Genomic DNA, 51,561 nt, shown 5'->3' on the forward strand with positions numbered 1-51,561 from the left:
TACGTTGTCGTTGCAGTACTTGTGGCGAGCGTGACCCTGTTTTTCCTGATTGATCGATCGCCCGCGACCTGCACCTCCATACAATTCACGGAAGCAGGGGACTGGCGTTGTTTCGCGGTCTTGCCCACGTTTCTCACAATTGCGGGATCTTGGATGCTGCTGGTTCTCGGGACCATTGGCCCTTGGGTCAAATCCAGACGGCTGGCGAGACGAGAACGTGCACGCCAAGACCGCGCTGGTTCCTGAACAATCTGCTCCTGCGATCACCACCCTCCCCGGAACCATCCCGCCCCGCCGACGTTGGAATCGCGGAGGTGCGCCATGGACCCCAAAGTCTTCAGCAGCCCTGTGAAATTCGAAACCGGCATCGGCCAATTTCGGATCGTGGCGACGGTGCAGGAGGCAGCGCGCTTCCTCGACCACAACTGGCCGATCGCCGAGGGCGAGGCCTATGACGGCGCGCGCCAGGCCTGCCTTGATGCCCTGGAAGGGGAGGTCCCGGCCGAAATTGCCAGAGAGGCCTTCATGGAAGCCTGCGATGAAGCCGGCATGTATGTGATGCAGTGATGGAGGGCGAGATGCCCGATCGAACACGCCAGAAGCCGCCCGACAAGACGAGGAAGAGAGCCCCGGCCCCCGAAGCTTCGCCAGACGACGAAATCCCGCTGGTGCCGCCGAAGGTGAGCTATCCCGGCCAGGCCGAAGATAAGCCGGTGCCGGAGCCCGGTCCGCAGCCTCACAAAAGACAGCGCGGTAGAACCGAGCGGATGCATATTCTCTGAGCGCGACGTGATGCAGTGAGGTCATGCCGGCACCTCGGGGAAACCGTTGTGCTCGACGCCATCGAGAAGGCGGCCGGCGAATTTCTTGCCAACGCGCCAAACACGCTCGTTATCGTCCAGGCCCAAGCCGAAATCGTTACTGGTTCCTGAAGGGATCGCCTGATCCTCTGGAACTTGATCGCCGCCAATCCACTCGCCATTCTGCTTGTGCAGATAGCCGATGCCGGCCCGCTGGCATTCGTCGCGCAGGCTGCGAAACCAATCCGTTCGCGTAGGGCGCGCATGGTGCCCGCTCTCGCCGCCCGTAATGACCCAATCGAGATATTCGGCCGACCGCCCGAGCTTGAGTGGCCCCAGCAGAGGCTCGCAGGACAGGAAGCGGATCGAAGCCGGCGCCGACGTCAGGAACCGAATACGCCGGTCGAATTCCTGCTGGTTCTCCGCCGTCATGCCGAGCCAGATATTCCGGGGCATGCCAGCGTCCCACTTCGGCCAGATCATCTTGCGGATGTTCTGCGGACGCTTGGTCAGCAGCAGCCAGTCCAGATGCGGGGTATCCTCGATCACGTCGAAGAGGTCAGAGCGCCAAATATCCGGCACTTGATTGTCGAAGACATCAGCCAGCGAGGCACAGAAGACGCGATACCGCACTTGCTCGGCTTCGGCTTGCCGGTTCCACTTCAGGGGGTGCCGCCAGTTCGATTCGGCGGTGCGCCTGCGGTTGCCCTGCCAAAGATCGCCCTGCCCCGTGCGCTTCGCCCAGCCTTCGGCATAGCAGTGATCGCAGGCCGGGCTGACCTTCGTGCACCCTACCCACGGATTGAACGTATGGTGCGCCCACTCAATCTTGGTGTTCTCACCCATTCTTATCTCCAGTATCCAGCTTCAAAGCGCCAGCCACCCACGTCAGGTCGCGGGCGGGCAGCAGGCGCCGATTGTTTCTCCTGCTCGGCACGCCAGACTTTCAGGTATCCAATCAGGTCAGCGACGCCGAAACCGGAGTTGCTCTGATCGAGGATCAGCCACTTGCCCGAGCTCGGCCAGAAGTCGGCGACGCCCTCGATGCGGTAGTGGTACGGGCCCTTCACGACGTGGTCGAAACCGTTGGCGAACAGGCGATCGAGATCCTCTGCTTGCTGTTCCGGGCTACGGGGGCGACGCTTTCCCATCAGGAGCTCCCATCCCGACGCACGACCCCGCCGCCGATCTTCGATTTGAACGGTTTGTCGCGGCCGGTCGGCCACGAACTGCGGGGCTTACGGATGCCCAGATGCCGGTCGGAAACGCGCTTGGATTTGGCAACCAGCGGCGTATCGCGGTGTGAGGTCTTGAACCGATGGCAGGTCAGGCAGACAGCCGCGCAATTATCGAGTGTTGGCTCACCGCCGAGCCCATCTGCGATAATGTGATCGAACTGGACGCCGTAGCCGAGCGGTGCGTTGCAGCGCTGTCCGTCAGCCAGGCCATAGAAGGCACCAAGCGCCTCACAGAACATGCCTGAACGCTTGAGCGCGTCCCGGCGAACCTGAGTGGAGAACTCGCGCCGGCTCATGCTGCGGCACCTCGCGATGCCGCCATGCGGACGCCGGCCATTTCCTCAATCTCGCCGCGAAGGCGGCTCTCAGGGATTCCGGGCAGGATCTCTTCCAGGATGATCGGCCAGACGAAATCGAAATAGGCGCGCCATTCTGGTAACGACCAATCTCCGGTCGGCAGCGGCGTGCCCTTCGCGAGAGAGCCATCGGAAGCGACATAGACCGCCGATACCTTGTGGGCGCGCAGCATCAGCGCGGTATGGACGGCCTCGCCGTCGGGGAACATGCCAGTTGCGGCAGCGATCTTGGCGCATAGCGCGCGATACAGCCGCGTCAAGTCGAGGGGTGCAGGATAGTCGACAGTGACACGGAGCGCCCTCGCGTGCGGAAATCGCTCAAGTTCTGCCTGATCGTAGGCACTTGCACTCACCAAGGTGCTGCCGCGACGGGCCATGACAAGCTCAATCGCCATCATGCGCCCACCTTGGCTTGGGCAGCTTCGGAGCGGAGAGCCTTCAGGCTGGGTTCAAGCTCTTCGAACTCGTCCTGGTGGAGCTTTGCGACCCAGAAATTGAAAGCCTTCAGCCCTTCCCTGGCCTTTGCCCGCGCATCTTCCATGAGGCCCATGGTTGCTGGCGGCGTAGGGGCAGCCTCCGGCGTCGGTGGATCCAAGTCGGGAGCTGGCGGTTCTGGCATCGGCGGTTCAGGAGGTGTCTCGTCGACGGGCTGCTTCAAGGCCTCGATGCGCGACTTGTGCTTGTCGAGAAGGCCAACCATTTCCGACGTTTCCGCCGCCAGCAGTTTCCGCACGGGCTGTGGACGCCCCTTCCAGGCCGCCTTCAGATCATCCTCCGATTTGCTCTCCGACAGCAGTTCGTCGAGGCCAAGGACATACTCGTTGAACGACCATTCGGCTGGCTCTTTTGGCTCTGGAGGTATGGCGGAATCCGTAGGCTGACCTGCCGCTTGGTCGGCGCCTTCAGCTGGAGGTGGAGCCGGCAGTTCGGGAGGTACAGGCGGCGTCGGAGGGGCAATTGCCTGCTGCTCGAATACGCGGCCTTCCATCTCATCGTCAGTCGGCTGGTTACTGACGGCCTCAGGAAAGGCCATGCGCAACGCTTGGGCCTCGGTCACCTTCGCGAGTTGAGCATAAGAGCGCTTGGTCCACATCGCATTTGGCGCGATCGTGTCCTTGCCCGCTGTCGCGTAGTTTTCGAGCCAGAACTCCTTCGCCGCAAACGGGCGCTCTTTGCCCGCGATTAACCTGTGAACCGTGATCTTGCACCATTCAGGGAAGGCTACTTCCTTGCCGCCAAGCGTCTCGGTTCGCGCGGGGCCATATTCCGGCTCGCTCTTGCCGACGTACTGGCCGGTGCGGGCGGCGTCGATGCGGTAGCTGTAGATGCCGGGCATTATGACGTCGCGCATGGCGCCCTTGCCAGAGGCGGCATCCTTGACCCACATCGGCACGATATGGACCGGCTTCATCATCGGATCGAGGTTGCGGGCCCGGCAGTAGGACAGGACGAGCGCTATCGATTCCGGGCGCGCGCCCGGGTAGAGCGAGCTCTCCATCGTAGTGAGGAGTTCTGCATCGGAAACATGGGCAATCGCGGTCGACTGCTGAACGGAAACGATCTGGTTCATGGTGACCTCAGGCGGCGTATTGCTGATTTTTGTGATGTGCGCCGGGAACCTCGACACCGGCAGTGAGCAACCTGCCCGCCAAAAGCCTCACGACCTCGACGAACTCGGAAACCGGCTCGTTCATGCCGGCGAGATAGGCCGAAGCGGCTTTGATGTCGGTGATCTCGACGACCTTGCGCGTCTTGAGCACAACGGCACGTTTCTGGCCGGCGCGGGCGGTGCCGATATCGATGACGTCCTCGCCGACACCAGCGGCTTGAGCTGCCAGTTTCTTGGCTTCGTCCAGGCGAGCCTTCTCCGCCTTCAGCCATTCGCCCACGACAGTCTTCGCGGATGACTTGGCGCGGGCTGCCTTGTCGGTGACAGGCTTCCATTTGGCGTCGACTGCCCGCCCGGCGTTGAGGTGAGGTTCCTTCTCAGCTTTGTGCTCGGCAGTGGCTGCCTTTTCGAACTCGCCGAATTTGGTGGCGATATCGGACATCTTGTCGGCCGTGGCCTGGTCCGTGATCGCGCCAGCAGCCATCAGCTTGCGCGCCATTGCATCCCATTCGGCCATGTCGGCGACGATCTGATCGAGCGTCGATCCGCTATTGTGTCCGATGCCGGCGACGCTCGGCTCGACGACCGTGGCGACCGGAGTTTCGTCCTTCGGAGGCAAAGCCGTTTCGTCAGGCCAGGGCGCACCTTCCATCTTGGCCTTGTAGTCGGGATGCTTCACCGGCATGCGGCAGACCTGGGCGAACAGGTCGGCGATATCGGGTTCGCTCCTGATGTCCTTGGTTCCGATACGAGCATACCAAGTGCCATCGGTCTGCCAGATCGCGACCGGATCGAGCCTGCGCGTCCGATAGAAACCCTGATGGATGTCGCCCTCTTTGGCTTCCGGGGACTTGCCGGCAAGGGCGTCCTGCCAAAACTGCCAAACGTTCATGATTTCAGTCCCTTCACAATTCGGAGTGCTGTGGACCCCAGACTTCGTTCTGATGCCGGATGACGGATCGAAGAGTCGCGAGGCCCGTCAGGAGGTCGGTCTTGTCCTGGCTGTCGGGCTCGGTCGCCTTGACCTTCAGCCACTGGCGGGTGAGCCATTCGGTCGCCTGATACGAGGACAATCCCTCGACCTTTCGGCAGGCAAAGCTCACCGCGGTCTGCACCCGATCCGACGCGGTCAAATTGATCTTGATGCTGGCCATTCACAGCGCGCGCTCCAGCTTGAACTGCTGGTTCCGCAGCGAACGGATCTTGTCGTTCAATTGGCGGTATGCGCGCTTGCGTCGCTTGGCAGCGTCGCGCTTGGCGATGGTGGCCTCGATCCGGCAAACTGTCGGACCGACGATTCTGGCCCAACGCCATTCCCGCCACTCGGCAATGATGGCTGCGATATCAAACGGAGGCATGGCTGGCCTCCATCCGCTGCCGGCGAGCACGGGCGCCTTCCAAAGCGTCGTCGAAGCAAGCCAGGACCTCGGCTGGATCGAACGGCAGCGCCGGCACCAGTCCTTTTTGGACGGTCAGCAGTTCCAGGCAGCGCGCTCTATCGTTGAGGTCGGCACCCGAGACAGCGAGGAAATCGCCGATATCGCGGACGGATTGGGCCCGGGCGACAACGGCTTGGGCCGCTGCGCCGATCGGGCGGAAGCTGGGAGGGAGCGGCCCGGTCATGGCCGTACCCTCCGTGCTTCCAGCATCGCGTCGGCTATGCGGAAAGCCTCGGCAGGGACTTCATTGAGGTTCCAAGTGCACGCGGCGCTATATTGGCCGGAAAGGAGCCCGATAAGTGCTTGGCTAGCGAACCAGTCACGGGCATTCAGGCCAGCATACTGAATCGTGGAGCCATTGAGCTCGACGACCAGCGGAAACGCCGCGCCGCCGCATTCATCCAATTTGTTGATAATCTCATCGGACATCGCCGTCACTCCGCCGCAACCAGGGCAGGAGCAGCCTCAAGCCACCTGCCCTCGACGATCTCGGAAACCCAGGCGTCCACGACCTTGTAATCCTGCATCAGGCGCAGCCGGTTGCCGTCACAGTGCAGCTCGTTCGACGCGATGTAGTGCTCCGCTTCCTGGCAAATCGCCTTGGTGACGTCCTTGCAGGTGCCGACAGCCGGATCGATCTCCAGGACCTGCAGAAGCCCATGTCCCGCCTTGTCCTTCGGATCGAACTCGCCGTTGACGAAGCGCTCGACGATTTCCTTGCGGGTCAGGGCAACGGCGCACTCGTCGAAGGTGACGCCATAACGTCCAAAGCAGGTTTTGGTGATAAGGTGGGGCATCTGGGCTCTCCATCCGGTGTTGACCGGGTATGGAGAGAGCCTATAGCGGTACATGTACCTCGTCAATAGGAAAATAGGTACATGTACCGCTTCTGGTGGCGGTTTAAGTAGCCGCCCCGCACTCCGCTCACAAAAAAGCCCGCTCGAGGCGGGCTGGCAGACAAAAAGAAACCCGGCACGTACAAGCAGCCGGGTTCACAGTTACATGACAATGAGCGCCAGTCAGAAGGGGGACTGCCGACTGGGCGTGTCACTATGCGAGAGGCCGGCTCGCGGGAACAACCCATAGAACCTGGTGGCACAGGTAAAGTGGATAGGCAGCAAAAACCCGCCTCGAGGGCGGATTCGCATCCAGGGGGATATAGCGATACTTAGTGGGGGTCGAGTTTGGTAAAAAGCGACTTCACTACAATAACCGCGAGACCAATAATTTGCCCGAGGTTCTGAACAAGGAGCAACGGAAGCAGCCAGCGGTAAGCAGTGAAATTCCAAACTCCGCTGCCAACAAGGCCCAGTAAAATCGATTGGAACACGATCATGAAACCCATGGCCCCCATCAGGAACCACGACCAAATTCCCTTGTGGGAATAGTGGGCCACGAGTCCGGCAAGATGGGCATACGCCCGCTGTGCTTCAATGGATTGCCGGGCGTATGTCTTTTCGTAGACGGCTTGTTGCCGATTATCCTCCGCAGACGTGCCCCCAACGGCCTGCAACATCTCTTTCAGAGAGGGGATTTCCTCACCCGAACGACTAGCGGAGGCCTCCTCAGACATTCTTGAGCCGATTTTCCATCATCGCAATTGATACCAGGAAAATGCGGGCCAGCACCGTAACGCTAGCATCTTTAATGGGCCGCAAGAGTCTGCTGGGAACAAGGAGGTTTGCCGCAAAGCAATTGGCCTCCTTCTCAAACACGTTTGATTCAGCCACCGCCTGGAATCGGGGGAGGACCGGATATTTGTCAGGGTGCGCTAAAAAGAACTTCCGATGCAGTATCCAGTGTCCAAGTTCGTGGGCAATGGTGAAAGTTTGCCTGTTTGTGGGATCGGCAGAGTTTACATAAAGGCGCGCACTCTCGAAATCACAAAATCCTGCCACCTTCTCGCTGTGAACGCCCATACTTGTGAATACAACATTGACGCCGCTGGCTTCGGCGATTTCCAAAGCTGGAATAGGAGGCGTTGAATAAGCAGCCGTAAGCCGGTCGGCCTCGGCAGTTGCATTTTTATAATTGGGCGCCTTCGGGAGCTCTAATTCCATAAAGGACATTGCAACTCCTCTCATACGCTAAAGCCACTTGTATCAGCTAAACATGGCGATTCCATGCGGCAAAGTCCAGAAAAGAACTTGACATTCGTGGAAAAAAGGCCGTTGACGAATCGCCCCTGTAAACGTCGGTTTTTCGCGAATTTTCTAGTCTCGTATTGTCAGCTAATTTTTCACTCCATACCGTCAAGATTCTCCGGCGTCTCCCCATAGCGAGCCAGGATCACTGCCTCCTCGAAGTCTCCGAAGTCAGGATCGCCGGTACGCGAGAAGGCGACAGCACCGATGTAGGTCACAATCGTCGGCGGCTGCTTCTTGCGAAGGCTGGGAACCGTCACCTCTTTGCCGATCATGCCTGCCGCGCGCGATTGGGCAATCGCGGCATTCGGCGCGTCCTTTGCCTCGCCAGCGATCAGATCACCGTCTGGAGAGCGATGGAAAGGAAGGGAGACGTAGTAGGTTACGCGAGCCATCAGGCCCTCTTGTCGAGCGAGAGTTCATCCATGCCGTCGGTTTCGAGATCAAGGCGGTTCTGACGCCTGGTCTCGGCGGCACGTTGGCTCTGGGCCATCCGACGTATAACCGGGGCCTTAACAGTGAGGTAGATCTCACCGACCCATTCAATCCCTACATTCTCAATCAAGGGCGCATTATAGCTGTGGAGGTTATAAGCACCGCGGTCGGTCCCGCGTTGCAACTCTTTCAGGAAGCGTCGACCGTCACTCGTCCGCACAGCCGCCTCTTCACCGAGATAGTGCTCCGTTGCCATTTTCTGATCCTTCCAGACCAGGACAGCATCTCCATCCTTGTAGGCCGGCATCATCGAAATGCCCTTCACGCCCAATCCGATGATCTGAGGAGGCACAGGAAATGGCAGGTCAATCTGGTCGAGGCCTTCAGGCGGGACTTGCTCAAATTCCGGCATGATCTCCCCGCCAGCGCCGATATATCCCATGACCGGCACTTGATATGTGCCTTCCCCGGTCGGGCTTCCGCCGCCGTCAGCCAGCCACTCCCATCGCACTTTCAGCACCTGGGAGATTGCCTTCAATGTCGCAATTGTCGGCTGCTTGTCGGGGAATCGAAGGATATTACGGATGAGGTCTTTGCTGCCGCCCGCTAGCTGCGATGCCTTGGCAGGGGACAAATCGAGCTCATCGAGCCTCGACTGAATTCGACTGGCGATATCTGATCTCATAGCGGTAAGGATACCGCTAGCGTCGCAAGATGCGAGAGGTACATGAACCGTTGACAAGGCGGTATATGTACCTCTATCTTGCTCCACCATGAGCACCATTCAAGCCCTTCTGACTTGCGTCGATCGCTACAGCGCGGCAACTGGCATCGCCACCGCGACGCTATCAAGCCGGATATTCAATCACGGCGCCCGACTTGAGCAGGTCCGGAATGGTGCCGACATCGGCGGCCGGCGCATCGACTTTGCTCTGCAATGGTTTTCAGACCGATGGCCCTCCAATATCGAATGGCCATCAGAAATTGCGCGACCAGAACCGGTTAAATCCGAGGTGGCCGCATGATCATGGCCAAGATTGCCGCTGCTCTCATTCTCTATTTCCCTGTTGCCATCCTGATGGCGATTGCCGTCGGCCGCTCGTTGAAGGAGCGGGCCTGATGCGCCAGCTCGATGACCCCGGCTTCGACCGCGTCGACTTCGAACTCGATGACATGACGCCCGATCAGGCGCGCGTGGTTGTCTTCGTTCTCTGCGCTCTATCCGGCGCCGCAATCGGCGGCCTCATCGGGTTCGCGACCTGGTGGTTCCAATGATCTCTCTCGTCGCAAATCCTCCCCTCTGCGACGGCTTAAGCCGGGTCTCCATTGGAGCCCGGCCTTTTCCTTTCGCTCTCGCGCCTTCCGCCAAGTCGTCGCTTGAGCACCTTTCCTGCCGTGAGTTCTGACCATGCAAGGTGTCACTGCACTCCCTGAGGGCCGCACTCCATCGATGCAATCAGCATCGTTGGATAGGTCTGGAATGTCCCACCTCCAAAATTCCTCTCACGGCAATATCAATTCCTTGTTTGGCATTTGTTCTGGTCCCGAGTTGCGGGATCGGGTCACCGCACATCTGCGGAAGATCTACCCGAACAAGCCGGCCGAACATGTCGCCGCTGCAACCGATCTTCCTGTCGATACGGTCAGAAAGTGGTTTGCGCGGCAGAACACGCCCAACGGTCCCGCAATCGTTCGCCTGACCTTCGTCTACGGCGTCGAATTTCTCTGTTCGATCATGGACAAGCCGCCGCGCTGGCTCGATCGCGCCGCCCAGGCTGAGGAGAAGGCGGCCATCGATGCCGATCTCGAGGCCCTCCTGAAACGCCGGGAGGCGCTCCGTTGAACCTGGTCCGCGCCCTCTATTTCCGGGTTGGAATTGCATTCGCGCTGCGCCGCTACCGACGCGCTGTGCGGCTATCCGGCCACTACACCGACGACGCCCTGCACTGGCGAAGCGTCGCCGAAATCCTGATCGCCAAGTCCAAATCCCCCACCTCCAATCGATAGGAGACTGACAGTGACCGTACATGAGTCCGTTTCGAATTTCACGAATGTCCCGGAGCCGATTTTCCTCGGGTTCGTCAGCAAGCTGCAGTCCCTCACCTCGGAGAAGGACAGCATCGTCGGCAAGATCAGGGCCCTCAAGAAAAGCGCCAAGGCCGATGGCATCGATCTGAAAGCGGCAGAGAAGGCGCTCAAGATCGCGGCTCTGATGGATGAGGAAGCCCGCGCCGAGCACAACACCACGCTCGCCTATATGAAATTCCTCCGCCTGCCGATCGGTTCGCAGCTCAGCTTCCTCGATGGGAACGACGACGACATTTCCGAGATGTCGGAAAAGCAGCGTCAGACGAAGTGGTTCGATGACGGCTGGGCATGCTCGGCTCGCGGTGGCAATCGGGTCGACTGCCCACATGACCCGACGAGCGACGCCGGACAGGCTTGGCAGGACGGCTATCAGGCAAACCAGCGGCACATCCTGGAAGGCATCCGTCATTTCGACGAGAAGCCGGAAGAGACGCCTGCCGAGCAGACCCAGGTTTCCGCTGAGGAGCAGCCTCCCGCGCCGCCGGCAGAACCCAAGAAGCGCGGTCGGCCCGCAAAGGAGAAGGCGTCGATCTTCACCCTGGTATCCGAGCGCTCCCAGCCGGTGCCACCCGAACCTCCGATGGCAGCGTGAGGTAGGCCATCATGCGGGTGCTTGGGCTAGATCAAGGAACAGATACCGGGTTCGCTCATGGCGAGCCCGGCGGCATGCCCATATCGGGCGTCATCCGCCTGGGCACCATCAAGGACCGGGGCGCGCGGCTGAACGCATATCGCCGCGAACTCCTCAACATTGTTGTCGCCAACCGCATCGGTCGCATGGTCTTCGAGAGCCCCTGGGAGGGCCCGAACACTTCGAACGCCCAGCGGCGCGTGTCCTACGGTCTGATCGCTGTGATCCGTATGGTCGCGGCACAGTCCAACGTTTCTTGTGATGAGATCACGCCGTCGGAATGGCGGAAGAAATTCGGAGCGCCCACGAATGCCCCGCGCGCCATCAAGGATTATGACGAGCGCCGCAAACTGATCAAAGCAGGTACCGTGCAGCGCTGCCGGTTGTTGGGATACGCCCCCAAAACCGACGACGAGGCCGACGGCATAGGCATCTGGTGGGCCTCGTGTAACGCAGTCCTTCGTCCGGTCATCGAGCCCTCCTTCGAGTTCGGAGGCTATGCAGCATGACTGTAGCCCTCATCGACGCCAGCGGCCTCATTCATCGCTGCTTCCATCGCACCGAGCATATGGATGCGCAGTTCCGTTACCGCTCCGATGGTGTGCCGGTCGGGGCCGTCCGTGACTTCTCAAAGACCCTTTTCAATTGGCTGACCCGTGGCATCCATCAGGTCCAGCCCACGCATGTCGGCGTGATCTTCGATGCCGGCGGCCAGACATTCCGCCATGTCCTGCATGATGGCTACAAGGCAAACCGCCCTGCCCGCCCCGACGACCTCGGCCTGCAGATGCCGTTGTTCCGGGAGGCCGTAACCGCATTCGGACTGTGGCCGATCGAACTGGCTGGCTTTGAAGCCGACGACCTGATTGCGACCTACACCCGACTGTCTGTCGAAGCCGGTCACGACGTTCTGATTGTCACGTCCGACAAGGACATGATGCAGCTCGTTCGGCCTGGGGTGAGTATCTATTCCCCTGCGGTTGGTGACCCTCGATATGCCGGGCACCGTCCGGAGCAAATCATCAACGCCTTCGAAGTGCTGACGAAATTTGGCGTGTCCCCAGATCTCGTCACGGAAGTCCAAGCGCTGGCTGGCGACTCTACCGACGGCATTCCTGGCGTCCCCAAAGTTGGCCTGAAAACTGCGGCCGGACTGATCCGGGAGTTCGGCTCGGTTGAAGGCGTCATTGCCTGTGTCAGCCAGATTGAACGGCCGAAGCTTCGCGACGCCGTCGCCGCCAACATCAACGCGATCCGCCTGGCGCATCAGCTCGTCACCCTACTCGACGATGTGCCGGTTTCCTTCGGGATCGACCAGATCGCAATGCCCTCGCTCGATCCCAACAAACTCATTCGTTTCTTCGATCGTATGGAGTTCCGCTCGATGGCCTCCCGTATCCGTCAGCATTTTGATCTGCAGGAGGCAGCATGACGCTCCTTCAGATCCAGGAAGCTGCCTCGCTTCGCCTGCGTGGCTACACCGATGTCGATATCGCCCAGGCGATGAAGGTCGATGCAGCCCTGATCCATCGTCACACGAACGCGATCCAGTTCGAGTGCGGCCTCATAATGGCGAGGTCACACTGATGCATTGCCCCTTCAAGATCGACCCGTCTGAAATCAAGGTTTCTGACCCAGCTGCCGTGCGCCGCCGGCTTGCTCAGGCCGCTGAGGCGTATGCGCTCGCCCAGCAGCGCAAGGCCGAGGAAGCCCGAGCCGCTGCTCTCGAGGCCCAGCGTCGACGGGAAGTCGAACGACGCCGCATCGCACGCCTGGTGGTGTCCTACCGGACTGGCCTCACGAGCAAGCAGCGCGCTCACCAGATCGTCGAAGAGATCGCCGACAAGCATAGCCTCAGAGTCAACGACCTCACCGGCGATAGCCGCATGCATCCCATTGTCATCGCTCGACAGGAGGCGATGTACGAGATCCGTCGCCAGCTTCCGTCCTTCAGCACCAGTCGTATTGGCCACTTGCTCGGCAGGCGAGACCATACCACCGCCTTGCACGGCATTCAGGCGCACGCCAAGCGGAACGGCCTGCAGCTCGAAGGAGCGGTGGTATGAGCACACGAGCCTCCGGTTTCGCTCGTGTTGAGCATGAGCACTATCCTACGCCGGCCTGGGTGATTGATGCATTGGCGGAACACCTACCTCTGGAAGGTGATCTCATCTGGGAGCCCGCTTGCGGCACCGGCCAGATGGCCCGAGCGCTTGAGGCCCAGGGCGCCCGTGTCATCGCAACGGATGTCCATGATCATGGCTACAGCCGGATGGTCGACGAGGTTGATTTCCTGTCGTGGGAAGGAGACCGGATCAGCGCTGCCGTTGCCCAGGCTGAAGGCAAGGTGGCTATTGTCACCAACCCGCCATACGGGCTCCAGGGCAGGCTGGCGGTTGCCTTCATCAAGGCGGGACTTCGGCATCTTAACACCATGGGCTCTGGCTATCTTGCCCTTCTTCTTCAGGTCGATTTCGACAGCGGGAAGACTCGAAGCCAGTTCTTTCGCGATTGTCCGCTGTTCGATGCCAAGATCACGCTCACCCGCCGCATCGAGTGGTTCAAGCCGGCTCCCGGAAAAGCTGGGCCGTCGCAAAACCACGCCTGGTTCATCTGGCGCAAGACGGACATTCGTCGGGCCGAACCGGCGTTGCTCTATGCCCCTCGCGAAGAGCGGAGGGCCGCATGAGCCGCCATTGGATGCCACTCTATATCGGTGACTACCTGACCGCGACCCGCCATCTCTCGGCGGCGGAGCATGGCGCGTATCTGCTGTTGATCATGTCCTACTGGGACAAAGGTTCGCTGCCGAGTGATGAACGCCAGATCATGCGCTTGACCGCCATGACCGATAAGGAATGGCGCGACAGCCGCGACACTCTTGCCGAGTTTTTCGAACCAGGCTGGGTCCACCCTCGAATTGACAGGGAGTTGGCAGAGGCCAGCGAGAAGTATCAACGGCGCTCCGAGGCTGGTCGAGCGGGCGGATTGAAACGTGGAAAATCCAAGCAAAATTCAAGCAATGCTTCCGCCGTTCAGGAAGCGAACGGCAAGCAAAAAAATAGCAATGCTTCAAGCAATGCTATTAGCAATGCACCAAGCAAACGGCCAAGCAAAACCGAAGCCGGGCTGAACCAACCACAACCACACTCACTACGTTCGTCCTATCCAGGTGATTTAGGTGACTCAGACCTAGACCAGTTAGCACAGGGGGAACCAGCCGAACTCCATGGCCAGGATCTCTCGATCTCAGCCCGCGCCCTCGCCGCAATTGGGAGGGGCCGAGCATGATCAGCGTTCTTCGCCCCCACCAGGTTCGTGCCCTCGAACTGCTGAAGCACTCGCTGCGGACCGGCCACAAACGCCCGATGCTGATGGCGCCTACAGGCTTCGGGAAGACGAAATTGGCCGCCGCGATAGTCGACGGAGCCCTGAAAAAGGGCAAGCGGGTCACGTTCTGCGTGCCGGCTGTTTCCCTTATCGATCAGACTGTTAGCTCGTTCTGGTCCGAGGGAATCCGCGACGTTGGCGTGATCCAGGGCGATCACGAAATGACGAACTGGGCCCGCCCGGTGCAGGTCGTCAGCGTCCAGACGTTGGCCAAACGGTTCAAGCAGCGTGGCAGCATGCCGGATGCCGATATCGTCGTGGTCGACGAAGCGCACGAGATGTTCGAATTCCTCAAGGAATGGATGCGCCTGCCCGGCTGGTGCGACATCCCCTTCGTTGGCCTGAGCGCTACGCCTTGGACCAAGGGACTCGGCGCCCACTATGACGACCTGCTGGTTGCCGCCACCACGAGGGAGCTGATCGCGGCCGGATACCTCACGCCGTTCAAGGTCTATGCGCCGTCGCATCCCGATCTCAGCGAAGTTCGCACCGTCGGCGACGACTACAACGAGGCCGATCTCGCGAAGGTGTTCAACAAAAACCACTTGGTCGCGGACGTCGTCGAAAGCTGGATGCAACTGGGCGAAGGACGCTCGACGCTGTGCTTTGGGGTCGACCGGGCGCACGCAAAAATGCTCGAGCAGCAGTTTGCGTCGCGTGGTGTCCGGACCGCCTACATCGACGCCTACACCACTCGTGAAGAGCGGAAGGAAATCGGCGATCGCTTCCACGACGGCGATGTCAAGGTCGTCTGCAACATCGGCACGCTGACCACGGGCGTCGACTGGGACGTCCGCTGCATCATCCTGGCTCGGTCGACCAAGAGCGAAAAGCTATTCACCCAGATCGTCGGACGTGGCCTCAGGACGGCCGAGGGCAAAGAGGATTTAATCATCCTCGACCATGGCGACAGTCACCTGAACTTGGGCTTCGTCACCGACATTCATCACACCACGCTCGACACGGGCAAGACGTCAAAGAAGGGCATCGCCAAAAGCAAGGAATCGCTGCCAAAGGAATGCGTCCGGTGCAACTTCCTTCGTCCCGCCGGCGTGCATGCATGCCCGTCATGTGGCTTTGCTCCCGTGCCGCGTTCCACCGTCACGATCGATGACGGCTCCCTCGTCGAGTTCAATGACGCTGCCCAGAAGGCCGACAAGGCGACCAAGCAGCGCTGGATGAGCATGTTCCGCGGCTATGCCTTCGAGCGGGGCAAGACTGAAAAGTGGGTTCTCGCTCAGTACAAGCAGAAATTCGGCGTCTGGCCGCGCGGTCTCGACGAGAGCGTGCTGATCCCGGATGCGGAGGTCAGCGGTTGGATCAAGCACAGGCAGATCGCCTGGGCAAAGCGGAACGGAGGCGCAAATGCCCGAGCCGCTTAAGGACCGCTGCCTCGGCCGCTGGGCTGGCATCCTGCCAGCGCTCGGTGTCTCGCCCACCTATCTCCGCGACAAGCACGGGCCCTGCCCCATTTGCGGCGGAAAGGATCGTTGGCGCTGGGACAACAAGGGCGGCACAGGCTCTTGGATCTGCAGCCACTGCGGCGCCGGCGACGGTATGTCGTTGCTCATGAGGCTCAATGGTTGGGACTTCAAGGAAGGAGCCCGCCGCGTCGAAGAAATCGTCGGCGGGGTTCCCGTCCAGGCCGCCCGCCCCGAGCGCAGCGACCATGACAAACGCGAGGCGATGAATCGCCTATGGCGCAGTTCCGGCCCGATCGCAGTTGGTGACCCTGTATGGCGGTATCTTAATCGCCGCACCGGCCGATCCGAATTTCCGGACTGCCTGCGAACCGCACTGCGTTGCCGGTACAACGACGAGGTCCCGACCTTTCACCCCGCGCTGATTGCAATGATGCGTGATGCCGAGGGTCGTCCGGCCATCCTGCATCGGACCTACGTGACGAAGGACGGTCAGAAGGCACCGGTCTCCGATCCTCGCCGCATCATGCAAGGCACCGTTCCGAAAGGGTCTGCTGTTCGCCTGGCAGAGTACACCGACGAACTCGGCATCGCGGAAGGCATCGAGACAGCTTTCGCTGCAACGACCTTGTTCGGCGTTCCGACCTGGGCGGCACTCACAGCCGGCTTCCTTTCAGAATGGATCCCACCGGCAGGCCTGAAGCGCATCGTCATCTTCGGGGACAACGACGCCAGCTTCACAGGCCAGGCCGCCGCCTTCGCGCTCGCCAAGCGCCTCCGCAACGCCGGCCTCGTCGTCGACGTGGAGATCCCCAAACACATCGACACCGACTGGGACGACGTCCAGCACGATCGGGAGCATGCAGCATGATCGAGCACAAGTTTACAGCCGTAAAAGACAAGTTCGGGCGCGGATGGCTCGGCCAGTTCACCTATGCGAAGGACGCCGTCTCCTGCACCGCATATGTCCGGGATGAACTCGGCACGCCGATCCTGTTCGCAGATGCCTCCGCTGCAACATGGGCGGCATCGAACGCAATGTGCAGAGCCCTCAACGCTGCTCACCGCCAAGCCCGCGGCAAGAGCATGCACGTCCGTCACCAAGGCGGAAAAGCACACCTCAAAGAAATTGCAGAGCGGGTCTTCAAACCACTCGCTGACACCCCTGCCCCCGAGTCCATCGATCGCAATGGAGCCGCCGCATGACCGCCGCCAAGCCCAATGAAATTTCAAAGCAAACGCTTGATAAAATAACTCGAGCCGATCTGTCGCCACGTGATCGGCGCGTTTTGATCGCTCACCTAGCCTCCGAGGGCCAAACTCTGAGGGAAATCGGGCGGCGTCTGGGGATCTCCGCCCAGCGTGTCAGCCGCATCGCCAGGGGCGCCGGAATCCCGCTCGGGCGCCAGGGTGGCACCGGCCTCGTCAGCACTCATGTGCCGTTCCGGCTGAAATCGGCGCTCAGGCAGCAGGCTGAGGCCGCAGGGGTCAGTGTGAGCGCCTATGTCGCCAGGGTGCTGCGGGCAGTGTGCGAGGACGCGACGGTGGCGAAGCGGACGCTTGGGCGCGACGCAATGCCGGTGCGGGCTTATCGGAAGGGGGTGGCGTGATGGTGAACCTCTTCGCATTCCTGCCCGCATTGGCCAGCGTGATCTTTTCCGGGCTGCTCGCCTGGCACACTCCGGATAGCAGCGCATGGGGGTGGTTTCTCTTCGTAGCCGTGCTCCTGGCCTACATGGGCGTCATGGCGACAGCTGCAGCGGGAGGACACCGCTGATGGCCTCCCGCATCGCCATCGACTTCGCCTGCAATTTCGGCTGTAAGATTAGCTCACTCTGGGAGTCGACAGATGAAAAGACCGACGCCTCGCTTTCTCATCTACGGTGGTCGAATTTCTCTGGCGATCGCGCTATTCGCATTCGCAAACGCCTGCTGGCTCCAGGATTTCGACAAGATCGAAGGAGCCGGCGCCGGCGTCTTGATCTGCACTGCGTTAGCGTTCTGGCCGTTCGTGTGGAGGCTGTAGCTTCGCTACTCGGCTTTCTTCGGCGGTTGCGCAGCCTCAGCTTCCCGGCGCTCAAGCTCTCGGTCGATTGCCTCGCGGATGAATGTGGCCATACGGCTCTTACCGACCAGAGCCTCAATGCGTTGCCGCTGCTCGTCGGTAAGCCGGACTTTCGTCTCTTTCACGTTCAACGGCGGGCGCCCCATGCGTGTCCCGATATCCGTCCCCTGAAAGTTTGTCAAAGCCACAGAATTTCCGTCCCCGCTTATTGACGCAATAACCGTCCCCGTTTATATAACAGGGGACGGTTATAAACTCAACCGAGCCCAGTGGGGGACCGAGATGTCCAGCAAAAATCAAACGCCTCTTACTTGGCCTGAAATTCGCAAGGCATCGCAGGCGGCAGGCTTCTACCACGGGTATATGGCCGCCGAAGAGAACGCAGGCGAGACAATCTATGTCGAAAAAGCCGCCCCTGAAGAAGACTACGACCGCATAGCGCTTGGGAGCTTGGAACAGGCTCTGGCCTATAGCCAACTCGACAAGGCCAACCCCTTCCCCCAATCCCCCGCCCGAAAGCTCTCGGGCGAGATCACGAGGCGCTGAGATGAGCAGAAGCGGATATAGCGACGATTATTGCGGCGACAGTTATTGGCCCACCATTTGCTATCGAGGGGCCGTGACATCAGCTATTCGCGGAAAACGTGGTCAGGCATTCCTGACTGAATTGCGCGATGCCTTGGATGCGATGCCCGTGAAGCGCCTTGTTGCCCTTGAACTTGAGAAGGGAGGCGAGGTCTGCGCTCTTGGTGCGATTGCCAAAGCCCGCGGCCTGTCGGTCGAGAAGCTTGATCCGGAAGACTACCACACAGTAGCCGGCACCTTCGGCATTGCTGAGGCTCTAGCTCGCGAGATCGTCTTTGAAAACGACGAAGGCGTGTGGTTCCACAAGTCTACTCCGGAGAACCGCTGGCAGCATATGCGCAATTGGGTTGAGCGCCACCTCGTCAAGCAGGTCTCGCCATGAAGCAGACCCCGAACACAGACCTCCATGAGGGGGAGAAGCTGACCGATGCCGACATTGATCGCATCACCTTGGCTGTCTATCGAGCGAGGCTTGATCATACCTGCAAGGGCGACGCAGACCTTCAGGTGGAGAAGGACAAGGACAGTGGAGAAAAGCAGGCTCGTCGATCGCAATCTTACCGGCCGGTTGTGATTGAAACGCTTGTTCAGGCTGGCCTCTACACGCGGCCAGTACGCGTTGCCCCAAAGCGCACAGACCGCGCCATCACCGAATCGGAGGTTGGCCATGCCGAGTGAGCACACGCCGACGCCTTGGGAAGCCGAACCGGAAGCCGGTCGCGGTGCATGGATCAAAGGCACCAGCGGTGAATGGGCGGCGCTATCTTGCGGCGATACGGATGAGAGCGCCCGCGCCAACGCCGCCCTGATCGTCGCCGCCGTCAACACCTACGCCCCCACCCAAGCTCGCGTTGCGGAACTAGAGGCGGAGGTGGTGAGGTTGTGGGAAGACCGAGATAACGCCATTCGTTTGGCAGGCGAAAATGCTGATGCGTGGCAAGCACAGCTTCTTGAATGGTCGAGGTTGCGGGAGGCGCTGGAGAAGATCGCGACCAAGGACATTCATCCGTATGTCCAAATTGGCGATGACCCGAATTTCCCTGGGGAAACGATCATGATTCCAGGAGAATACGCAAAGCTCGCCCGCGCCGCCCTTGGAGGCTCTGATGGCCTACGGTGAATATGCGGGTCCGGACAAGCCGGACAAGGGTAAGGAAAACGGGAGCTGCAACCGTGCGAGCTGCCAGTGCTCTCCGGCACGTTGGTACAACCATGGTTCCCTCGCCTGGTACTGCGACGACTGCATGAACCAGATCTATGACGAGATGGGTCGCACGCTGTGGCAGCGGGACTTCCCCTCTCTCCAGCATCCGATGTTCGAAACGCGCGACATGATTTCCGCCCGCGCTGCCCTTGGAGGCTTGAGCCATGATTGATCGGGAAGCGCGAACACTGGTGGACAGATACGGCGAAGCAATGTTCTCGCGGGGGTCTCTGCACGAGTACACTGCGCAAGAGAGGGATATCTGCGACAAGCGTGTCAAAGCGGCCAAGGTCGCCCTGCTGGACCTCATCGATGCTCTGGCCCTCACCTCCGCAGGAGGCGGGGCTGTGCCGGTGGCTTGGAAATGGCGCGTAAACACGCCAAAATACACCGGAGCTTGGTTTCTTAGCGAAACACGACACGGTGCGGCAGTCTATGAAGAGATACCGCTCTACGCCGCGCCCCATCCTCCCAGCCAGGACGGCGCGAGGGAGGTGGATGCGGCACTCTTCATCGAGGAAGGCGCACTAGAACGGTTGGTGAAATCAGCATCAGGCGCTGGTCTGTATGACGTGGCTAGGGAGCGGCGCGGCGATGCGGCGCGTAAATGTACTATCCCTCTTTACAACACCCCGCCCGCCCCCGACGAGGCGGTGGAGGCGGAGCTTAATCTTGACGACTACCACAGCGCGCCAAGCGGCATCGGCCCGTTGGCATATACGTGGAAGGATAAGCCGCACAGGCTTCTATACGATCTGATCAAGGCACTTCGCCTCCAGCGCTCCCGCCGCGACGTGGGAGGTGGGGTATGACGTTGGGCAAAATTCCAAGCGAGCCGCACTTCGCCATCATCACCGAAACCAGTGTGCACATTCCCGGTGACGAGCGGTCACGCACGCACCCTGGTCACGGGTACCCAGCGCACACTGAGACCTACATCAACTATCAGGCCTTCACTGATCGTGCCGAGTGGGAATTCCACATCCAGCGGCTGACCGAGCGTCGGACGCCCTTCAAGGCGATTGCCGCCACTCCGGCACTGATCAAGACCAATGTAACGGTTGAGGTGAAGCCATGACCCAATGGCAAGTCACCTATCCCAACACCTGGCGCGACAAGGCGGTCATCTACCCGCTGTCGGTCGTGGCGTGTCTCTTCATCGCCGTGCTTCTGGTTCTCGCTTTCATTGAGGCCATGGGGCCGAGGAGGGGAGCTTGACGGCATACTACAATGACAATGAACCCGATGCCGCTCACGTGCTCGATTGCCTTCAACGCGAAGGCTTGATCGCCCCCGGCGTTGTTGACAACCGCTCAATCAAGGAAGTCCAGCCCGATGACCTTAAAGGCTTCACGCAGTGCCATTTCTTCGCAGGAGCCGGTCTCTGGTCCGTCGCAGCTCGACTTGCTGGATGGCCTGACGAGCGCCCCATCTGGACAGGCTCTTGCCCATGCCAGCCGTTCAGCGCGGCAGGCAAAGGCCTCGGTACCGACGATCCGCGGCATTTGTGGCCCGACTTCTTTCGCCTCATCCGTACCGCCCGGCCCCCTGTCGTCATGGGAGAGCAGGTTGCGGGAGCGCCTGGCTATGGTTGGTTCGACGGAGTTGCCGCTGATCTGGAAAGCGAAGACTACGCCGCAAGGTCGATCGATATCCCGGCTTGCGCCGTGGACGCCCCCCAAATCAGACAGCGCCAATGGTGGATCGGTGTGGCCAACAGCTCAGGCGCGAGATGGGATGCCACCTCATACGCTGGAGTACATCGCCAAACACAAGGCGAACGGGCATGGAATGGCGAACCTGAACGACTATCTGCTGCATTCGGCGGTGTGGCCGCTTCCTACAGCGCGCGACTGGCGCTCGGATCGATCGAAACAAACGAGCCAGGAGCTATACGGCACGAAAGGCAGGCCGCTGTCGCGAACGATGATCGAAGCGTCAGGCGAAGTACAGGGAGCGACTTGGCCGACAGTGACGAGCCTTTCTGGCGGCTCGGAAACCAGCAACCCGCCGGGCAACAGCAAGTCCATGAACAAAATGCTGGAGCTTGCGTTCGGACCGGGGCGCGGAATGGCTCAACCTGGGCCGGAGCAGAGTGGATCCTCTGTCACGACGGCAAAGCGCGGCGCACCGAACCCGGACTTCGCCTTTTGGTTGATGGGATGGCCGGCAGAATTCCGGCGTGGCGTCTTGGCGGCAATAGCATCTCGCCCATCCTCGCGGCGGAAGTAATCGCTGCGCTCCTAGATATCGAGCAAGACATGGGAGCATTCGCATGACCGATCGTGAAGCTGCTGCCGGGCTCGTGGAGCGCCTTCTAAACCCTCAGTGGGTTTGGTCTCATGAATTCCGAGAGTTGGACAGGGTCGAAACTCTATCCGATCTCAAAGCCGCCGCCACTCTCATCACCGCCCTTCTCTCAGAGCTTGAGCGCGTGGGGAAGGAGCGGGATGAGGCCGTGAGCTGGAATTGGGCGCTTGCCGAGAACGTGAAAGTTGCCGACGCCTATGCGCTCAATGCCAGGGCACTCGTCGCGGAGGCGGTGCGGGTGGTGACTGAACTGGCCGACGCCGCCGATCACATGGGCGACGTGGCAAACCTCTGCATGGGCGATGACGCCATTGCAGCCGCCCGTGCCTTCATCGACCGCGTGAAGGAGAGCAGGTCATGACCAACCCTGACGAACTTCTGAGGCTGGCCGAGCGCGTGGAAGCCGGGAGTGGGAATGACCGCACCCTAGACGGAGACATCTCGGAAGTCTTTAACCCGGATGGCTGGAAACCGCAGTTCATTCGGGGGCAGGCCTGGATGTATTCATCATCCATTGATGCCGTCGACCGCCTGAGATTGAGGCTGTTGCCGGGGAGCCAATATACAATCTCAACCACAAACAATTGCGCCGCACACGTCTGGCTCGACCATCTCACCGAATATGATCACGCAGGCCATGCCGAGACAGCGCCACGGGCTTTCCTCGCCGCGCTCCTGCGAGCCCACGCCGAGACGGTGGGAGGGTGAGATGGCAGCAAAACGCGGAATCTTCTGGGCAATATATAGGGAAGGGTTCGGCTTCTATTGCGGGACTTACCTCACCAAGAGAGATGCCATCATCTCTTTTGTGCATGGCCGGTTTCGCTCAACCGAGAGCGAGTTCCTATCCTTTTCGAACAAACTATCCCCTATGCAACGGAAGGATTGGAAGCTCTGTGAACAACAGGGCGATCGAGCTGTACGCGTTCACGTATCGCTGATCGAGGAATCCCCATGATTACGGAAAAGATGATCGAGGCAGCCTGGTCTGCCTATGGCGAAGAGTTCAAGCGTGCCCGGAGTGCGGCAACAAACAGCACGACAAACACCGATATCGAACGCTCTGCCTGGAAAGCCGCCCTCGAAGCGGCCGAGCGGGCTGCGTGGCGGCCGGAGAGCGAAGCGCGTGACGGCAGTCGAATGCTTGTCTGTTTCCCGCCGATCCGCCGCCCTCGTGTCAATTGGGGGCATGTGCGTATCGGCCGTTGGGCCGGCGCTTCCTGGCACCTCGACATGCCCGGTAGCTACCGATCAGATGTAACGCTCGTCCGCCCCCTTCCATCACCACCGGAGGCCCCATGACCAACCGCATGACTGCATTGAAGATAGCCGCCGAAAGGCACATCAAGCTGTTGGATATTCGAGGTTCCATTTTGATGGCGCAGGACCCGAAGTCTTATGACGCCAGGCTCCATCAAGAGTCGGCGAACTTCGTCAAGGGCCTGCTCGCAGCGTTGAAAAACTCCGAGGATCGGTGAGGTGGAACACCATAGCCCTACTCCTTCTCGCGCTCACCCACTGGAGCTGACTACTATGTTGACCGACGATGATTTACGGAATATTCGCACCAAAGCCGAAATGGATAGCAAGTCCATGGGGCATCAAGCCACTTTTCAGCCCGGCACTGTTTTAGATCTTCTCCTTGCGATCGATCAGGCGCGAACTGACGGATTTCGATCCGGTCAATCTTCAATGCGCCGCCGAGCTATCGACCTCTGCAACAACTCAGCCGGGCTCACGGACGACCAATACCGGCGGCGGAGCCAAGCATGGAATGATGGCGTTTTGGACGTTGCAGCAGCACTCCGCAGCCTACCAATCCAAGAAGAGGAGCCCCTCTCCTGATGCTGGCCCCCTACCCCGTTGAAGACCAAGCCGATGTTTGGACGCCCGAACTCGTAATGGAGCGCATGGTCGAAGCGTTCGAGACGTTGCGACGTGTGCCTGCTTCAGTAGGCCCAAAGGCGTTTGGAAACGGATGGCCTGCTGTCATTCACGACCTGGCCGACATGATCCACTGGGAGCCGGGGAAAGAGCCGCGGCGCTTGCCCCCTTCCCTTGCCCAAATCACTCGGATGGAAGAAGCACTGGCTTGGCCTTCACAGATCCTCGCGGATCAGCCGCTGGCGGCCGACGCGCTGAACCTCTGGGCGATGTGCAAGGCCTGGGGGCGCTCGATCGATGGGGTTCTGCAGGGGCGGGCCAAGGAAGCGGCCGAGATTGCCCGTGTTGTCGAACGCGAGATCAATCAGCGGCGCGGCATCGAGCGTAAGACAGCTGCCGGCGAGGTTGCAGCCTGGGCGAACCTGAAGCTCGCAGCGGCCGACGGCGATCGTGTTGAGCGTATCCGAGCGAACGCGGTCATCCGCCTCGAGCGCGAGTTGGCGAAGAAGGGGCTCGTGTCTGCCGTCGTGATCGTGAAGCCGGCGGAGTGCTCGCCCGACAAGGTGATCAGTAGGACAAGCCTGGATCGCTGGCGGTTTGTGGGGGCGCAGGTGATTGCGGAGGCACTTACGCGATGAGCAACAAAAACCCCGCCGTGGCGGGGTCTGTCTACGCCTACTCGCCGGGACCGCTAGCGCGGGCCGGCCAATGCACTTTCGATCTCGCGGTCACGCATCCGGTTCACACTTTTCACAAACCCCTGATAGCGATCCTCCCCTTCCTGGATAAGTCGCTCTCTCTCAGGGGTGCTGAACTTGCGCCCTTTTGCGTCTGAAGGGCTGGGGTATTGCTCATGGGAGCGCCGGACGGCTTCCTTGAAGGACTTCAGGTGATCGCGCATTGAGTCTCCTCCGATCATTCCTAATCATACACTGAATTCAGCTTGGCAAGATAGCGCGCGTTCAAATCGCGCGGAAAAAAGTGTTTTCGTTTGATCCAAACCAATCCCTCCCCCCGCGTGACGATTGCCACGTCGACTGGCCCACCGACCGTCTCCGAAGGCTTAGTGACCTTCTCTTTCAACGACTGAAGGTTGATTAAAGTTTCCGCGAGTTCCGCCATCTCATCGACAGGAAGAACCCCAAGGATATTACGCAGTGGGGCGGCATGATCACGCCTGGCCTGTTGTAGGACCGCCTCCCCAATCGAGTCGGTAGTTTTCACAATCAGGTCTTCAATATTCGAAATTCGATTTAAATCCCCCCCACTTTCTTGGGTCACTGTCTGTGCGAATTGGTTGAGACCATCCGCAACCGCACCAACGAGCGACCCATAAATGTCCTTACTGAGGCCAAGAGTGAACGTATCGCTCATCGCTGTCTGGGCAAATGCAGAGATCCACGCTGGCGTAGAGTGATCTATCGACATATGGGACTGCTCACGCGCGGCGAACTTACCAGCAACAATTCCGCACGACTGAAATTCGATCATTGTTGGAAATGGGTCCTTTTCGCCAAATCCCGCGAATACCAACCCCGTGCACCCAAGAAAATGATGAGGATTTTTGAGTAGCTCGTTGATTCCGTTTTCAGCAATCGCCTCCAGGCAATCAACGTAATCCAAATCCAAACTACCAAGCCAGCTGCGCACCCTTTGAGCGACCTCGTCCTTCGAACTCGCGAGGAGATCGTTGGCAGCGTCCTGGTCGATCCGAGGGATTAGGGGAAGCTTGGCAAGATTCTCCGCGCGTTCATTGACCGCAGTTCTCACAACTGCGGCTTTTTCTGCGTCATCTGGTAACCCTTCAAGGTCGAGTCCAAACAGCAATCGAAAGCCAGCTGAAGATGCCTGGTCAATGATATGCTCTCGTTGAACAGCCACAGGGAATAGCCACAGCGAGGTATCAATAAAATTAAAGAACTCTTCTGCGTACTCCTGGATGTGGTTGAAGGATCTTTCACCGAGAACGGATCTAAACTCCTTTACGACCACCTCCCACGGTACACTCAAGATGTCGGCCGAATCATAAATCATCAAGCCTACAGGTTGGTAGTTAGAGAGCTGAAAAATCTTGTTTGCACCTTTGAAATAGCGCTCTTCCTTTCCATTTTCTGTCCAGCGTGTGACGGTGGTTGCACTATCGGCGGCAAGTACGACAGCCAGCCGGTTCATGAGACAAACTTCGGATGTCATCTCTTCTCCCCCCAACAAAAAGAGATGGCATCTCAAATAACGTGACACAGCCGTTAAACCGGCGGTGGCAAATTACTTCCTCGATAAAGACGCCCCCACCTCCTTCTTCGGCCGCCCCGTCTTCCGCGGCCTGTAGTGCGCCTGCATGATCAGCGGAGCAGCTGGCGGTTTAGCCATTACCGACCCTATCTGGGAAGTCGGAGCGCATAGCGAGCTCCTCGATCTTGCCGATGTCCCAGACCTCTCCGTTTTGCAGAACCAGTCGCGCCGCCCGCCTCCGTCTCGATTGCGGGGCCCACTGTCTCATTACGAGAGCAACTGCCTCCCAAATTGGGTAGCTTCCAACCGTTTCGACCCACATCGACCGACCGTCATTGAATTCGTCGACCTGTGGTTGCGACGTCTGAAGTGTGACGATCTGATCCCAGTCCATATTCGGCGCCTCCCAATTCAAGGGAGGATATTCACACCAGCGGTCGTGACGAGGCCGTTAAACCTGCAAAGTCACGACTGGCCTTCCTCACGCCGCCAGAGACTTACGCAGCGCCTCATTAATCCTGGACTGCCAGCCCGGTCCCTCAGCCTTGAATCGGTCGATGATATCCTGGTCGAGACGCAGCGAAACAAGCGCCTTCGTCGGCGCCTTCTGCGGCCCGCGCTGCCCGCGCCGACGCTTGGCCAAAGCCTCCACGACCGCCGGCGGTAACACTTCAGTCGCGATCTTGGCTCTAGCGAAGTCCTCTTCCGTCCAATTGGGGTTGTCCGAAACCTCATCCCAATCATTCTGGGTGAAGACGGAGTTGGGAACATAACCTGATTGCTTTTTACCGGTCATAGAGTTCTCTCTCCTTTGCGCTTGCGGGACGGAGGCTGATGATCGAGAGAGCCTCGGTACCCAATGGCGAAACGATCATTGCCGCCAACAGGACGCCATTCATTTCGCCGATCAACCGGTAGCGATCACGACCGGTCGAGCTCGGTGTCGTGGGAAGAGCCAGCGCTGTTTCAAAATCGAAGCCTTCTTCGACATTGGCGAAGTCCAACCCGTGCTTGACGAGGTTGGCGGCGCGTTTTGGTTCGTCCCAGGTGATCATCATATCTTTTTGTAGATACAGACATTGTCGAAGTCAATTTAATTGTAGATACAAAACAAAGAAAATTCCCCGCAATATCACCCTCCCATGGGGCGTTGATACGCCGTTTCCGGCCCGCTTTTGGGGTGGTGACAATCGACGCGAATATCGGCATTAAAACATCACTGTCGCACGAGTTGCGGTTGACGCACTCCCCCGAGCCGCAAGGCTCCCAGAGAGCCGAGAGGCTTTCAGCGACAGCCTTTGCAGGTTGGAGAAGTAGTATCTCGCTTGGCTCATAACCAAGAGGTCGGCCGTGCAAATCGGTCACCTGCAACCAGTTTCGCCCGAACCGGCACCGAAATAACCCAGAGAGGGGCGTCTGGTACGGCTCGCAAGGCCCCCAGCACTCTTTGAGGACGCCGCCACTGGCGACGTAGAGCCATAGGCCGCGCCCCGCAACGAATAAGATCCTCGGCCGCACATTGCGCGGCTGGAGTGCAGATGGTCCGGGCGACCGGGATCCTTATCTGTGACTGACGGGGCGGATGCCTCTATCTGCCGCACGGGCTAAGGTGACTTTGTCTTCTTCAACGCTGTGAGCCGGGCAACGAGGGAAGTGTATTGGTAAACTGCCTTTAACAGTTCTTTGGCAAGCTCAATGGCAAGTTCCGATTCTTCCTTCCCGATCTTGTCATAATCCTTCGCTTCGATGTGGGCCGCGTCATTACCCAAGATGCGAAGCTCATCCGCCGCCGCCAGCAATTCAGTCGGGATCACCGCAACTGAGTTTAGAGACCCGATTTTCGTTTTGAGATTGCCGCCCGATAGCCCTTTATCATCGCATAACTCCTCGAGCGTGCGGCGCACCAAAAGAGCCGATGCGCGATAACACTCCGCCGCGTGACATTTGATGGCTTCTTCTAAACTCGACAGAATGTTTTTAGGCAAATTACTCGCGTCGAAATCCATCACTTCGGGTGGGAACGAGATCCTTTCCGATCCAGGTCCTTCCACGAAGAACAGTAAAGCTCTGCAATCTGTATTCGGGCACATGCGCATACCCGCCCGAAATGCCGCGACCCTATTGCCAGTACCATTTGGATTTATCCAACCTAGGTCGGCAATCTGGGGAATTTGACTAAAAGAACCGATCTGTCGGCAGGCGGGGCATCGGAAATTCTTGGCGCCGTAGTTATACGGGCTGGTTGATCCCCTGAGAAAGTAATTCATATCTTTCTGTAGCCTCAAATTGAATACCACTGCCTGTGATACTCGCCTTTTGCTGCGGTCGGCAATGGGTAGAGTATATATTAGCCCCCAGAGTCTCTTTTACAGGTAACATCGAAGGACTTTCAGGTGACGCTCTTTGCGACCATTGTGGATGTTGACATCCATGCTTAAAGCGGATGGTTCCAAAATAGCCAGACGATATCAAGCCCAGCCTGTATAAATGCCACTCCCCGCCGGCCCAGCCGCGCGGGGCTTCTTTTTGGAGAATCCGCCATGCCGACCGAGCAGGAAAAGCGCCAGGTCGTCGCCAACTGGTTGATCGAAGAGAACATCGCTGACCCGGCCGTCGCCAATCTGTTGGCGCCGGCGGTGACCGAGCTATTCAGTCCCGAACCAAAGCGGATCAGCATCGAGCATTGGGAACTGATCGCCGGGAAGGCGAAGGCCGCAGACAAACCCGAGTGAATTCATGACCGACTTTCCCCCAAAGAAAAAGCATGGCGGCAGCCGAGCGGGCAGCGGTCGGCCGAAGGGGCGCCTCAACACCCTCACGGAGGCTGAGAAGCGAAAGGCTTTGGCGCGCGGTCTGTCGCCGCTGGAGGTGATGACCGACCTGATGAACCACAGCTATCGGCGCTGGAAAGCCGAGAGCCGCAAGAAGACGCCGGACGAGGATGCCCTGATGGCGAAGCAGAAGGCCACCTTAGAGGCTGCCGAGAAGCTGGCGCCGTACCTCCATCCGAAACTGGCGGCCGTGCAGCACACCGGGAAGGGCGGCGGCCCGATTCAGACCGTGGATTTGACGAAGCTCTCAGATGCGGAACTCGCGGCCCTCGAACCAGTCGTCGCTGCGCTTGCCGCAGCCGGCGCTGCTGCTGGAGCAGATCCGGAGGGAGAAGGCTCGTAGGCAGCGGGAGCGCGAGCAACAGGAGCTTGAGCAAAACGCCGAACTGATCCGACAGCGCTGCAAGACATTCTCTGGTTTCGTTAAAGAAGCGTGGCCGGTCCTGGAGCCAAAGGCGCCATTGAAATGGTCCTGGCACATGGCCTGCATGTGTGACCATCTCGAAGCCATCACGTTCGGCCGCCTGTCGCCGTGGATCATTTTCAATGTGCCGCCGGGCTCGTCGAAATCGATGGTCATCTCGGTGCTATGGCAGGCCTGGGAGTGGTCGATCGGTTTTCGGTCGAACCGATTTCTGACAACTTCGTTCGAACTGGAGAACGTCAAGCGCGACACCCGTAAGACGCGCGACCTGATCATGAGCGACTGGTATCAATCGCTCTGGCCCGAAGTTAAAATGAAGCGGTCGGCGGAGCTGTCGTTCGCAAATACCGATACCGGAACGCGCGAGGGTGTCCCTTTCGCATCGATCACCGGCAAGCGCGGCGATCGGGTTGTCATCGACGACCCGCATTCTTTGAAGGGCGCAGAGAGCGAGCAGCAGCGCGGCGAATCAGTGCGCCTGTTCCTCGAAGGTGGCCTCAATCGCCTCAACGATCAGCAGACTTCGGCCATCGTCGTCGTCATGCAGCGACTGCACGAGAACGATCTGACAGGCGCATTGATCGCTCGCCAACTCGGTTTCATCCACGTCATGATCCCGATGGAGTTCGAAGCGGAACGGCGGTGCATCACTCCCCTGCCCTGGCAAGATCCGCGGTCTTTCGACGGCGAGTTGATGGATCCGGTGCGCATGCCGCAGGCATCCGTCGATGTGCTCAAGAGCATCAGCTTTTCATGGGCCGGCCAATACCAGCAGCGCCCGACAGCTCGTGAAGGCGGCCTGTTCAAACGCGTCTGGTTCGCAGACAAGATCATTGATGCGGCGCCTGCATTCACCCGCTGGGTTCGTCACTGGGACCTTGCAGCAACGAAGGGTGGCAACGGCGCCAGAACGGCCGGCGTCAAATTGGGGCGAACCCCTGACGGTCGGTTTGTTGTCGGCCATGTCGCCAAAGACAGACTGGACGGAGCCGGCGTCCGACTCCTGATCAAGGCAACAGCCGAGGTCGATGGTCGCGGGGTGACGATTTCCCTCCCGCAGGATCCTGGCCAGGCCGGCAAGGTTCAGGCGGCGGACATGATTGCTCAGCTGGCTGGCTATCGAGCGTCGGCGGAGCCGGAAACAGGCGACAAGGCAACGCGTGCCGAACCGTTTGCGGCCCAGTGCGCCGCCGGCAACGTATTCATCGTTCGCGGCGAGTGGAATGAAGGCTACATCGACGAGCTCTGTCTCTTCCCAGGCGGCGCAATCAAAGACCAGGTCGACGCATCTTCCGGCGCGTTCGGAAAGCTGCTGTCGATGGCGCCGACGATGACAATCAGCGACGAGGCATTGGTGCAGACCGCCATGCCCACATAGTGGAGACTGGAAGGCGATATGTTCAAATTCTGGCGCAGAAAGAAGGCTGAAGCCACGCAGCCGGCCGCGCCAGAAGTCCAGGCCTCCGCTTCCGCCCAGATGAGGATCAGCGATGCAGCGGTAGCGGTCTCTCGCGCAACCGAGCCCAAGGTCAAGCCATTCACGATCGCTGTCCACCCGCCTATGCCGGGCAAGAGTGCTGGCAGCGCGATCGCCATGGACAGCGCCATGTCGGCGATCACCGGCTGGGCGGCGAGCGTCTATGCGGCTGCCGGATACCAGGGCTCAGCCTTCATGGGCTATCCCGTGCTGGCCGAGCTGGCGCAGCGCCCCGAATATCGCATGATGTCGGAGACGATCGCCTCCGAGATGACGAGGCGCTGGATCCGCTTCACGGCCAAGGACGGCGACGACAAAGCCGAACGGATCGCCGAGCTCGAGGCCGAGTTCAAGCGGCTCAATGTCCGCGCCAAGTTCCAGAAGGTCGCCGAGCACGACGGCTATTTCGGCAGGGCTCACCTCTATGTCGACCTCGGTACCGGCCGGAACCCGGACGAGCAGCAAAAGGATATCGGCACCGGCTGGGATGAGGCCAGCAAGGCCAAGATCAGCAAAGGCAAGATCAAGGCCCTCAAGGTCATCGAGCCGGTCTGGGTTTATCCGACCGGCTACAATGCTACGGACCCGCTGGAAGACGGCTGGTACGACCCACAGTCCTGGAACGTGATGGGCAAGTCGCTCCACAAGAGCCGGCTGATCACCTTCGTCGGTCGTGAGGTGTCCGATCTTCTGAAACCGGCATACAGCTTCGGGGGCGTCTCGCTATCCCAGCTCGCCTATCCCTATGTCGAAAACTGGTTGAAAACGCGCCAGGGCGTCAACGACATCATCACCTCCTTCACGCAGTTCGTGCTGAAGACACAGATGGATGCGGTGTTGAGCGGCCAGCCTGCCGACAACATGATCAAGCGGGCTCAGCTCTTCAACAATACCCGCTCCAATCGCAGCCTTCTCATGATCGACAAGACGGCGGAGGAGTTCGAAGCCGTATCAGCACCGCTCGGCGGGCTCGAAGGTCTCCAGGCCCAGGCCCAGGAGCATCTCGCATCTGTCAGCCATATCCCGGTGGTGAAGCTGTTCGGCATCCAGCCGGCTGGCCTCAACGCCGATTCCGATGGGATCATGCGAGCCTTCTACGACTGGGTTCTTTCGTTCCAGGAGAAGTTCTACCGGGAGAACCTCCACGCCGTCATGGGCATGATCATGCTCAACATCTGGGGCGAGACCGACGACGGGATCGATTTCGAATTCGAGCCGCTTTGGTCGCTCGACGAGAAGGCCCAGGCTGAGGTCGAGAAGCTCAAGGCGGAAACGGATCAGCTCCTGGTCGATACGGGTGTTTTGTCGCCTGCAGAGAGTAGGGAGCGCGTCGCCCGTGATCCCCAGTCCGACTATGCCTCGATCGACGTCAACGACCTTCCCGACCTCCTGGAGGAGGAAGAAGAAGGCTTGGCACCGCACGGCGGCAAAATGATTGAAGGGCTTGGCGAAAAGGACGGAAGCGGCGATAAAGATCTCGACGCTCTGTTCGACAAGGCCAAGGCCGCTTGATCACCATCAACCTACTCGAAATGCTCGCCGCGGCGGACCCCGCTCTTGAGGACGATGCCGAGCGCATCGCCTTCAACGATATCCCGGGCCCGCCAATCCCAGGCCTGAAACCTCCGGAGACCGACCTTGCCTCAGAGCAATCGACGTCGCCGGACGCCGCAGGAGCGCGCCGAAAAGGTACTGAGGCCGGTTCACCCAAACGCGGGGATTGAGGCCGAGTATCAGCGCCGGCTCAATCGCCTGATTGGCGAGATGCATCGCAGCGTCTTGTATTGGCTCTCGTCGGCTTATCGGGCCAACCAGCCCAGGATCGCCGCCGACGAGACACCAGCCGATGCTCTGCGGCGCGCGATGCGAGAGATGGCGTCGCGCTGGCTCAAACGCTTCGACGAGGCCTCTTCAAAGCTCGCGGAATGGTTCGGCCAATCCGTGCAGAACCAATCGAGCGCCGCCCTGAAGAAGATCTTGAAGGACGGCGGGATCTCGGTTGAGTTCAAGATGACCCCGGCCATGCGGGACGTTCTGGACGCAACGGTCAATCAGAATGTCTCGCTGATCAAGTCGATCCCGCAGCAGTACCTTGGCCAGGTCGAAGGCTCCGTTATGCGCTCGGTCCAGACCGGGCGCGATCTCGCAACGCTATCCAAAGAGCTTGAGGCCCGCTTCGGCGTCACGAAACGCCGGGCGGCCTTCATTGCAAGGTCGCAGAACAATCTTGCAACCACCGCCATGAGCCGTGCTCGGCAATTGGAACTAGGCCTAGATGAAGCCGTTTGGGTCCACAGTGGTGGAGGAAAAACGCAGCGCCGCTCGCATGTAAAAGCCAGCCAAGCACGCACTCGGTTCTCAGTTGCGGAAGGGTGGCTCGATCCAGACGTGGGAGAGCATATTTGGCCTGGGCAGTTGCCGAATTGCCGTTGCGTCAGCCGGGCAGTTGTGAAAGGATTCTCATAGGCTTAGTCCGAGCCGTCGGGGTGCTGGTAACACCGCGACGGCTCTAACCATAGCGATCAGATGAGGATCGGAATGGCTTCTGGCATCGAAGCACGTGGCGGTGATGATGTCACCGCTTACAAGGACAAGTATGCTCGTTATCGAGCGAAAAACCGAGAAAAGCGGCGGCAGGCTTCCGCCGAGTGGTGGGCAAAACACGGTGCCGAATACCGGGAAAAGAACCGACCACGGCTTCGTAAAATTGCAGCGAAGCATCGGGACGAAAACCGAGACACGGTACGGGCTAGAGTGCGAGCTTTCCAGCTTGAGCACCCTGATCGACAGAGGGACTCGGAGCGGAAATACCGAGAAAAGCACCCAAATCGCCGGAAGAAATCGTCAGCCGATTATCGTGCCAAGCCCGACACACTGATCAAGGAACGCTTGACGAGGAAGGCATGGACTCTTCGAAACCTTGATCGTCTGGCGGCTAACTCAGCACTACGGCGAGCAACGAAGCTGCGCGCCACGCCCTCGTGGGCTGACCTAAGCGCAATCAAGGCCCTATATTCCAATGCCCGCAGGATCACGGCGGAGACCGGCATTCCGCACCACGTCGACCACATCTACCCGCTGAAATGCGATTGGTGCTGTGGTCTTCATGTGGAGAACAATCTGCAGATCCTTGAGGGGAAGAAAAACCTCTCGAAGGGAAATCGACCACCTCTGCTCTAGATCTCAAATGCAATATCGAGATTTCAGCCGCCTTCGGGCGGCTTTTCTTTTGAGGAAGCCATGCCAGCGGTCAGTGAGCGCCAGCGGAAAGCCATGTTCGCCGCCGCTGAGGGCAGGTCCACGCTCGGCATCCCCAAAGGCGTCGGCGAGGAATTCATCGGTGAAGACGGTGCCCCACAGGCGGCCGGCATCGTCTTTGTCGCCCCTGACGGTGATGTCCTGCTGTTGCGGCGGTCATCGACAGAGACGAACTGGGCCGGTCATTGGGCACTCCCTGGTGGCAAGGCCGATGGCGACGAGACGCCAGAGGAAGCCGCGCAGCGCGAATCCGACGAGGAAATCGGCAAGACCCCCGAGGGGCCGATGCGGCTACTCGATCGCCGTATGACGCCCAACGGCTTCATTTTCTCGACCTTCGCAAAGCCGGTCGAAGAGAAATTCATCCCCGAGCTAAACAGCGAGCATAGTGGTTTCGCCTGGGCGCCGCTGTCGATGTTGCCGAGGCCGCTTCACCCCGCTGTCGAAGAAATTCTCCTCGCGCTCTTGAGCATCGACGAGGGAGATGGGCTGGGGTCGCCTGACAATCTCGCCACGGCGTGCGCCAATTTCGCCGCGTGGGCCCGTGACTATGTCGGGGCCCAGGACAGTATCGCCCTGGATCGCGCCACCGTGCGCACGATCGACGCTGACGGTCACCTCCACGTCGAGCGGACCCCGATCAGCAAGGCGGTGGTGAACCCCTACTACGGGCGCGAGATCCCCGACTTCGAACGCCTCGGCCTCGATCCGGAGCGGATCTATCGGCTCTATCGGCATCCCGACGAACTGGCGCGCGCCGCTGGCAGCTTCGAGGGTAAGCCTCTCCTAATCCAGCATAAGCCCGTCAATGCCGATGAGCACCCGAAGGAGCTCACTGTCGGCACCATCGGCTCGCCGGTCAATTTCGATCCGCCTTACCTGACAGCTCCGCTGACGATCTGGGAAGGCGATGCAATCGACCTGGTGCAGTCCAAGAAGCAGCGCGAGTTGTCGTGCGGCTACCGCTATCGCCCGGACATGACACCGGGATCGACGCCCGAGGGTGAGCCCTACGACGGCGTGATGAGAGACATCGGGGGCAACCATCTTGCCCTCGTTGAACAGGGTCGCGCTGGCCCGGACGTGCTTGTGCACGACAGCGCAATAACCCCACCTCCCATGGAGAAAGACGACATGGCCCTCAAGCCTGTTTTGACGCGCAAGGGGGCCGTGGCCCAGAGCGCGCTCATGGTCTACCTGCGGCCGAAACTGGCCCAGGATGCCAAGATCGATCTGAAGCCGATCCTCGCCGGCCTCACGTCGAAGAACTTCGCCGACAAGCGCGGCAGCATCATCGAGGGCGTCAAGAAGGCGATCGCCGGCAAGCTCGCCGCCGACGCCAAGCTCGATGACATGAGCATCGCGCTCGACATCGCCCAGGACGACATGGATCCGCGCGGCGAGGATGAGGATCCCGACGAGGACAAGGACAAGAAGGGCAAAGCCGAGGACGAGTCGGAGGAGGACGACGACAAGGCCAAGAAGCCGGCCAAGGACAAAGGCGCCAAGGACAAGGAAGCCTGCGACGAGGACGACGGTGCCGAGGACGAAGACGACGACGATGACAAGGAGGAGAAGGTCAGCAAGTCCGCCATGGACGCTGCAATCCGCTCCGCCACCACCGACGCCGTCGAACGCGTCCGCCAGCAGGCTCGCGATCTCCGGACCGCTGAGCAGGAAGTTCGTCCCTATGTCGGCGAGATCGCCGTGGCCTGCGACAGCGCCGAGGACGTCTATCGTCACGCCCTGAAGGCGATGAAGGTCGACATCGCCGGTGTGCCGGCGGTCGCCCTTCGCCCGCTGCTCAAGGCCCTCCCGGTGCCGAAGACCAGCGCTCCCTCCCTCCCCGCCATGGATGCCGCCGCCGAGGACGCTTATGCCAAGCGCTTCCCGAACGCCGGCCGCCTGAAATAAGGATCCTCGCTGATGCCTTTCCAGACGCAGGTCAACCTCACCCAGGCGCCCGCCGTTGCCGGCCAGTTCGCCTCGGTCAATCCGCGCCATTCGGCGCTCACCGTGGAAGGCGGCTTCGTCGCCGGCGCAAGCGGTGTCACCGTCGGGCTCTTCGCCTGGGCCGCCAACGACGCCAACAGCGTTCCGCGGCTGCTCAACAACACCGGCGCCGGTCTTCCCACTGGCTTCGTCGCCCGCACCGAACAGGCCCTCATCACCGGCTATCTCGGTGAAGCAGGAAACCTGATCCCGGCTGGCTTCCCCGTCGGCGATATCTTCAGCGGCGGCGACTTCTGGGTGAAGAACGCCGGTGCCGGAGCTGTCACCGTCGGTCTTAAGGCGTTCGCCAAGACCGCCGACGGTACGATCTCCTTCGCCGCGGCGGGAGCCACCGTCGCCGGCAGCGTCGAGACCAAGTTCTATGCGGCCACCGCTGGTGCCGCAGGTGAACTGGTCAAGATGACCGACACCATCTAACCCCGAGGGGCAAATCCAACATGCAGAACGTAGATTTTGCCCGCCTTCAGCGGGAATGGGGCATTGTCCTCATGGCGCAGGACTGGCTGCCCGACGCCTACAAGCGTGATTACCAGATCGCCCTGGACGCCCAGCCGGCTCTTGCCGTCGGTACTGGCTCCAGCGGCTTCCCGGCCCTCTTCACGACCTATGTCGATCCCGAGGTCGTCCGAGTGCTGCAGGCCCCCAACAAGGGCGCCGAAATCCTCGGTGAGCGCAAGGAAGGCGACTGGACGACCCAGACCGCCATGTTCCTGGTGGTCGAGAACTCCGGCGAGGTCTCCAGCTACGGCGACCAGAATACCAACGGTATGTCCGACGCCAACGCGACCTTCCCGCAGCGGCAGTCCTACCTGTTCCAGACCCATATCGAATACGGGGAACTGGAAGAGGAGCGGATGGCCAAGGTCAAGCTGAACTGGGTCTCCGAGAAGCAGATGTCGGCCGCGCTGACGCTGTCGAAGTTCCAGGACTACACCTATCACAACGGTGTGGCCGGCCTGCAGAACTACGGCCTGCTGAACGATCCGTCCCTTTCGGCACCGTTGACCCCGTCGACGAAGGCGGCCGGTGGCGTCACCTGGATCACGGCAGGCGGTTTCATCAACGGCACCGCCAACGAGATCTTCGCCGACATCCAGGCGATGTTCATCAAGCTGACGCAGCAGACCCAAGGTCGTGTCGAAGCCACCGATGCCATCACGCTGGCGCTCTCGCCGGCGGCCGCGGTCGCGCTGACCGCGACCAACTCGTTCGGCATCACGGTCTACGACATGCTGGCGAAGAGCTTCCCCAGCCTCAAGGTGAAGACCTCGCCGCGGTATGCCACCGGCGCCGGCCAGGTCGTCCAGATGATCGCCGACAAGTTCGACGGTCACGACACCGGCTTCTGCGCCTTCAACGAGAAGTCGCGCGATCACACCCTGATCCCGACCGGCTCGGCTTGGCGCCAGAAGAAGACTGGGGGCACCTGGGGTGCGATCATCCGCTACCCGGTCGCCATTTCCCAGATGCTGGGGGTTTGAGCATGGAAGAAATGGTCTTCGTGGGCTGCCGCCTCCCCCATGGCCTGGTGCTTCAGCACCAGGAGAGGCGCATTGAGCAGGAGCCCGGAATCGGGGGCACCAACAAGAAGGTCGACCGCTGGTACAAGATTGGTCAAGCCGTCACCCTTAAGGGATGGGCCCACCACAGCGACAAGGCACCCACCACCCTCATCGTCAACGGGTTCGCGATCACCCGCGTCAATGCCGAGTTCATGAAGAAGTGGATGGAGCAGAACGAACTGCACCCTGCAGTGACTTCTGGCAACCTCATCATCATGGCCTCGGTCGACGACGCAAAGCGGGAAACCGCAGGTCGTGACAAGGAGCGTGTCGGCTTTGAGCCCCACGATCCGAAGAACGTGATCCCCGAGTTCAAGCGGCAAAACATCGAGACGGCCGTAATGGCCTGATCTTTCGAGGCAAACATGAGCGACCCAGTCCCTTTCGTTTATCAGGACTGGGCCGCTGCCTATCCTGAGTTTTCCAACGTCACCGAACCACAGATCACGGCGCGCATCCTGCCCCTCGCGCGGCAGGTCATCGCCGGTTTCATTGGTTGCGTCAGCGATCCTCAGGAACAGACCAATTTTCTCTGGCTGATGGTCGCCCACCTCAGCCAGCTCAATTTCGGCACGGCTGCCAGCCCGGCAACCGGCCTCGTCGGCCGCATCGCCAGCGCCACCGAGGGCAGCGTCTCAGTCCAGTTGGACTTCCAGTCCACCCAAAATCAGGCCTGGTACGTCCAGACCTCCTACGGCGCGCTGTTCTGGCAACTGGCGCGCCCCTATTGGCTCGGAGGCTTCAGCTTCCCCGCCCCTGCCCCGACGCCTTTCCCCTATCGATAACGAAGGAGCCCAGTCGATGGATATCGACGTGATGGCAATGAAGATCCGCGATCTTATGCTCGCGAACCAGTTGATGGGCGTCCAGATCGGTGAGCTGCTTGAGTTCAAGGCCGACGCTGAACGTCGCCTCGTAGCGCTCGAGCCTGAGAAGCCGGCTGCAGAGCACGAGCCGATCGAGGTGCATCAGCCAGACGAGAATGCCTCTGAAGTCCCGCCCGCCGAACCTCCCGCTGGTGAGCCCCAAGAAGCCCACGAGGGCTATCCCGCTCCTACCCCAGCGGATAATCCCGCCGAGGCCAGCCCTGACGCGCCGCAGGCCACCGAGCAGCCCTGATGGTCAAGATCAAGGGCGGCGACAAGTTGGAAGCTGCCCTTGCCAAGATCGCCAAGAACGTCACCAAGGCGGCGGCGGTTGATGTCGGGTTCCTTGAGAACGCGACCTATCCTGACGGGACGTCCGTCGCATTGGTGGCGGCACTGAACGAATTCGGGCACGGCACGACGCCTCCTCGCCCGTTCTTCCGCGGCATGATCCAGGAGAAGAGCCCGGAATGGCCGAAGGCGATCGCGACGCAGCTCAAGGAAACTGAGTACGACGCAGCGAAGACTTTGGGCCGCGTGGGTGAAGGGATCAAAGGGCAGCTGCAACAGGCCATCGCCGATTATGTCGGCCCTACCCTTTCGCCGATCACGGTCGCGAAGAAGGGCAACGACAAGCAACTCGTCGACACCGGCCATATGATGCGCAGCGCTGATTATCGGGTGAAGACATGAATTTGCACGGCCTCGTCGCCCCAGCGATCGGCATCGTGAATCCATTCGTCTCGGCAACCGTCCGGCGCTCTTCCGGCTATACGGTACAGCCTGACGGCAACCGGGTCCCCACCTACACCGAGTTTCCGGCCCGGGTGCAGGTCCAAGCTCTTACCTATACCGATATCACCAGGCTGGATTCTCAGAACATCCAGGGCGTCAGGCGCGCGATTTACCTCAATGGCGCCGTTATGGGCATCGTCCGTGTCGACGAGCGCGGCGGTGATCTCATCGTCTTTCCCGCCGGAACCCTCCCTGAGGGCAATATCTGGCTTGCCGCCCATGTGCTCGAGGCGTGGCCGGATTGGTGCAAGGTCGCCATTACTCTGCAGAATGGAAGCTGACCCGTGTCCCTGGTTGCCGCGCCGACGCAGTCCAACATCTTCGTTGCGCTGCGCTCGTTCCTGATTGCCGTTCTTCCGCCTGACGTCGAGGTCGTGCAAGGCCAGGACAACCGGGTGCCGGAGCCGCAGGGCGAAGATTACGTCCTGATGGTGCCGATCCTACGGAGCCGGCTCTCGACGAACATCCACACCCCGCATGACGTCAGCTTCATCGGCTCGATCGCAGGCACGGCGCTTACTGTCACGGAAATGACCTTGGGCTCGATCGAGGTCGGCCAGACCCTATTCGGTATCGACATCGTTCCTGGCACCACGATCACCGCCCTCGGCACTGGAACCGGCGGCATCGGCACCTATACGGTCTCCCTGGCCCAGACAGTCGCCGCTGGCGCGCTGGCAAGCGGCTCCGAAGCGATCATGCAGCCGACGCAGGTGACGATACAGCTCGACGTCCACGGCCCCAACAGCGGCGACAACGCTCAGACGATCTCGACCCTGATGCGGGATCCTGTCGGTGTCGACTTGTTCGCGGCCTCAGGATTCGACATCGCGCCGCTCTTTGCCGACGACCCGAAGCAGATGCCGTTCGTCAATGGCGAGCAGCAATGGGAATGGCGCTGGATCGTTGATGCCGTTCTTCAAGTCAACGCTTCGCTGACCGTGCCGCAGCAATTCGCCGAGAGCGTCAGCGTCAGCACCCAGAACGTCCAGGCCGATTTCCCCGCCTGAGCCCCGTCAATACACCGAACCTCAAACCGAAAGGGTAGGTCATGACGACCATTCCCGCGAGCCAACTCGTTCGCGTAATCCCGAATGTCCTCAGCGCAGGCGGTGCAGCCCTCGTCATGAACGGGTTGCTACTGACCCAGAGCCCACGAGTGCCGATCGGCGAGGTCCTGTCGTTCCCGAACGATGGTGTCTCCGTCGCCAACTATTTCGGCCTCTCCTCGCAGGAGGCGGCCCTAGCCACGACCTATTTCGGGGGATTCAACGGTTCCACGAAGAAGCCCGCATCGATCCTGTTCGCCCAGTATAACTCGTCGGCCGTTCCGGCGTTGCTCCGCGGCGGCCCGGCGAACAAGCTGACGCTGGCCCAGTTGCAGGGCATCAGCGGCTCTCTGCAGGTCGTTGTCGACGGCTATCCCCGCTCGGCCGCGATCGTGGATCTCGCCACCGCTACCAGCTTCAGCGCTGCAGCCGCCTTGATCGAGCAGGACCTCAACGCCAACCTGTCGAACGTCGCATCGGTCACCGGGGCGATTGCAGCTGCGACCGCGGCCTTCACTGGCTCGATCGCCGGCAACGTCCTCACCGTCACAGGCATGACCTCGGGGACGATCGTCCCGGGCGCCGTCCTCGCCGGTACCGGCGTCATCAACGGCACCCAGATCACATCGCAGATCAACGGTACACCCGGCGGCATCGGCGACTATGCGGTCTCAGCGGCCCAGGCCGTGAACAACGTCGCGTTCACGGCGACCTATGGCCTCCTGACAGTCACTGCTGTTGCTTCTGGCACCCTGTCGGTCGGGCAGGTTCTGTCCGGCACCGGCGTCACTGCCGGAACCTTGATCACTGGCCTCGGCACTGGTGAAGGCCTTCTCGGCACCTATTACGTCCAGAAGACGCAGACGGTCGCCAGCGGCACGATCACCGCTGCACCGGCGCCGGTCGATGTCAGCTTTGACTCAGTCGGCGGCGGCTTTGTCATCGCTTCCGGAATCACTGGGGCGGCGTCCTCGATCGCCTTCGCCACCGGCACGGCTGCAGCCCCTCTCTATCTGACGCAGGCGACGGGCGCCAACCCGTCGCAGGGTGCAGCCGCGGCGGAGCCCGGGCCCTTCATGACGAGGCTCACCCAAGTCACTCAGAACTGGGCGACCTTCATGACGACATTCGATCCTGATGGGGGCAACGGCAACGCTCAGAAGCTCAAGTTCTCGACCTGGACCAATGGCCAGGATGAGCGCTGGGCTTATGTTGCCTGGGATACCGACATCACCCCGACCGAAAGCGCCAATGCTGCGAGTTCGCTCGGCGCTCTGGTGTTCGGTGCGAAGATGGACGGCACCTGCCTGGTCTGGAGCCCGACCGACGGGCCGAACAAGGCCGCCTTCGTCTGCGGCGCCGCCGCCTCAATCGACTTCGAAGCGACCAATGGCCGGATTACCTTCGCCTTCCGAGGCCAGGACGGCCTTGTCGCCGATGTCACCGACGCCACGGTAGCCAGCAATCTGATCGCCAACGGCTACAACTTCTACGGCGCCTATGCGACGGCGAACCAGCAGTTCCTGATGCTCCAGCCCGGGCAGATCTCGGGCCGGTTCGAATGGCTGGACAGCTACGTTAATCAGATCTGGCTGAACAATGCTCTCCAGCTGGCCCTGGTGGAGCTCCTCGTGAACGTCAATTCGGTGCCCTACAACGTCCAGGGCTACGAGCTGATCAAGGTCGCCTGCATGGATCCAGTCGATGCGGGTCTGAACTTCGGTGCGATCCGCTCCGGCGTCACGCTCTCCAAGGCCCAGGCTGCGGAGATCAACAACACCGTCGGCCAGAGGGTCGACGAGTTGCTCTCGACCCAGGGTTGGTATCTCCAGGTCAAGGACGCCGCCCCTCAGACCCGACAGGCCCGCCAAACGCCGCCCTGCAACTTCTTTTATATGGACGGCCAGAGCGTTCAAGCCATTGTTTTGAATAGCGTTTTGGTTCAGTAAGCCTCAACCTGAAAATTCGGAGACCTTTCAATGGCTACGCTTACTGGCGCCAGCTGCATCATCACGATTGCGATTCCGGGGCTGTTCAACAGCCCCGTCACGCTCCAAGGCTTCGCCGCTGATGATGTTTTCGACGCCGATACCCAAGAGATCGCGGAAACGACCATGGGCGTCGACGGCATCCTGTCCGGCGGCTTCGTCCATGTCCCGGTCAAACAGACGATCGCACTGCAGGCGGACTCGGCATCGAACCTGATTTTCGAGACCTGGGCGGCGCAGCAGAAGGCCACCTTGGACACCTATACCGCCAACGGCACCTCGAACATCGTGTCGACTGGCCGGTCCTATGTGATGAACAAGGGGTTTCTGACCTCGTTCCCCTCCATTCCTGCAGTGAAGAAGCTGCTCCAGCCCAGGCGCTACACCATCACCTGGCAGGGCATCCGGGCGGTCCCGAACTAAGCGGAGATGAGCTTTGCGCAAGACTAGTGATGTGACCATCACGGAAGACGGCCGTGATCAGGGCAAGACCTTCCAGATCCGAGAGATGTCGGCGCTCAAGGCGGAGCGCTGGGCGATGCGGGCACTGATCGCTGTCGGAAAGTCCGGGGTTGATCTGCCAGAGGGCTTTGCGTCCGGCGGCATGCGGTCTCTGGCAATCGTCGGGGTCCAGGCTATCATGCGTATGGACTTCGCGGATGCGGAACCTTTGCTCGACGAGATGCTCGATTGCATTTGCGTGAAGCCCGATCCGAAACGGCCGGAGGTCGTCCGCCCTCTCATGGTCGACGAGGATATCGAGGAAGTATCGACGCTGCTGCGGCTGCGCCAGGAGGTTCTGGAGCTGCACACCAGTTTTTTCTCGAAAGGGAGGACCTCGGAACCGACTTCTCCGGCGCCCTCGACGGACCCGAGCTCCTCGAATACCCAAACCTTCCCGCGTCCATCGGTGGACTTCTCTCGCACTCCGCCAACAAGACGGCCGCGCTGATCGATCTCCAGGAGCGCCTGTCAGTTGAGGACGTCTACGACCTCCTCGAGGTGTTGAGCATCGATGCTCACAATCGCCTTGCCATCGCCAGGTACCAGGAAAAACAGAGGGAATGACCCGTGCCCACCTTGATCGATAGCCTCGTCGTCGAACTCGGTCTCGATCCGAGCGAGTTCACGAAGGGCCAGAAAAAGGCGGCAGAATCCTTCCTGAAGACCAAGGATGAGGCTGTCAAATCGTCCAAGGCGATCGAGGAATCGGGTCGTAAGGCCGCCGACGGCATCAAGAAGATCGCCGTTGAAGCCCTGGCACTGTTCGCCATCTTCACCGGCACCAAGAGCATCACGAAATTCGTTTCGGATCTCATGAGCGCCGATGCCGCGCTGGGTCGCTTCAGCCGCACAGTCGGCATGGCCCCTCAGTATGTCGGCGCGATCGGCAAAGTCGTCGGTGAAGTCGGTGGAACGGCTGAGGCGACCGCCGGCACGATCGATGGCCTATCGAATTCTCTGACCCGCTTCCGGACCGCCAACGGCGATCTGCCGCAAGAGTTCTGGCAGCTCCGGGCCATGGTCGGCGGAAAGATCGATCCGCGCGGCTCCATGGTCGATTTCCTCGACCAACTCGCTGCGGCTCTGCAGAAGGTCGAGAGGACCGACCCGCAAAAAGCCGCGATGTATGCCCGCGCCCTGAGCATCGATCCCGGCACCTATCAGCTCATGCTGAAATACGGCCAGGAGCTGTCGAAGGTCATCGGCCTCCGCAAGGACCTGGCGCCGTCGAACCAGGATATCGAGAACGCCCAGAAGTTCCAGGAAGCCTGGAACAACATCTATCAGTCGGTCAGAAATCTCATCGAGAAGGGCGTCAGGGCGATCGAGCCCGCGCTAACCCCGGTCGTCAACAAGATGACCGAGTGGGTCCAGGCCAACAAAGAACTGCTCAGCGATAAGATCGTCGAGTATGCGAAAGGGTTTGTGGCAGTCCTGAAGTCCATTGCCGAGAATGCGGATCTCGCTGTCCGGGCAATCGAAGAGCTGAACAGGCTGACGGGTCAGACGCCGGCAGCCAAAGATGGTACCGCCAATGATGGTCGCGACGAGGCTCATGCCGCAACCAGTCGCGACGCTGTGCAGGATGGCGGCTACTGGCGCGATTCCACGGGCGTATACAAGAAAGGCTCCTTCTTTCGGGATCGCGCCGATTACGCCTATGGCAACATCATGGGCGGCCGCGCGACAGGTGGCTCCGTCACCGGCGGGCAGGCCTACATGGTCGGCGAGCGAGGACCCGAACCCTTCATCCCAAACACAACCGGCACGATCATCCCGCATGACCGGCTTGGCGGAAACCTGTCTGTCGATGGCCGGCCGATCAACCGCGGCAACCCGATGCCGGTCACCTTGGCGAATAACCAAGGCGGCGGTGAAAATTGGCTTCAGACCCTGGGCAAATGGCTCGGGTTTGGTGGCAATAGCGGGTCGTCGGGCGGCAGCGGAGCAACCAGTGGCGGCGGAGGCTTCTTCGGCGCGGTTGGCAAGGCTGTGAAGGGTGTGCTCGGCGGCAGTGGTAGTGATGCCGGCTATAGCCCAGCACCTGGAAAACCGGGGCAATATCGCCCGGTCTATAAGCTCGGCGATGCGGATCTCAGCGACGAGGTGGTCAATGTGATCAACGGCGAGGCCACCTCCTCGAAACTGAGCACCGATGCCGTGATCAACAATATGTTCAATCGCCTTGGCACTCGCGCCTATGGCCCAAGCGGGAACTTACGCCAAGTAGCGTTGGCGCCGGGGCAATATGCTGCGAGTCCAAATCGAAAGACCGCAGCGGCTCGCGCAGCCTTCATCAGAGATCGCATTCGTGCAATCGCCTCTGGAGAAGTGCCGGACGTCACGACTGGAGCCAACGAGTATCGTGCCAGCTGGTACAATGGGCCTTGGGGTCGGAAACACGCCAGTTCGCCGGTGATCGGGGGCAATCGGTTCGCCTACAATCCCAAGGTGGCACCCGGGCCCTATGCTCCGTATGCCCGCCCCAACCTGGGACTCGCTGGCGGGGATGGTGTTCTGTCGGGGGCTAAGGGCGCGGCTATCGCCGGGGGCAGCACGACGAACGACAACCGCAAGACGTCGACCTCGTCGAGTAGCTCTAGCACCACAATCGGGAAGATCGAGATCCATACCCAGGCCAAGGATGCCAACGGCATCGCTGCCAGCCTGCATGACTCGATCCGGCGCAACGCAACGGCCTCAGCCGCCAACAACGGACCGAACTGAAGATGGCATTCCCGGTAAATGTTCCAAATGCGCCGGGAGTGCCCTCTGTCGTGTTCGCCGGTACGGCCGGCGCGGCGCTTAACCTAATCACCAGCGACATCGCCTCGATCTTTGGCGGCCTGCTGGGGTTCTCGCAATGGGGGATCTACTTCTTCGGCTTTCCCCTCGTCCTAGCCGACAATGTCGTTGCTTTTGAATTCCGCAACGAGTGGACGATCGGAGATTACCCAGTCGAGCGCGGCAGCTTCGAAAGTTACGACAAGGTTGCCAGCCCATTCCTGGCAAGGGTGAGGTTTTCGGCTGGCGGCTCGGAAAGTGACAGGGCCGCTTTTCTCGCCTCGATCGAGGCCATCGCCGGCGACCTCAATCTCTATGACGTCGTGACTCCGGAGAAGGTCTACACCAGCTGCAACATCAATCACTACGACTATCGCCGAAGTGCGGATTCGGGCGCCGGCCTGCTAACCGTTGATGTCTGGCTGACCGAAATCCGGCAGACGGCCACGATGAACGCGCAGAACGCTCAGGATCCTGGTGCCTCTTCACAGGTGAACGGCGGCGCGGTCCAGCCATCTGCGCCTACACCGGCACAATCTGCCACGGCACCCAGCTTTGAGAACTATTCGCCTACAGCTGTAGGTCAAACTCCGCGCGGAGATAATTGAGGCACCGATGCAGATCGTCCCTTTGCAGTCGGTGCCGAACCAGGCGATCTCCATCCTGCTTGGTGGCCAGAACTGCCAGATCAATGTCTATACCAAGGCTGGCGGCCTCTACCTCGATCTCTATGTCGATAACGTCCTGGTCGTTGGTGGTGTCGCCTGCCAAAACCTGAACAGGATCGTGCGATCGACTTATCTCGGTTTTATCGGAGATCTCGGCTTCATCGATAATCAGGGGTCATCAAATCCAACTTATGACGGGTTGGGTTCCCGATTCAGCTTGGCTTATCTGGAAGCGGCAGATTTACCCTCCGCCTAATTATCCCAAGTTATCTTTCCGGAACCTTGATCAGAATTAATGACGAGCTCGATAGGATTGCATTTGACCAGAACTGACCATCGGTCTCCAAATTTAAGTCTCGCGCCTGTTTCACCAGCCGGCGAGGAAATCTGGCAGTTTCCTCGATTGATGCTGATCGACTGAATTGCCAACTTGTCCGACTTCGCCACAAACGTCAGCCTCCAGATGCCCTCACTGAAGGGCGCTTTAAGCACGCTGACATAATTCTCAGATTGATCTCGGTTAGTGGGCGCGGCCTGAGTGTCTGCCTGGATGGATGCTTCATTCTCCGTGGAAATTTGCTTTTTTCCGAACGCAACTAGACCCGAGGGCTCCATCCTGAACAGGTACTCATATGTACCTTTGTCTTCACCGATCGTCCCGGTAGCTACGAGTAAGCTGCTGGTCGCTTTATACTGAAACCGATCAACAAAGGTTGCGTCGCCAGCACTGGATTCGACCGATGGCAGGAAAGATACCTGACCGGTCCGAATGTTGACCACAACACCAGTTTCGCAACCAGTGCCGCACCCCCAGGTTTGAAGCGAGTATTCACCGCTGAAATTTATTGGCTTCTTGCTGGCGTCTCGAATTCTAGTTCGGAAGAGAACGGCATCTTTACCCGTAAAATCCGGTTTCGCGTGGGGGCCATTATATATCGACCCAACCGGATAACGATTGAACTCCGGGTCGGCATAAGCCGCTCCTCCGCTCAATATGAATACTGCTGCAGCAAGCAAGTAACGCATTGTCGTTCCTTTCGACCGCATCCTCTCACGCGCCCATCGGAAGTCAACGACCATCCCCGCCGATCTCGGTGGAGCATTTTCCTTTTGAGGCGTCCGAATGACCTTCAGCCAGAAGCTGATCAACGTCCAGTTCCAGCTGGCGTCGGGATCGTTCGGAAAGAATGGCGACAACACCGCAACGATCACCGGCCATCGCGTCTCCTTCACCTGCGAATACCAGGGCGGCTTTAGCCAAAGCCAGGCCGCGATATCGATCTGGGGACTGCCGCTTAGCGTGATGAACCAGCTGTCGACTGTGGGAAAAAACTTCTCCCAGCGGCTCAACAACAAGATCGCGGTGTTCGCCGGCGAGAGCCAGGATGCAATGTCCGTGGTTTTCGAGGGCCAGATCATCACTGCCTTCGTCGATGCCGAGGGTATGCCTGACGTCGCGTTTCGAGTCCTGGCACAGCCCGGAGGCTATAACGCGGTGAAGCCAGCCAAGCCGATCAGCGTCAAGGGCTCTGCGAATGCTGCCGACCTGGTGAAACAGATCGCCGGCCAGCTCGGCCTTGGCTTCGAGAACACTGGCGTCGATGCCAAGCTGTCGAACCCGTATTTCGCAGGATCGCCGTGGACCCAGCTGCAGCAACTCGCGAGACATGGCGGGTTCTTCTGGACGGTCGAGTGCGGAAAGCTCGCCATTGTAAAGCCGGGACAGTCCAGAAAGAACAGTGAGGTCCTCATCTCGCCGCAAACCGGCATGGTGGGATATCCGGCGTTCTCGCAACAGGCAGTCATCGTCAAGGCGCTCTTCAATCCGGCGGTGAAACACTATTCGAAGGTCAAGATCCAGAGCGATCTCACCTCGGCGTGCGGCGAATGGCAGGTCAGGAAGTATGTCCTCGAGCTCGAATCCATGATCCCGCAGGGGCGCTGGTTCATGACCCTTGAATGTCTCCCCGGAGATGCCCCTGCAGGTGTCGCATGAGTGGAAAACCGGAAGGATTTTTCGGCCAGCAGGGCGCTGCGGCGGACACATCCGATAGCAACGCAGCCGAATTCCAAATCCAGCAGGCTCTGTTGAAGGTCCGTACAACGGTGCCGGTCAAGATCATCACCGTGCATGGTGGCGGTACCGGTGGAGCTCCGGCGACGGTCGATGTGCAACCGATCGTCAATCAGATCGATGGCCAGGGCAACAAGACCGACCATGGCATCATCTATGGCATTCCCACGACGAGGAGCCAGAGCGGAAGCGCCGGCATCGTCATGGACCCGTCTGTTGGCGATATCGGCGTCATGTCGATTGCCGATCGCGACATCTCTTCGCTGAAGTCGAACAAGGGCGGTCAGTCCAACCCCGGCTCATTCCGGACCCATGATCTCGCTGATGGGATCTACACCCATACGATCCTCAGTGCCCAAGCCCTGACAAAGTTCATCCACCTGAGCGGCGACGGGATCTCGATGCAGGACGAGCACGGCAACAAGGTTTCCTCGAGCGGCGGCGGATGGAACTTCAACGGCGTCGTGATCGACAGTTCCGGCAACATCTCAACCCCGGGCGGCATCACTGCAGGCGCCGGGGGTGGTGACAGCGTCACCCTGCAGCAGCATCGTCACGCCGGCAGCCCGCCGCCGGATCCTGGAACCTGAGGGAGGCAGACATTCGCACTTTGCTTCTCGATACCGAGACCTGGGATCTCGCGGCCGATACGGCAGGCAACATCGCCGTGGCAGGCGAGCCCTATTCCCTCGCCCAGGATGCCGCCAGCGCAATCCGCCTGTTCCTCAACGAGCTCTATTACGACACCTCGCAGGGTATCCCCTACTTCGAGCAAGTTCTCGGTAGGCGGCCGCCGATCTCACTGATGAAGGCCCATTTCAATCGCCAAGCCATGTCGGTTCCCGGCGTGGTCAAGGCACAAAGCTTCATTACCGACTGGACGGACCGCAAGGTCAGCGGACAGGTCCAGGTCTGGGATGCGAACGGCAACGCCTCCGCCGCAGGATTCTGAACCCATGACAGTGCAGACCAATGTGCCGGTCCCGCAATGGACCGACAAAGGGTTCATCGTGCCCGCGACCGCCGATATCCTTACCGGGGTCCAGGCAGACATCAATGCCGCGTTCGGCGGCAACCTCAATTTCACCACCAACGATGGTTCCACGACGAACCCGACGCCTCAGGGACAGCTTGCCGCCTCGGAAACCGCAGTCATCGACAACGCCAATGCGCTGTTTCTTCGGACGACGCAGCAAGTCGATCCGGCCTTCGCTGAAGGGCGCATGCAGGATGCCATTGCTCGCATCTACTTCATTGAGCGAAACCCGGCACAGCCAACCGTCGTGCAGGCGTTGTGTACGGGCCTTCCTGGCGTTGTCATTCCGCCCGGCGCACTTGCCCTTGCCGCTGACGGAAACCGCTATATTTGCACGGCTGGAGGCACAATCGCGCTCTCCGGGAACGTCACTCTGCAGTTCGAATGCTTGGCGGTTGGGCCGATCCCGTGCTCCGCCGATTCTCTGAACCAGATCTACCGGGCCATTCCCGGTTGGGACTCGATCTCCAATCCGGCAGATGGGGTGCTCGGAAACGATGTCGAAAGCCGTTCAGCATTCGAAGCCCGGCGCGCGCAGTCCGTCGCCCTGAACTCCCTCGGCAGCCTGCCCTCCGTCCTTGGCGCAGTCCTGAACGTGCCAAATGTCATCGACGCCTACGTGACCGAAAATGTCTCCAACTCGGTGCAGACGATCGGCGGCGTCTCGCTTTATCCGAACTCGCTCTACGTTGCTGTGGTCGGCGGCGACTCCAATGCTATCGCCAAGGCCATTTGGTCGAAGAAGGCTCCGGGCTGCGCCTACAACGGCAACACGACGGTGCAGGTGCAGGACACCAGCGTGGGATATGTCCCGCCCTATCCGACCTATCCGGTGTCGTTCCAGATCCCCGCTCCGCTGCCAATCTACTTCGCCGTCAAACTCAGCAGTGGGCCGCAAGTCCCCGCCGATGCTGCCACTCAGGTCCAGAATGCAATCATCGCGGCCTTTGGCGGTGAGGATGGCGGTATCAGAGCCAAGATCGGCACGAAGATCTATGCCAGCCGGTTCTATTCGGCAGTCGCGGCTTTGGGTTCCTGGGTCCAGATCGTCTCGATCGAGATCGGCACAAGTGCGCTCGATGCGACGCATTTCGAGGTCGGGGTGAACATCAACCAGATCCCGGTCGTCTCGGCGGCCAACATCAACGTGGCATTGAGCTGATCGATGACAGACACGGGACCCGACTATCCCAGGCCCCCCGCGGCGGGGTCCAATGGGATCGGGCAGTTCATCATTGGCGTCAGTCCGATCGGGGATATTCCGTCGTTCGACGTCTGGAAGACGGTCATTTCGCAGTATGCGAACAGCCCGATCCTGACCCGCCTCATCGAGAACATCGCCGCTTATATCGACCCAACGAAGAACCTCGATCTCTTCTTCGACTACATCTGGAACGTGGCAACGGCCCAGGACTATGGGCTCGACGTCTGGGGGCGCATCGTTGGTGTCCGTCGCATCCTGCAGGTCCAGACCGGCGACTGGTTCGGCTTCGGTGAGGCGCTGCCAGGATCGGAACCCTTTGGCCAGGCAGCGTTCTATTCAGGCACTCCGCTGACCAGTAACTATTCGCTGTCGGATGAGTCCTATCGCCTGCTGATCATGACCAAGGCGGCGGCGAACATCACCGATGGTTCGATCCCCTCAATCAACCGGATCCTGATGTCTCTCTTCCCTCATCGAGGGAATTGCTACGTCACCGACGGCACCCCGCCCGGTGATTGGTTCGGTTTCGAGGAATCGCGCAACGCCCACGGTTTCAACCAGGCGCCGTTTTACGGCGGCCAGGCCGTCCCCACGATGGTGATGACCTACACCTTCGAATTCGACCTCACGCCTGTCGAACTCGCGATCGTCCAGCAATCCGGCGTCTTGCCGAAACCCACCGGCGTCTTCGCCTCGGTCGTCGTGCCCAACTGAGAGCCATCCATGAAGTATAATCAGATCCCGGCGAAGTTCCCCATTCCGTGGGGATTCAATGCCGGCGGCGGCTTCATCAACCCTATCCCGACGCCCTCGCAGACCGCCATCAACCCCGGCCGGGCGTCGCTCACGGATGGCTTCCCGCCCCTAAATTTCCAGCCCGTTGGTGCCGGCGGCGTCCCGCCATTCGGCCAGGATATGAACGGTATCCTGAACCAGATCACCATGTGGAATCGCTGGCAGGCGGCAGGCGGCCAAGCCCGGTTCGATGCAGCCTTTGCCGCCGCGATCGGCGGTTATCCAATGAGCGCGATGCTGGCGGGTAGCACCTCCGGCACGGTCTGGCTCAACACTGTAGACGACAACGTCACCGATCCGGAGGGCGTCAGCCCGGCCGGCTGGATCAATCTGGCGACACAATCGGCATCGATCAGTGTCGGCACCGACACCGGCGGCGCCAATGTCCTGACCGCCAATGTC

The 51,561-nt window shown here is 60.2% G+C and carries 81 protein-coding genes and 1 tRNA gene (1 of these 82 only partly in view); 61 read left to right on the forward strand and 21 right to left on the reverse strand.

Translation table 11 applies throughout. From position 1 onward, the window contains the following. Nucleotides 1–321: 321 nt before the first annotated feature. Entirely contained in the window at nt 322–567 is a 246-nt protein-coding gene (locus AB4037_RS23065) for a DUF982 domain-containing protein (RefSeq protein ID WP_441773071.1), read from the forward strand. 236 nt (nt 568–803) lie between these two features. On the opposite strand, the gene AB4037_RS23070 is transcribed toward AB4037_RS23065, so the two are convergent. The 15 genes from AB4037_RS23070 to AB4037_RS23140 form a co-directional block, all read right to left on the reverse strand. Further along, nucleotides 804–1,646, reverse strand: coding sequence for a phage Gp37/Gp68 family protein (locus AB4037_RS23070; protein WP_441773072.1), 843 nt, complete (start codon nt 1,644–1,646; stop codon nt 804–806). A gap of 2 nt (nt 1,647–1,648) precedes the next feature. Beyond that, entirely contained in the window at nt 1,649–1,951 is a 303-nt protein-coding gene (locus AB4037_RS23075; RefSeq protein WP_441773073.1) for a hypothetical protein, read from the reverse strand. Next, nucleotides 1,951–2,334, reverse strand: coding sequence for an HNH endonuclease signature motif containing protein (locus AB4037_RS23080; RefSeq protein WP_441773074.1), 384 nt, complete (start codon nt 2,332–2,334; stop codon nt 1,951–1,953). The genes AB4037_RS23075 and AB4037_RS23080 overlap by 1 nt, the downstream gene beginning before the upstream one ends. Beyond that, nucleotides 2,331–2,792, reverse strand: coding sequence for a hypothetical protein (locus AB4037_RS23085; RefSeq protein WP_441773075.1), 462 nt, complete (start codon nt 2,790–2,792; stop codon nt 2,331–2,333). The genes AB4037_RS23080 and AB4037_RS23085 overlap by 4 nt, the downstream gene beginning before the upstream one ends. Continuing rightward, complete coding sequence (gene bet, locus AB4037_RS23090) at nt 2,789–3,964, reverse strand: phage recombination protein Bet (RefSeq protein ID WP_441773076.1); 1,176 nt, start codon at nt 3,962–3,964, stop codon at nt 2,789–2,791. The genes AB4037_RS23085 and bet overlap by 4 nt, the downstream gene beginning before the upstream one ends. Nucleotides 3,965–3,971: 7 nt before the next feature. Further along, a complete protein-coding gene (locus AB4037_RS23095; RefSeq protein WP_441773077.1) occupies nt 3,972–4,895 on the reverse strand; it encodes a hypothetical protein in 924 nt (307 codons plus the stop codon). Nucleotides 4,896–4,908: 13 nt separating this feature from the next. After that, complete coding sequence (locus AB4037_RS23100) at nt 4,909–5,157, reverse strand: hypothetical protein (protein WP_441773078.1); 249 nt, start codon at nt 5,155–5,157, stop codon at nt 4,909–4,911. Next, a complete protein-coding gene (locus AB4037_RS23105) occupies nt 5,158–5,361 on the reverse strand; it encodes a hypothetical protein (protein ID WP_441773079.1) in 204 nt (67 codons plus the stop codon). After that, nucleotides 5,348–5,626 (reverse strand): hypothetical protein, encoded by a 279-nt coding sequence (locus AB4037_RS23110; RefSeq protein ID WP_441773080.1) that lies wholly within the window; start codon nt 5,624–5,626, stop codon nt 5,348–5,350. Before AB4037_RS23110 ends, AB4037_RS23105 begins: the two co-directional genes overlap by 14 nt. Next, entirely contained in the window at nt 5,623–5,871 is a 249-nt protein-coding gene (locus AB4037_RS23115) for a hypothetical protein (RefSeq protein ID WP_441773081.1), read from the reverse strand. The genes AB4037_RS23110 and AB4037_RS23115 overlap by 4 nt, the downstream gene beginning before the upstream one ends. A gap of 5 nt (nt 5,872–5,876) precedes the next feature. After that, nucleotides 5,877–6,239, reverse strand: coding sequence for a hypothetical protein (locus AB4037_RS23120; protein WP_441773082.1), 363 nt, complete (start codon nt 6,237–6,239; stop codon nt 5,877–5,879). A gap of 371 nt (nt 6,240–6,610) precedes the next feature. Beyond that, the gene (locus AB4037_RS23125; RefSeq protein ID WP_441773083.1) at nt 6,611–7,015 is read right to left on the reverse strand and encodes a hypothetical protein; all 405 of its coding nucleotides are present in this window, start codon (nt 7,013–7,015) and stop codon (nt 6,611–6,613) included. Then, the gene (locus tag AB4037_RS23130) at nt 7,008–7,511 is read right to left on the reverse strand and encodes an ImmA/IrrE family metallo-endopeptidase (protein WP_441773084.1); all 504 of its coding nucleotides are present in this window, start codon (nt 7,509–7,511) and stop codon (nt 7,008–7,010) included. The genes AB4037_RS23125 and AB4037_RS23130 overlap by 8 nt, the downstream gene beginning before the upstream one ends. A gap of 170 nt (nt 7,512–7,681) precedes the next feature. Beyond that, nucleotides 7,682–7,981, reverse strand: coding sequence for a hypothetical protein (locus AB4037_RS23135; protein ID WP_441773085.1), 300 nt, complete (start codon nt 7,979–7,981; stop codon nt 7,682–7,684). After that, the gene (locus tag AB4037_RS23140; protein ID WP_441773086.1) at nt 7,981–8,655 is read right to left on the reverse strand and encodes a S24 family peptidase; all 675 of its coding nucleotides are present in this window, start codon (nt 8,653–8,655) and stop codon (nt 7,981–7,983) included. Before AB4037_RS23140 ends, AB4037_RS23135 begins: the two co-directional genes overlap by 1 nt. A 139-nt stretch (nt 8,656–8,794) precedes the next feature. Between AB4037_RS23140 and AB4037_RS23145 the strand changes: the two genes are divergently transcribed. From AB4037_RS23145 to AB4037_RS23300, 32 genes are all read left to right on the forward strand, one after another. Continuing rightward, a complete protein-coding gene (locus AB4037_RS23145) occupies nt 8,795–9,046 on the forward strand; it encodes a hypothetical protein (protein ID WP_441773087.1) in 252 nt (83 codons plus the stop codon). Between the two features lie 94 nt (nt 9,047–9,140). After that, entirely contained in the window at nt 9,141–9,296 is a 156-nt protein-coding gene (locus AB4037_RS23150; RefSeq protein WP_441773088.1) for a hypothetical protein, read from the forward strand. Nucleotides 9,297–9,429: 133 nt separating this feature from the next. Next, on the forward strand, nt 9,430–9,864 hold the full coding sequence (locus tag AB4037_RS23155) for a hypothetical protein (protein ID WP_441773089.1): 435 nt from the start codon (nt 9,430–9,432) through the stop codon (nt 9,862–9,864). Further along, nucleotides 9,861–10,028, forward strand: a complete 168-nt coding sequence (locus AB4037_RS23160; protein ID WP_441773090.1) for a hypothetical protein — start codon at nt 9,861–9,863, stop codon at nt 10,026–10,028. Before AB4037_RS23155 ends, AB4037_RS23160 begins: the two co-directional genes overlap by 4 nt. Nucleotides 10,029–10,038: 10 nt before the next feature. Continuing rightward, nucleotides 10,039–10,701: a GapR family DNA-binding domain-containing protein gene (locus AB4037_RS23165; protein WP_441773091.1), complete on the forward strand. Its 663-nt coding sequence runs from the start codon at nt 10,039–10,041 to the stop codon at nt 10,699–10,701. Nucleotides 10,702–10,712: 11 nt separating this feature from the next. Continuing rightward, the gene (locus tag AB4037_RS23170; protein WP_441773092.1) at nt 10,713–11,249 is read left to right on the forward strand and encodes a hypothetical protein; all 537 of its coding nucleotides are present in this window, start codon (nt 10,713–10,715) and stop codon (nt 11,247–11,249) included. Continuing rightward, entirely contained in the window at nt 11,246–12,172 is a 927-nt protein-coding gene (locus tag AB4037_RS23175) for a 5'-3' exonuclease (RefSeq protein WP_441773093.1), read from the forward strand. Before AB4037_RS23170 ends, AB4037_RS23175 begins: the two co-directional genes overlap by 4 nt. Then, a complete protein-coding gene (locus tag AB4037_RS23180; protein WP_441773094.1) occupies nt 12,169–12,327 on the forward strand; it encodes a hypothetical protein in 159 nt (52 codons plus the stop codon). Before AB4037_RS23175 ends, AB4037_RS23180 begins: the two co-directional genes overlap by 4 nt. Continuing rightward, nucleotides 12,327–12,806, forward strand: coding sequence for a helix-turn-helix domain-containing protein (locus tag AB4037_RS23185; protein WP_441773095.1), 480 nt, complete (start codon nt 12,327–12,329; stop codon nt 12,804–12,806). The genes AB4037_RS23180 and AB4037_RS23185 overlap by 1 nt, the downstream gene beginning before the upstream one ends. Beyond that, nucleotides 12,803–13,429, forward strand: coding sequence for a hypothetical protein (locus tag AB4037_RS23190; RefSeq protein WP_441773096.1), 627 nt, complete (start codon nt 12,803–12,805; stop codon nt 13,427–13,429). The genes AB4037_RS23185 and AB4037_RS23190 overlap by 4 nt, the downstream gene beginning before the upstream one ends. Next, a complete protein-coding gene (locus tag AB4037_RS23195; protein WP_441773097.1) occupies nt 13,426–14,031 on the forward strand; it encodes a YdaU family protein in 606 nt (201 codons plus the stop codon). Before AB4037_RS23190 ends, AB4037_RS23195 begins: the two co-directional genes overlap by 4 nt. Continuing rightward, entirely contained in the window at nt 14,028–15,512 is a 1,485-nt protein-coding gene (locus AB4037_RS23200; protein ID WP_441773098.1) for a DEAD/DEAH box helicase, read from the forward strand. The genes AB4037_RS23195 and AB4037_RS23200 overlap by 4 nt, the downstream gene beginning before the upstream one ends. Further along, nucleotides 15,496–16,422, forward strand: coding sequence for a DUF7146 domain-containing protein (locus AB4037_RS23205; protein ID WP_441773099.1), 927 nt, complete (start codon nt 15,496–15,498; stop codon nt 16,420–16,422). The genes AB4037_RS23200 and AB4037_RS23205 overlap by 17 nt, the downstream gene beginning before the upstream one ends. Then, on the forward strand, nt 16,419–16,757 hold the full coding sequence (locus tag AB4037_RS23210; RefSeq protein WP_441773100.1) for a hypothetical protein: 339 nt from the start codon (nt 16,419–16,421) through the stop codon (nt 16,755–16,757). Before AB4037_RS23205 ends, AB4037_RS23210 begins: the two co-directional genes overlap by 4 nt. Continuing rightward, nucleotides 16,754–17,161, forward strand: a complete 408-nt coding sequence (locus AB4037_RS23215; RefSeq protein WP_441773101.1) for a sigma factor-like helix-turn-helix DNA-binding protein — start codon at nt 16,754–16,756, stop codon at nt 17,159–17,161. Before AB4037_RS23210 ends, AB4037_RS23215 begins: the two co-directional genes overlap by 4 nt. Then, the gene (locus AB4037_RS23220; RefSeq protein ID WP_441773102.1) at nt 17,158–17,328 is read left to right on the forward strand and encodes a hypothetical protein; all 171 of its coding nucleotides are present in this window, start codon (nt 17,158–17,160) and stop codon (nt 17,326–17,328) included. Before AB4037_RS23215 ends, AB4037_RS23220 begins: the two co-directional genes overlap by 4 nt. Next, nucleotides 17,328–17,828, forward strand: coding sequence for a hypothetical protein (locus AB4037_RS23225; RefSeq protein ID WP_441773103.1), 501 nt, complete (start codon nt 17,328–17,330; stop codon nt 17,826–17,828). The genes AB4037_RS23220 and AB4037_RS23225 overlap by 1 nt, the downstream gene beginning before the upstream one ends. A gap of 70 nt (nt 17,829–17,898) precedes the next feature. After that, on the forward strand, nt 17,899–18,162 hold the full coding sequence (locus tag AB4037_RS23230; protein WP_441773104.1) for a hypothetical protein: 264 nt from the start codon (nt 17,899–17,901) through the stop codon (nt 18,160–18,162). A gap of 1 nt (nt 18,163) precedes the next feature. Next, nucleotides 18,164–18,583 carry a hypothetical protein gene (locus tag AB4037_RS23235; RefSeq protein ID WP_441773105.1) on the forward strand — a complete coding sequence of 140 codons (420 nt, stop codon included), beginning with the start codon at nt 18,164–18,166 and terminating at the stop codon, nt 18,581–18,583. Beyond that, the gene (locus AB4037_RS23240; protein WP_441773106.1) at nt 18,580–18,879 is read left to right on the forward strand and encodes a hypothetical protein; all 300 of its coding nucleotides are present in this window, start codon (nt 18,580–18,582) and stop codon (nt 18,877–18,879) included. The genes AB4037_RS23235 and AB4037_RS23240 overlap by 4 nt, the downstream gene beginning before the upstream one ends. Beyond that, nucleotides 18,869–19,321 carry a hypothetical protein gene (locus AB4037_RS23245; protein WP_441773107.1) on the forward strand — a complete coding sequence of 151 codons (453 nt, stop codon included), beginning with the start codon at nt 18,869–18,871 and terminating at the stop codon, nt 19,319–19,321. Before AB4037_RS23240 ends, AB4037_RS23245 begins: the two co-directional genes overlap by 11 nt. Further along, nucleotides 19,308–19,577 (forward strand): hypothetical protein, encoded by a 270-nt coding sequence (locus AB4037_RS23250; protein ID WP_441773108.1) that lies wholly within the window; start codon nt 19,308–19,310, stop codon nt 19,575–19,577. Before AB4037_RS23245 ends, AB4037_RS23250 begins: the two co-directional genes overlap by 14 nt. Beyond that, nucleotides 19,570–20,217, forward strand: coding sequence for a hypothetical protein (locus tag AB4037_RS23255; protein WP_441773109.1), 648 nt, complete (start codon nt 19,570–19,572; stop codon nt 20,215–20,217). The genes AB4037_RS23250 and AB4037_RS23255 overlap by 8 nt, the downstream gene beginning before the upstream one ends. Next, nucleotides 20,214–20,483, forward strand: a complete 270-nt coding sequence (locus AB4037_RS23260; RefSeq protein ID WP_441773110.1) for a hypothetical protein — start codon at nt 20,214–20,216, stop codon at nt 20,481–20,483. The genes AB4037_RS23255 and AB4037_RS23260 overlap by 4 nt, the downstream gene beginning before the upstream one ends. Then, a complete protein-coding gene (locus AB4037_RS23265; protein WP_441773111.1) occupies nt 20,480–20,623 on the forward strand; it encodes a hypothetical protein in 144 nt (47 codons plus the stop codon). Before AB4037_RS23260 ends, AB4037_RS23265 begins: the two co-directional genes overlap by 4 nt. After that, on the forward strand, nt 20,620–21,684 hold the full coding sequence (locus AB4037_RS23270; RefSeq protein WP_441773112.1) for a DNA cytosine methyltransferase: 1,065 nt from the start codon (nt 20,620–20,622) through the stop codon (nt 21,682–21,684). The genes AB4037_RS23265 and AB4037_RS23270 overlap by 4 nt, the downstream gene beginning before the upstream one ends. Further along, nucleotides 21,681–22,076: a hypothetical protein gene (locus tag AB4037_RS23275; protein ID WP_441773113.1), complete on the forward strand. Its 396-nt coding sequence runs from the start codon at nt 21,681–21,683 to the stop codon at nt 22,074–22,076. Before AB4037_RS23270 ends, AB4037_RS23275 begins: the two co-directional genes overlap by 4 nt. Continuing rightward, the gene (locus AB4037_RS23280; protein WP_441773114.1) at nt 22,073–22,423 is read left to right on the forward strand and encodes a hypothetical protein; all 351 of its coding nucleotides are present in this window, start codon (nt 22,073–22,075) and stop codon (nt 22,421–22,423) included. The genes AB4037_RS23275 and AB4037_RS23280 overlap by 4 nt, the downstream gene beginning before the upstream one ends. Before the next feature lie 246 nt (nt 22,424–22,669). Further along, the gene (locus tag AB4037_RS23285; RefSeq protein WP_441773115.1) at nt 22,670–23,017 is read left to right on the forward strand and encodes a hypothetical protein; all 348 of its coding nucleotides are present in this window, start codon (nt 22,670–22,672) and stop codon (nt 23,015–23,017) included. Beyond that, the gene (locus tag AB4037_RS23290) at nt 23,014–23,193 is read left to right on the forward strand and encodes a hypothetical protein (RefSeq protein WP_441773116.1); all 180 of its coding nucleotides are present in this window, start codon (nt 23,014–23,016) and stop codon (nt 23,191–23,193) included. Before AB4037_RS23285 ends, AB4037_RS23290 begins: the two co-directional genes overlap by 4 nt. Nucleotides 23,194–23,248: 55 nt before the next feature. Continuing rightward, nucleotides 23,249–23,560, forward strand: coding sequence for a hypothetical protein (locus AB4037_RS23295; protein ID WP_441773117.1), 312 nt, complete (start codon nt 23,249–23,251; stop codon nt 23,558–23,560). Further along, the gene (locus tag AB4037_RS23300; protein WP_441773118.1) at nt 23,560–24,237 is read left to right on the forward strand and encodes a DUF6362 family protein; all 678 of its coding nucleotides are present in this window, start codon (nt 23,560–23,562) and stop codon (nt 24,235–24,237) included. The genes AB4037_RS23295 and AB4037_RS23300 overlap by 1 nt, the downstream gene beginning before the upstream one ends. 53 nt (nt 24,238–24,290) lie before the next feature. Here the strand turns inward: AB4037_RS23300 and AB4037_RS23305 are convergent, their stop codons facing one another. The 4 genes from AB4037_RS23305 to AB4037_RS23320 all read right to left on the reverse strand — a co-directional run bounded on the left by AB4037_RS23305 (nt 24,291) and on the right by AB4037_RS23320 (nt 26,889). After that, nucleotides 24,291–24,500, reverse strand: a complete 210-nt coding sequence (locus AB4037_RS23305) for a hypothetical protein (protein ID WP_441773119.1) — start codon at nt 24,498–24,500, stop codon at nt 24,291–24,293. A 20-nt stretch (nt 24,501–24,520) separates the two neighbouring features. Next, nucleotides 24,521–25,792, reverse strand: coding sequence for a hypothetical protein (locus tag AB4037_RS23310; protein WP_441773120.1), 1,272 nt, complete (start codon nt 25,790–25,792; stop codon nt 24,521–24,523). A 520-nt stretch (nt 25,793–26,312) separates the two neighbouring features. After that, nucleotides 26,313–26,627, reverse strand: coding sequence for a BrnA antitoxin family protein (locus AB4037_RS23315; protein WP_441773121.1), 315 nt, complete (start codon nt 26,625–26,627; stop codon nt 26,313–26,315). Continuing rightward, a complete protein-coding gene (locus AB4037_RS23320; protein WP_441773122.1) occupies nt 26,617–26,889 on the reverse strand; it encodes a BrnT family toxin in 273 nt (90 codons plus the stop codon). The genes AB4037_RS23315 and AB4037_RS23320 overlap by 11 nt, the downstream gene beginning before the upstream one ends. 241 nt (nt 26,890–27,130) lie before the next feature. Here AB4037_RS23320 and AB4037_RS23325 point away from each other — a divergent pair. Continuing rightward, nucleotides 27,131–27,205 (forward strand) — tRNA-Met (locus AB4037_RS23325). Nucleotides 27,206–27,435: 230 nt separating this feature from the next. Here the strand turns inward: AB4037_RS23325 and AB4037_RS23330 are convergent. Further along, on the reverse strand, nt 27,436–28,098 hold the full coding sequence (locus AB4037_RS23330) for a DUF4145 domain-containing protein (RefSeq protein ID WP_441773123.1): 663 nt from the start codon (nt 28,096–28,098) through the stop codon (nt 27,436–27,438). 273 nt (nt 28,099–28,371) lie between these two features. On the opposite strand from AB4037_RS23330, the gene AB4037_RS23335 reads away from it, so the two are divergent. The 21 genes from AB4037_RS23335 to AB4037_RS23435 all read left to right on the forward strand — a co-directional run bounded on the left by AB4037_RS23335 (nt 28,372) and on the right by AB4037_RS23435 (nt 46,306). Further along, nucleotides 28,372–28,563, forward strand: a complete 192-nt coding sequence (locus AB4037_RS23335; RefSeq protein ID WP_441773124.1) for a hypothetical protein — start codon at nt 28,372–28,374, stop codon at nt 28,561–28,563. 4 nt (nt 28,564–28,567) lie between these two features. Continuing rightward, the gene (locus AB4037_RS23340; protein ID WP_441773125.1) at nt 28,568–29,005 is read left to right on the forward strand and encodes a hypothetical protein; all 438 of its coding nucleotides are present in this window, start codon (nt 28,568–28,570) and stop codon (nt 29,003–29,005) included. Further along, entirely contained in the window at nt 28,914–30,464 is a 1,551-nt protein-coding gene (gene terL, locus AB4037_RS23345) for a phage terminase large subunit (protein ID WP_441773126.1), read from the forward strand. The genes AB4037_RS23340 and terL overlap by 92 nt, the downstream gene beginning before the upstream one ends. A gap of 18 nt (nt 30,465–30,482) precedes the next feature. Then, nucleotides 30,483–32,075: a DUF1073 domain-containing protein gene (locus AB4037_RS23350; RefSeq protein ID WP_441773127.1), complete on the forward strand. Its 1,593-nt coding sequence runs from the start codon at nt 30,483–30,485 to the stop codon at nt 32,073–32,075. A 126-nt stretch (nt 32,076–32,201) separates the two neighbouring features. Next, nucleotides 32,202–33,029, forward strand: a complete 828-nt coding sequence (locus tag AB4037_RS23355) for a phage head morphogenesis protein (protein WP_441773128.1) — start codon at nt 32,202–32,204, stop codon at nt 33,027–33,029. Between the two features lie 72 nt (nt 33,030–33,101). Then, a complete protein-coding gene (locus tag AB4037_RS23360) occupies nt 33,102–33,743 on the forward strand; it encodes a hypothetical protein (protein ID WP_441773129.1) in 642 nt (213 codons plus the stop codon). A 60-nt stretch (nt 33,744–33,803) separates the two neighbouring features. Next, nucleotides 33,804–35,735 (forward strand): DUF2213 domain-containing protein, encoded by a 1,932-nt coding sequence (locus AB4037_RS23365; protein ID WP_441773130.1) that lies wholly within the window; start codon nt 33,804–33,806, stop codon nt 35,733–35,735. 12 nt (nt 35,736–35,747) lie between these two features. Next, the gene (locus AB4037_RS23370; RefSeq protein WP_441773131.1) at nt 35,748–36,251 is read left to right on the forward strand and encodes a structural cement protein Gp24; all 504 of its coding nucleotides are present in this window, start codon (nt 35,748–35,750) and stop codon (nt 36,249–36,251) included. Nucleotides 36,252–36,271: 20 nt separating this feature from the next. Beyond that, a complete protein-coding gene (locus tag AB4037_RS23375) occupies nt 36,272–37,315 on the forward strand; it encodes a hypothetical protein (RefSeq protein WP_441773132.1) in 1,044 nt (347 codons plus the stop codon). Nucleotides 37,316–37,317: 2 nt separating this feature from the next. Next, the gene (locus AB4037_RS23380) at nt 37,318–37,746 is read left to right on the forward strand and encodes a hypothetical protein (RefSeq protein ID WP_441773133.1); all 429 of its coding nucleotides are present in this window, start codon (nt 37,318–37,320) and stop codon (nt 37,744–37,746) included. 15 nt (nt 37,747–37,761) lie between these two features. Continuing rightward, entirely contained in the window at nt 37,762–38,181 is a 420-nt protein-coding gene (locus AB4037_RS23385; protein ID WP_441773134.1) for a DUF4054 domain-containing protein, read from the forward strand. A 16-nt stretch (nt 38,182–38,197) separates the two neighbouring features. Then, nucleotides 38,198–38,515, forward strand: a complete 318-nt coding sequence (locus tag AB4037_RS23390; RefSeq protein ID WP_441773135.1) for a hypothetical protein — start codon at nt 38,198–38,200, stop codon at nt 38,513–38,515. Beyond that, complete coding sequence (locus tag AB4037_RS23395; protein WP_441773136.1) at nt 38,515–38,955, forward strand: hypothetical protein; 441 nt, start codon at nt 38,515–38,517, stop codon at nt 38,953–38,955. Before AB4037_RS23390 ends, AB4037_RS23395 begins: the two co-directional genes overlap by 1 nt. Further along, the gene (locus tag AB4037_RS23400) at nt 38,952–39,338 is read left to right on the forward strand and encodes a hypothetical protein (RefSeq protein WP_441773137.1); all 387 of its coding nucleotides are present in this window, start codon (nt 38,952–38,954) and stop codon (nt 39,336–39,338) included. Before AB4037_RS23395 ends, AB4037_RS23400 begins: the two co-directional genes overlap by 4 nt. A 3-nt stretch (nt 39,339–39,341) precedes the next feature. After that, nucleotides 39,342–40,067, forward strand: a complete 726-nt coding sequence (locus AB4037_RS23405) for a phage neck terminator protein (protein ID WP_441773138.1) — start codon at nt 39,342–39,344, stop codon at nt 40,065–40,067. Between the two features lie 41 nt (nt 40,068–40,108). Further along, a complete protein-coding gene (locus AB4037_RS23410; protein ID WP_441773139.1) occupies nt 40,109–42,055 on the forward strand; it encodes a DUF3383 domain-containing protein in 1,947 nt (648 codons plus the stop codon). A gap of 30 nt (nt 42,056–42,085) precedes the next feature. Then, nucleotides 42,086–42,517 (forward strand): phage tail fiber protein, encoded by a 432-nt coding sequence (locus AB4037_RS23415; protein WP_441773140.1) that lies wholly within the window; start codon nt 42,086–42,088, stop codon nt 42,515–42,517. 13 nt (nt 42,518–42,530) lie between these two features. Next, entirely contained in the window at nt 42,531–43,046 is a 516-nt protein-coding gene (locus AB4037_RS23420) for a hypothetical protein (RefSeq protein ID WP_441773141.1), read from the forward strand. Nucleotides 43,047–43,165: 119 nt separating this feature from the next. Then, on the forward strand, nt 43,166–45,325 hold the full coding sequence (locus tag AB4037_RS23425) for a hypothetical protein (RefSeq protein WP_441773142.1): 2,160 nt from the start codon (nt 43,166–43,168) through the stop codon (nt 45,323–45,325). Between the two features lie 50 nt (nt 45,326–45,375). Further along, entirely contained in the window at nt 45,376–45,990 is a 615-nt protein-coding gene (locus AB4037_RS23430) for a hypothetical protein (protein ID WP_441773143.1), read from the forward strand. Between the two features lie 7 nt (nt 45,991–45,997). Further along, a complete protein-coding gene (locus AB4037_RS23435; RefSeq protein WP_441773144.1) occupies nt 45,998–46,306 on the forward strand; it encodes a phage baseplate plug family protein in 309 nt (102 codons plus the stop codon). Here the strand turns inward: AB4037_RS23435 and AB4037_RS23440 are convergent. Continuing rightward, nucleotides 46,303–47,076: a hypothetical protein gene (locus AB4037_RS23440; RefSeq protein WP_441773145.1), complete on the reverse strand. Its 774-nt coding sequence runs from the start codon at nt 47,074–47,076 to the stop codon at nt 46,303–46,305. The genes AB4037_RS23435 and AB4037_RS23440 overlap by 4 nt on opposite strands. A 97-nt stretch (nt 47,077–47,173) precedes the next feature. Between AB4037_RS23440 and AB4037_RS23445 the strand changes: the two genes are divergently transcribed. From AB4037_RS23445 to AB4037_RS23470, 6 genes are all read left to right on the forward strand, one after another. Continuing rightward, nucleotides 47,174–48,046, forward strand: a complete 873-nt coding sequence (locus AB4037_RS23445) for a baseplate hub protein (RefSeq protein ID WP_441773146.1) — start codon at nt 47,174–47,176, stop codon at nt 48,044–48,046. Between the two features lie 92 nt (nt 48,047–48,138). Beyond that, on the forward strand, nt 48,139–48,714 hold the full coding sequence (locus AB4037_RS23450) for a hypothetical protein (protein ID WP_441773147.1): 576 nt from the start codon (nt 48,139–48,141) through the stop codon (nt 48,712–48,714). A gap of 20 nt (nt 48,715–48,734) precedes the next feature. Next, nucleotides 48,735–49,076 (forward strand): hypothetical protein, encoded by a 342-nt coding sequence (locus AB4037_RS23455; RefSeq protein ID WP_441773148.1) that lies wholly within the window; start codon nt 48,735–48,737, stop codon nt 49,074–49,076. 4 nt (nt 49,077–49,080) lie between these two features. Then, a complete protein-coding gene (locus AB4037_RS23460; protein ID WP_441773149.1) occupies nt 49,081–50,322 on the forward strand; it encodes a baseplate J/gp47 family protein in 1,242 nt (413 codons plus the stop codon). A gap of 3 nt (nt 50,323–50,325) precedes the next feature. Then, nucleotides 50,326–51,078, forward strand: a complete 753-nt coding sequence (locus tag AB4037_RS23465; protein ID WP_441773150.1) for a DUF2612 domain-containing protein — start codon at nt 50,326–50,328, stop codon at nt 51,076–51,078. A gap of 9 nt (nt 51,079–51,087) precedes the next feature. Continuing rightward, a protein-coding gene (locus AB4037_RS23470; RefSeq protein WP_441773151.1) for a phage tail protein crosses the window boundary here: on the forward strand, nt 51,088–51,561 show its 5' end (the start). Its footprint extends 750 nt past the window's final position; the window shows 474 of its 1,224 coding nt (coding positions 1–474); it begins with the start codon at nt 51,088–51,090; its stop codon lies beyond the right edge, outside the window.

Origin of the sequence: Labrys sp. KB_33_2 (genome assembly GCF_052114505.1) — a bacterium.
Lineage (GTDB): Bacteria > Pseudomonadota > Alphaproteobacteria > Rhizobiales > Labraceae > Labrys.

Coding starts and splice junctions, on each gene's coding strand:
- AB4037_RS23370 (WP_441773131.1), top strand. CDS start 35,748: ATGCCTTTCCAGACGCAGGTCAACCTCACCCAGGCGCCCGCCGTTGCC.
- AB4037_RS23335 (WP_441773124.1), top strand. CDS start 28,372: ATGCCGACCGAGCAGGAAAAGCGCCAGGTCGTCGCCAACTGGTTGATC.
- AB4037_RS23435 (WP_441773144.1), top strand. CDS start 45,998: ATGCAGATCGTCCCTTTGCAGTCGGTGCCGAACCAGGCGATCTCCATC.
- AB4037_RS23275 (WP_441773113.1), top strand. CDS start 21,681: ATGACCGATCGTGAAGCTGCTGCCGGGCTCGTGGAGCGCCTTCTAAAC.
- AB4037_RS23095 (WP_441773077.1), bottom strand. CDS start 4,895: ATGAACGTTTGGCAGTTTTGGCAGGACGCCCTTGCCGGCAAGTCCCCG.
- AB4037_RS23240 (WP_441773106.1), top strand. CDS start 18,580: ATGAAGCAGACCCCGAACACAGACCTCCATGAGGGGGAGAAGCTGACC.
- AB4037_RS23465 (WP_441773150.1), top strand. CDS start 50,326: ATGACAGACACGGGACCCGACTATCCCAGGCCCCCCGCGGCGGGGTCC.
- AB4037_RS23155 (WP_441773089.1), top strand. CDS start 9,430: ATGCAAGGTGTCACTGCACTCCCTGAGGGCCGCACTCCATCGATGCAA.
- AB4037_RS23365 (WP_441773130.1), top strand. CDS start 33,804: ATGCCAGCGGTCAGTGAGCGCCAGCGGAAAGCCATGTTCGCCGCCGCT.
- AB4037_RS23205 (WP_441773099.1), top strand. CDS start 15,496: ATGCCCGAGCCGCTTAAGGACCGCTGCCTCGGCCGCTGGGCTGGCATC.
- AB4037_RS23150 (WP_441773088.1), top strand. CDS start 9,141: ATGCGCCAGCTCGATGACCCCGGCTTCGACCGCGTCGACTTCGAACTC.
- AB4037_RS23445 (WP_441773146.1), top strand. CDS start 47,174: ATGACCTTCAGCCAGAAGCTGATCAACGTCCAGTTCCAGCTGGCGTCG.
- AB4037_RS23300 (WP_441773118.1), top strand. CDS start 23,560: ATGCTGGCCCCCTACCCCGTTGAAGACCAAGCCGATGTTTGGACGCCC.
- AB4037_RS23100 (WP_441773078.1), bottom strand. CDS start 5,157: ATGGCCAGCATCAAGATCAATTTGACCGCGTCGGATCGGGTGCAGACC.
- AB4037_RS23215 (WP_441773101.1), top strand. CDS start 16,754: ATGACCGCCGCCAAGCCCAATGAAATTTCAAAGCAAACGCTTGATAAA.
- AB4037_RS23390 (WP_441773135.1), top strand. CDS start 38,198: ATGGATATCGACGTGATGGCAATGAAGATCCGCGATCTTATGCTCGCG.
- AB4037_RS23125 (WP_441773083.1), bottom strand. CDS start 7,015: ATGTCTGAGGAGGCCTCCGCTAGTCGTTCGGGTGAGGAAATCCCCTCT.
- AB4037_RS23145 (WP_441773087.1), top strand. CDS start 8,795: ATGAGCACCATTCAAGCCCTTCTGACTTGCGTCGATCGCTACAGCGCG.
- AB4037_RS23315 (WP_441773121.1), bottom strand. CDS start 26,627: ATGACCGGTAAAAAGCAATCAGGTTATGTTCCCAACTCCGTCTTCACC.
- AB4037_RS23105 (WP_441773079.1), bottom strand. CDS start 5,361: ATGCCTCCGTTTGATATCGCAGCCATCATTGCCGAGTGGCGGGAATGG.
- AB4037_RS23295 (WP_441773117.1), top strand. CDS start 23,249: ATGTTGACCGACGATGATTTACGGAATATTCGCACCAAAGCCGAAATG.
- AB4037_RS23260 (WP_441773110.1), top strand. CDS start 20,214: ATGACGTTGGGCAAAATTCCAAGCGAGCCGCACTTCGCCATCATCACC.
- AB4037_RS23305 (WP_441773119.1), bottom strand. CDS start 24,500: ATGCGCGATCACCTGAAGTCCTTCAAGGAAGCCGTCCGGCGCTCCCAT.
- AB4037_RS23380 (WP_441773133.1), top strand. CDS start 37,318: ATGGAAGAAATGGTCTTCGTGGGCTGCCGCCTCCCCCATGGCCTGGTG.
- terL (WP_441773126.1), top strand. CDS start 28,914: ATGCGGAACTCGCGGCCCTCGAACCAGTCGTCGCTGCGCTTGCCGCAG.
- AB4037_RS23460 (WP_441773149.1), top strand. CDS start 49,081: ATGACAGTGCAGACCAATGTGCCGGTCCCGCAATGGACCGACAAAGGG.
- AB4037_RS23190 (WP_441773096.1), top strand. CDS start 12,803: ATGAGCACACGAGCCTCCGGTTTCGCTCGTGTTGAGCATGAGCACTAT.
- AB4037_RS23375 (WP_441773132.1), top strand. CDS start 36,272: ATGCAGAACGTAGATTTTGCCCGCCTTCAGCGGGAATGGGGCATTGTC.
- AB4037_RS23135 (WP_441773085.1), bottom strand. CDS start 7,981: ATGGCTCGCGTAACCTACTACGTCTCCCTTCCTTTCCATCGCTCTCCA.
- AB4037_RS23225 (WP_441773103.1), top strand. CDS start 17,328: ATGGCCTCCCGCATCGCCATCGACTTCGCCTGCAATTTCGGCTGTAAG.
- AB4037_RS23255 (WP_441773109.1), top strand. CDS start 19,570: ATGATTGATCGGGAAGCGCGAACACTGGTGGACAGATACGGCGAAGCA.
- AB4037_RS23235 (WP_441773105.1), top strand. CDS start 18,164: ATGAGCAGAAGCGGATATAGCGACGATTATTGCGGCGACAGTTATTGG.
- AB4037_RS23280 (WP_441773114.1), top strand. CDS start 22,073: ATGACCAACCCTGACGAACTTCTGAGGCTGGCCGAGCGCGTGGAAGCC.
- AB4037_RS23410 (WP_441773139.1), top strand. CDS start 40,109: ATGACGACCATTCCCGCGAGCCAACTCGTTCGCGTAATCCCGAATGTC.
- AB4037_RS23200 (WP_441773098.1), top strand. CDS start 14,028: ATGATCAGCGTTCTTCGCCCCCACCAGGTTCGTGCCCTCGAACTGCTG.
- AB4037_RS23265 (WP_441773111.1), top strand. CDS start 20,480: ATGACCCAATGGCAAGTCACCTATCCCAACACCTGGCGCGACAAGGCG.
- bet (WP_441773076.1), bottom strand. CDS start 3,964: ATGAACCAGATCGTTTCCGTTCAGCAGTCGACCGCGATTGCCCATGTT.
- AB4037_RS23065 (WP_441773071.1), top strand. CDS start 322: ATGGACCCCAAAGTCTTCAGCAGCCCTGTGAAATTCGAAACCGGCATC.
- AB4037_RS23415 (WP_441773140.1), top strand. CDS start 42,086: ATGGCTACGCTTACTGGCGCCAGCTGCATCATCACGATTGCGATTCCG.
- AB4037_RS23440 (WP_441773145.1), bottom strand. CDS start 47,076: ATGCGTTACTTGCTTGCTGCAGCAGTATTCATATTGAGCGGAGGAGCG.
- AB4037_RS23310 (WP_441773120.1), bottom strand. CDS start 25,792: ATGACATCCGAAGTTTGTCTCATGAACCGGCTGGCTGTCGTACTTGCC.
- AB4037_RS23185 (WP_441773095.1), top strand. CDS start 12,327: ATGCATTGCCCCTTCAAGATCGACCCGTCTGAAATCAAGGTTTCTGAC.
- AB4037_RS23350 (WP_441773127.1), top strand. CDS start 30,483: ATGTTCAAATTCTGGCGCAGAAAGAAGGCTGAAGCCACGCAGCCGGCC.
- AB4037_RS23245 (WP_441773107.1), top strand. CDS start 18,869: ATGCCGAGTGAGCACACGCCGACGCCTTGGGAAGCCGAACCGGAAGCC.
- AB4037_RS23175 (WP_441773093.1), top strand. CDS start 11,246: ATGACTGTAGCCCTCATCGACGCCAGCGGCCTCATTCATCGCTGCTTC.
- AB4037_RS23210 (WP_441773100.1), top strand. CDS start 16,419: ATGATCGAGCACAAGTTTACAGCCGTAAAAGACAAGTTCGGGCGCGGA.
- AB4037_RS23250 (WP_441773108.1), top strand. CDS start 19,308: ATGGCCTACGGTGAATATGCGGGTCCGGACAAGCCGGACAAGGGTAAG.
- AB4037_RS23195 (WP_441773097.1), top strand. CDS start 13,426: ATGAGCCGCCATTGGATGCCACTCTATATCGGTGACTACCTGACCGCG.
- AB4037_RS23340 (WP_441773125.1), top strand. CDS start 28,568: ATGACCGACTTTCCCCCAAAGAAAAAGCATGGCGGCAGCCGAGCGGGC.
- AB4037_RS23285 (WP_441773115.1), top strand. CDS start 22,670: ATGATTACGGAAAAGATGATCGAGGCAGCCTGGTCTGCCTATGGCGAA.
- AB4037_RS23290 (WP_441773116.1), top strand. CDS start 23,014: ATGACCAACCGCATGACTGCATTGAAGATAGCCGCCGAAAGGCACATC.
- AB4037_RS23130 (WP_441773084.1), bottom strand. CDS start 7,511: ATGTCCTTTATGGAATTAGAGCTCCCGAAGGCGCCCAATTATAAAAAT.
- AB4037_RS23070 (WP_441773072.1), bottom strand. CDS start 1,646: ATGGGTGAGAACACCAAGATTGAGTGGGCGCACCATACGTTCAATCCG.
- AB4037_RS23400 (WP_441773137.1), top strand. CDS start 38,952: ATGAATTTGCACGGCCTCGTCGCCCCAGCGATCGGCATCGTGAATCCA.
- AB4037_RS23110 (WP_441773080.1), bottom strand. CDS start 5,626: ATGACCGGGCCGCTCCCTCCCAGCTTCCGCCCGATCGGCGCAGCGGCC.
- AB4037_RS23330 (WP_441773123.1), bottom strand. CDS start 28,098: ATGAATTACTTTCTCAGGGGATCAACCAGCCCGTATAACTACGGCGCC.
- AB4037_RS23385 (WP_441773134.1), top strand. CDS start 37,762: ATGAGCGACCCAGTCCCTTTCGTTTATCAGGACTGGGCCGCTGCCTAT.
- AB4037_RS23080 (WP_441773074.1), bottom strand. CDS start 2,334: ATGAGCCGGCGCGAGTTCTCCACTCAGGTTCGCCGGGACGCGCTCAAG.
- AB4037_RS23360 (WP_441773129.1), top strand. CDS start 33,102: ATGGCTTCTGGCATCGAAGCACGTGGCGGTGATGATGTCACCGCTTAC.
- AB4037_RS23395 (WP_441773136.1), top strand. CDS start 38,515: ATGGTCAAGATCAAGGGCGGCGACAAGTTGGAAGCTGCCCTTGCCAAG.
- AB4037_RS23120 (WP_441773082.1), bottom strand. CDS start 6,239: ATGCCCCACCTTATCACCAAAACCTGCTTTGGACGTTATGGCGTCACC.
- AB4037_RS23085 (WP_441773075.1), bottom strand. CDS start 2,792: ATGATGGCGATTGAGCTTGTCATGGCCCGTCGCGGCAGCACCTTGGTG.
- AB4037_RS23180 (WP_441773094.1), top strand. CDS start 12,169: ATGACGCTCCTTCAGATCCAGGAAGCTGCCTCGCTTCGCCTGCGTGGC.
- AB4037_RS23075 (WP_441773073.1), bottom strand. CDS start 1,951: ATGGGAAAGCGTCGCCCCCGTAGCCCGGAACAGCAAGCAGAGGATCTC.
- AB4037_RS23230 (WP_441773104.1), top strand. CDS start 17,899: ATGTCCAGCAAAAATCAAACGCCTCTTACTTGGCCTGAAATTCGCAAG.
- AB4037_RS23320 (WP_441773122.1), bottom strand. CDS start 26,889: ATGATGATCACCTGGGACGAACCAAAACGCGCCGCCAACCTCGTCAAG.
- AB4037_RS23115 (WP_441773081.1), bottom strand. CDS start 5,871: ATGTCCGATGAGATTATCAACAAATTGGATGAATGCGGCGGCGCGGCG.
- AB4037_RS23170 (WP_441773092.1), top strand. CDS start 10,713: ATGCGGGTGCTTGGGCTAGATCAAGGAACAGATACCGGGTTCGCTCAT.